Consider the following 56,922-nt stretch of genomic DNA (forward strand, 5'->3'; position numbering starts at 1 on the left):
CACAACTCGTCGGTCGACATCACGCTCGACGGCCAGGGCGGCCGCATGCTGCGCGATGTCTCGCGCGACAACATCGGCAAGCGCATGGGCATCGTGCTCTTTGAAAAGGGCAAGGGCGAAGTGCTGACGGTGGCGACTATCCAGTCCGAACTGGGCTCGCGCTTCCAGATCACCGGCATGGGCTCGACCGAAGCAGCGTCCGACCTGGCGCTGCTGCTGCGTGCCGGCTCGCTGGCTGCACCGATGGAGATCATCGAAGAGCGCACCATCGGCCCGTCGCTGGGTGCCGACAACATCAAGAAGGGCTTCGATTCGGCGCTGTACGGCTTCCTCGCCATCTCGGTGTTCATGGTGCTGTACTACATGCTGTTCGGTGCGTTCTCGGTGGCGGCGCTGGGCGTCAACGTGTTCCTGCTGATCGCCCTGCTGTCCATGCTGCAGGCCACGCTCACGCTGCCGGGTATCGCGGCAATTGCGCTTGCACTCGGTATGGCCATTGACGCCAACGTGCTGATCAACGAGCGCGTGCGTGAAGAACTGCGCAATGGCGCGTCGCCGCAGATGGCCATCGCCGCCGGTTTCGACCGTGCGTGGGCCACTATCCTGGACTCGAACGTAACGACCCTGATCGCCGGCTTGGCGCTGATCGCCTTCGGTTCTGGCCCGGTGCGCGGCTTTGCGATCGTGCACTGCCTGGGGATCGGCACGTCGATGTTCTCGGCCGTGTTCTTCAACCGTGGCCTCGTGAACCTCTGGTACGGCCGCAAGAAGAAGCTGCAGAGCGTGGCCATCGGGCAGGTGTGGAAGCCGGGCAATACCGGCACGACGCAGACGCCGGCCAAGTAAGCACGGCTCACCCAACACTGAATCTCGCATAACCGGCACCCGCCCCCGACACGATGGGGCGGTCGCCACAAAGGGCAGACCATGGAGTTTTTCCGCATCCGCCGCGACATTCCGTTCATGAAGCACGCGTTGGTCCTCAACGCGCTGTCGTTCCTGACGTTTATCGCCGCTGTCTTCTTCCTGTTCCACAAGGGGCTGCACCTGTCGGTGGAGTTCACCGGCGGTACGGTGATGGAAGTCGCGTACACCCAGGCCGCCGATCTGCCGAAGATCCGCGGCGACGTTGAAAAGCTCGGCTATGCCGACGCCCAGGTGCAGAACTTCGGCACCTCGCGCGACGTGATGATCCGCCTGCCGCTCAAGAACGGTCCGGACGGCAAGCCCATCGCCTCTGCCGTGCAGAGCCAGCAGGTGATGACAGCCCTGAACGCCGCCAACCCCGACGCCAAGCTGCAACGGGTGGAGTTTGTCGGCCCGCAGGTCGGCAAGGAACTCGCCACCGACGGCCTGCTCGCGCTGCTGTTCGTGGTGATCGGCATCGTGATCTATCTGTCGATCCGCTTCGAGTGGAAGTTTGCAGTGGCGGGCGTGATCGCCAACCTGCACGACGTGGTCATCATCCTGGGCTTCTTCGCCTTCTTCCAGTGGGAGTTCTCGCTGTCGGTGCTGGCGGGGGTGCTGGCGGTGCTCGGCTACTCGGTGAACGAATCGGTGGTGATTTTCGACCGGATCCGCGAAGCGTTCCGCAAGTACCGCAAGATGAACACGCACGAAGTGATCGACCACGCGATCACCAGCACCATCTCGCGCACGATCATCACCCACGGCTCGACCGAAATGATGGTGCTGTCGATGCTGGTGTTCGGCGGCCCGACGCTGCACTACTTCGCCCTGGCGCTGACGATCGGTATCCTGTTTGGTATCTACTCGTCGGTGTTCGTGGCGGCTGCGCTGTGCATGTGGCTGGGCGTCAAGCGCGAAGACCTGGTCAAGTCCGATAAGAAGGCCGGCGGCCCGAAGGAAGACGATCCGAACTTCGGCGCGCAGGTCTGAGCACCCTGCGGCTCACCCCTCTCGGCACAAGGAAGCCCCGCAATCGCGGGGCTTTTTCTTTGGCAGTGCGCCGAAACCGCGGCGACGCCGTCGTGGAAATGCATTGCCAAATGGTGCCTGCGGATAAGACTTTTCCGATGTCGGAAAGCGAGATGATCCCGCACAGTGTCGGCTAGACGCGCCACATCGTTGCACCGGCCGATTCGCTCGGCCGTTCCGTACGACAGCGACAGATCGTGACCTCAGAGAGCGCAACGCTCGCCTGGTCCGGCCGCCTATCGGCCCTCTCCTGTCCATGCTCCCGGCTTTCACTGCACACCAATGCGGCACGTCATGTTCGGCAGTGGTTTTCCTCACCGTTGGAAAAGCCGTTGCAGATTTCGAAAGGACAGGCCGTTGAGAACCCTACTCCCCGCAATACTCGCGCTGTTGAGCACCATCGGCATCGCCAGAGCCGCCCCGCCAGCACCAGATCAAACGCTGGTTGAGCGCGGGCGCTACCTCGCGCAGGCCGCCGACTGCGCCGCGTGCCACTCCGCCAAAGGCAAGGCGCCCTTCGCGGGCGGGCTGAAGATGAACGCGCCGGTGATCGGTGCGATTTACACGACCAACATCACCCCCGACCCCGAGACCGGCATCGGGCGCTACACCGAACAGGAGTTCGCGCGCGCATTGCGCGAAGGCGTGGCAAAGGATGGGCACAACCTCTATCCGGCCATGCCGTACCCGTCTTACGCCAAGGTCTCGAATGACGATGTCTCCGCCTTGTATGCGTATTTCATGCTGGGCGTGAAGCCCGTGCACCAGGCCAACCGCGCGCCGGATGCCCCCTGGCCGCTGACAATGCGCTGGCCGCTGAAGCTATGGAACATGCTGTTCCTCGAAGACAGGCGTTTCGCGCCAAGTCCTGACAAGAGCCTCGAATGGAATCGCGGCGCCTATCTGGTGCAGGGCCTCGGCCACTGCGGAGCGTGCCATACGCCGCGCGGCATTGCGTTCCAGGAACTCGCCCTGGATGACCGCGGCAGCCAGTTTCTGTCTGGGGCCGCGCTGGACGGCTGGTTCGCATCCAACCTGACCGGCAATGCGACGACGGGCCTCGGCAAATGGAGCGGCGAAGACATCGCTCGCTTCCTCAAGACCGGCGCCAACACGCACGCTACCGCCTTCGGACCGATGACGGACGTGATCAACAACAGCACGCAGTGGATGTCCGACAAGGACCTCGCCGCGATTGCCGTGTATCTGAAATCGTTGCCGGCCTCGGGCGCACCGACCGCGCCCGCAGGCACTGTCGACCCGGCCACGATGGCACATGGCGCGCAGGTCTACCAAAACTTCTGCGTGGCCTGCCACCTGCCGAACGGCAAGGGCACAGCCCCGTGGCTGGCGCCGCTCGCAGGCAACCCCAACGTGCTGGAGCCCAATCCGCTCTCGCTCATCAACGTGACTCTTAACGGCACGCCAGCGCTCGTCATCGACGGCATTCCGGCGCCCTACCCGATGCCCGCGCATCGCCATGCGCTCAGTGATGCGGATATCGCGGCCGCGCTGACATTCACGCGCAACAGCTGGGGTAACCACGCACCGGCAATTACGGCAAACGACGTCACCAAGCTGCGCCAGCAAACCGGAAACGACCAATGACGGCTACGACCCTCTCCCCCATCACCTTGCACGTCAACGGCAAGGCAGTTGACATCAAGGCAGCGCCGGAAACCCCGCTGCTGTACGTACTGCGCGACCAGTTGCACCTGAAAGGCCCGCGTTTTGGCTGCGGGCTCGGACAGTGCGGCGCCTGCTCCGTGCTCATCGATGGCGCGGTACAGCGCTCGTGTGTGCTGCCGGCTGCTGCAGTGGGCGGCCGTGCCGTCACGACGCTGGAAGGCATGGGCACGCCCGCCAAGCCGGACCCGCTGCAACAGGCCTTCGTCGATGAGCAGGCGGTGCAATGCGGCTACTGCATCAACGGCATGCTGATCGCCGCACGCTCGCTGCTGAACAGCAACCCGAAGCCGACCGAAGCACAGGTCAAGGAAGCCCTCGCCTCCAACCTGTGCCGATGCGGCACGCACATGCGGATCGTCCGCGCCATCCTCAAAGCCAGCGAGGCCTGAATGCGCGTCAATGATTCCACCTCATTCTCCCGTCGGCACTTTCTCAAGCAAGGCGCCGCGCTTGCCATCGGGTTCTCCTTCTCGGGGCTGGCCGTCGCCCGCGTCCTGGGCGAGATCACGGAAGCCGATGCCACGCCGGTCGCCAAGGCCAAATCCGTTGACGGCACGCGGGTCGATGCCTTCCTTGTGCTGGAAGGCGACGGCACGCTCACGCTGTATACGGGCAAGGTCAACCTGGGTACAGGTAACACCACCGCGCTCGCGCAGATGGCTGCTGAGGAACTGGAATTTCCGATCGGCCGCGTTCGCGTCGTGCAGGGCGACACGGCCATGACGGTTGACCAGGGCGCCACCATCGGTTCGCTGTCCATTTCGAACGCGGGTATCCAGTTGCGCCAGGCAGCCGCCACCGCCGCCGCTGCCATCCGCGAGGTGGCCGCGCGCGCCTATCGCATCGCGCCGACGGAGGTTCGCCTTGAAAACGGTGCCGCCTTCCGGGGCGCGGCGGACAAGCAAGGCACGCCTTATCACCGGCTGCTTGGCGCGCACCCGCTGGCGCTCAATCTCGATCCCAAGGCGCCGCTCAAGTCGACCGGCAATTACAAGCTCGTGGGCAAGCCGGTCAAGCGCGACGACGTGCGCGCGAAAGTCTTTGCCGACTTCACCTTCATGCATGACGTGAAGGTCGACGGCATGGTGCATGCGCGTGTCGTTCATCCCAATGCGTATGGAGCGCAGCTGGTGAGCGTCGACGACACGCACGCGAAGAAGGTGCCGGGCTTCCTGCGCACGGTGCGCGTCGGCAATCTGCTGGCGGCCATCGCCTCCGATGAATGGGCCGCGATCCAGAGCGCCCGCGCGCTCGAGGTGACGTGGTCTTCGTGGTCGGGCCTGCCCGAGCAATCGAAGCTCTACGATGCCGTGCGCGTGCTGCCGCTACACGATCAAGGCAAGGTCCTGGAGCGCGGTCATGCGAGCGACACGATCAGCAAGGCCAGTCAAGGCAAGACGGTACGCGCAACCTACGCCTGGCCGTTCCAGACCCATGGCTCCATCGGACCGTCCTGCGCGATCGGCGACTACCGCGACGGCAAGCTGACGGTCTGGTCGGCCACGCAATCGCCGCACCTGACGCGCGACCAGATCGCCAGGATGCTGAAGATGGACAAGGGCGATGTACGGCTGATCTACGTGGAAGGTGCCGGCTGCTATGGCCGCAACGGCCACGAAGATGCCGCGGCCGAAGCCGCGCTGCTGTCGAAAGCCATCGGGCGCCCCGTGCGCGTGCAGTGGATGCGCGAAGACGAACACGGCTGGGACCCGAAAGGCCCGCCTGTCATCTCGGACATGGTGGGAGCTGTGGACGATGAGGGCCGCATCCAGGCGTGGCAGTACACCTCATGGGTGCCGTACCGCGCCTCGGGCAGCGTGGACGTGCCGCTGCTGGCGGGCGAACTTGTCCGCGCGTCGACGCTAGCCGACGTGCCGGATAACCCCGGTGGCATGGAATTCAACATGGTCTCGCCCTACGCCATCCCGAACGTGAACGTGGTGGTCAACCGCTACGCGCGCTCGCCGCTGCGGCCAGCGTGGCTGCGCGGCCCGGGGCGCCTTCAGCACACGTATGCCAATGAGTCCTTCATGGACGAACTGGCGGCTGCAGCCCACGCAGACCCGATCGCGTTCCGGCTACGCCATCTGAGCGAACCGCGCCTCAAGGCGGTGGTCGAGGCACTGGAAAAGCGCTCGGGCTGGGTGCGCCGGCCCTCGTTCTCCACGCGGCCCGGCGGCAACATTGCGCGCGGGCGCGGCATGGCCTGCGTGCGCTACGAGCCGAACAACGCCTACGTGGCAGCAGTCATCGAAATCGAATTGGACCGCACCACCGGCGTCATCCAGGTCGGCAAGGTGACCGTGGTGCACGACTGCGGCCTGGTGGTGAACCCGGATGGCGTGCGCAACCAGGTGGAAGGCGAAGTCGTCCAGACGATCAGCCGGACGCTGTTCGAGGAAGTCAACTTCTCGGCATCGGCCGTCACGAGCGTCGATTGGCTCACGTACCGGTTGCTGAAGTTCCCGGAACTGCCTTCGCAGGTGGATGTGGTGCTGCTCGATCGGCCGGATGAACCTCCCGTGGGAGCAGGCGAACCGGCATGCGCGGTCATTCCATCGGCCATTGCGAGTGCCGTGTACGACGCTGTGGGCATCCGGCCGCGCACGCTTCCATTCAGCCCTGCGTCGATTCGCGAACTGCTGAAGTCGTAAAACGGCCCGATAACAAAAAACCCCGCAAATTGCGGGGCTTTTTGTTTGCCGTGTCGCTTATTGCATCGCGACGCTGGCGTCCTGCTTCAGGCCTTCGACCTGGATCCGCAGCTTGGTTTCCATGTTGAAACCGTAAGCCTTGCCGTAGTCGAGGCCGAACTCGTCGCGCTTGAACTTCATTTCTGCGTCGGCACCGCACACTTCACGCTTGAGCATCGGGTGCGGCATGCACTTGAACGCGTCGATTTCCATCTTGACCGGCTTGGTCACGCCGCGCAGCGTGAGCTGGCCTTCGGCTTCGGTCGGCACGTCGCCCTTGAACTTGGTGAAGTTGCCCTTGAACGTGGCGGTCGGGTACTTGGCGACGTCGAACAGATCGGCGCTCTTGGCGTGCTCGTTCATCTTGGTCAGGCCGAAGTCGATGCTGTCGGTCTGCACGGTCACGTCGATGGTGCCCTTCTTGGCTTCGCGATCCAGCGTCACGGTGCCGCTGGACTTCTCGAACTTGCCGCGCCACTTCGACAGACCCCCCATGTGGTCGGCTTCGAAGCTCGGATAGGTGTGGCTCGGGTCGAGCTGATACGTGGCCGGCGCGGCAAACGCGGCGGTGGCGGCAACAGCCGACAGTGCGGCAACGAGGGTACGCAATTTCATGAGAGCTCCTGCGGATAAAAGCGGCACACGAGGGCCGAAAAAAACGTTGGGGTTGAGACTGACGCTCACTTCTTGGCGATGACGACGCGGAACTTGATCGTCACGTCGTCCGAGACGACCGACGTATCCTTCCATTCGCCGTCACCGACCTTGAACGCATTGCGCTTGACGGGCAATGCGCCTTCGAAGACCTGGTTGGCGCCTTCCTGCTTGAAGGTGAAGGGTGCCGTCACATCTTGCGTGATGCCCTTGATGGTCAGCTTGCCGACCACGTCCACCTTGCCGCCCGCGCCCGGCTTGAATGCCGACGATACGAACGTTGCCTTCGGATACTTGGCGGTGTCGAACCAGTCCTTCTTCTTCAGTTCGTCGTTGTATTCCTTGCTGCCCACGTCGACGCTGGTCACATCAATGTCGACCTTGGCCGTGGACGCGGCTACGTTGGCCGGGTTGTAGTTCACGACGGCGTCGAACTTGCCGAACTTGATGTCCATCGGCACGCCGAGCTGCTTGCCGGTGGCGCTGACGCTGCTCTTGCCGGCATCCACCTGGGTGGTGGCCGACACCGACACGGCAGCGATCGACAGCGCGGCGGCAGCAACCAGAGCGACAGCGCGGGGGCGCACAAAACGTTTCATCTTCAGACTCCTTCGGTCAGGCCGGGCCTCGCCGGCAATCTTGGTCAGGATGGGACAGCGCAGAATCAGCGCACGAATTCAGCGCAAGAAAGGCAGCATGCGGCGCAACGTGCCGTCGCGATCGACGACGTGATGCTTGAGCGCCGCCAGGATATGCAGCACAACGATGGTCGCCATGGTCCAGTTCAACCACTCGTGCGCGGCTTCAAAGACTTCCTTGAGCGCATCGCTCTTGTCGAACGGCATGGGCATTTCCCACACGCCAAGGTAGACGACCTTGATACCGGCTGCCACGCTGAGCAGGTAGCCGGTGACCGGCACGGCCAGGATCAGCAGATACAGGACGAAATGCGCGCCCTCGGCGGCCTTGTGCTGCCACTTGGGCATGCCTGCCACGGGTGCCGGGGCCGGATGCGTCAGGCGCCACAGCACGCGCAGCGCCGCAAAGATCAGCACCGTGATGCCGATCCACTTGTGATACGAGTACAGCTTGAGCTTGGTCGGCGTAAAGCCGGGGATGTCGGTCATGTACAGACCGAGCCCGAACGCCGCGAAGATCAGCAGCGCAATGATCCAGTGCAACGCGATCGCGGGCGCGCCGTAAGCGCCATCATCTGCGGCGCTGCGCACGGCTAGGTTCGGTTGGGCAGCTTGTGACATCGGGTTCCCTCGGTTTGGAGACGCTCTCGGTAAGTGGGCGGCACCTGTCAGTCAGACCGCGGCGCCATCGATTTGTGCATTATTGGTGCGATCCGCCCAGGCAGGACGGCGCCAAGTTCACCAAGAAATTCAAATTTTTTGATGAATCGGCAGAATGGGGGCGACGCGGCAGAATGACTATTCTACCGAGCCCAGATAGTAAAACAGCCTCCTCCGTAACCGTACGGAGGAGGCTGTAATTGGGACAGCCACCAAATTTTCGAAACAATTATTGGGCGCTGATCCGGCGGGCCAGTTCTGCGGCCTTGCCCGTGTAGCTGCCGGGCGTCATGTCCAACAGCAGCTTGCGAGCCTCTTCTGGAATGGCCAGCGTGCCGATGAATTCACGCAGCGCCTCGCGCGAGATGCCCTTGCCGCGCGTCAGCTCCTTCAACTGCTCGTACGGGTTGGCGATGCCGTAGCGGCGCATCACGGTCTGCACCGGCTCGGCCAGCACTTCCCAGCAGTTGTCGAGGTCTTCGGCCAGGCGCGACGGGTTGGTTTCCAGCTTGCCCAGGCCGCGCAGGCACGCGTCGTAGGCCAGCAGGCTGTAGCCGAAAGCCACGCCGATGTTGCGCAGCACGGTCGAGTCCGTCAGGTCACGCTGCCAACGCGACACCGGCAGTTTTTCCGAGAGGTGACGCAGCACCGCGTTAGCCAGGCCGACGTTGCCTTCGGAGTTTTCGAAGTCGATCGGGTTGACCTTGTGCGGCATGGTCGACGAGCCGATCTCGCCGGCCTTGGTCTTCTGCTTGAAGTAGCCCTGCGAGATGTAGCCCCAGACGTCGCGGTCCAGGTCCAGGATGATGGTGTTGGCGCGCGCCACGGCGTCGAACAGCTCGGCCATGTAGTCGTGCGGCTCGATCTGGATGGTGTACGGGTTGAACGTCAGGCCCAGTCGGGTCTCGATCACGTTCTTCGAGAAGGCTTCCCAATCCAGCGTGGGATACGCCGACAGGTGCGCGTTGTAGTTGCCCACCGCGCCGTTCATCTTGCCCAGCAGTTCCACGGCTTCGATGCGGCGGATGGCGCGGTCCAGGCGCGCGGCAACGTTGGCCATTTCCTTACCCAGCGTGGTGGGCGAAGCCGGCTGGCCGTGCGTGCGCGAGAGCATCGGCACGTCGGCGTTCGCGTGAGACAGTTCCACCAGGCGGGCCTGCACGCGGCGCAGCGACGGCACGATTACCGTATCGCGCGCACCCTTGAGCATCATGCCGTGCGAGGTGTTGTTGATGTCTTCCGAGGTGCAGGCGAAGTGGATGAACTCGCTGGCGGCTTCCAGCTCGGCGTTACCCTTCACGCGCTCCTTCATCCAGTACTCGACGGCCTTCACGTCGTGGTTGGTGACGGCTTCAATCTCTTTGATGCGGGCGGCATCGGCCTCGGAGAAGTTCTCGACCAGGGCCAGCAGCGCTTGTTCGGCGGCCGCCGAGAAACGCGGGATTTCGGCCAGGCCGGCCTGCGACAGGGCGATCAGCCAGTGCACTTCCACCTTCACGCGGTTGCGCATGAAAGCGGCTTCCGACAGCCACTCGCGCAGCGGATCGGCCTTGGCAGCGTAGCGGCCATCGATGGGAGACAGGGCGGTCAGGGCAGAAAGCGACGACATGGCAGGCGGGGAAAAATGTGAAGGAAAGCTCAATCCGGACAACCCGGACGCTGCATCGAGCGTTGAACCCAGGTGCATACGCGCACCCCGGCAAGCCTGCAATTTTACCACCCGGCACCCGCTTTCCATGGCCAAATGCGGCTGGATTGACCATGGAAGGCAAGTCTCCGTTTGGTAGAAGCGCCGCGCAGAGCACCCGGGGAAGTGCGCAGCTATACTTCCGCCTCCAACATGACATGCCTATGAAACTGATCGGATCGCACGCCAGCCCGTACACCCGCAAGGTGCGCGTGGTCCTGGCCGAAAAGAAAATCGACTACCAGTTCGTGCTGGAAGACGTGTGGAGCGCCGGCACGCAGATCCACCAGTTCAATCCGCTCGGCAAAGTCCCGTGCCTCGTGATGGACGACGGTGGCGCGCTGTTCGATTCGCGCGTGATTGCCGAATACGCCGACACGCTGTCACCCGTGGCGCGGCTGATCCCGCCGTCGGGCCGCGAGCGCGTGGAAGTGCGCTGCTGGGAAGCCCTGGCCGATGGCCTGCTCGACGCCGCGCTCATGCTGCGCATCGAACACACCCAGCGCACGCCCGAGCAGCGCAGTGAAACCTGGCTTGCGCGCCAGAACCACAAGATCGACGAGGCGCTCAAGGCCATGTCGCAAGGCCTGGCCGACAAGACGTGGTGCAACGGCAACCACCTGACGCTGGCCGACATCGCCGTCGGCTGCGCCCTCGCCTACCTGGATTTCCGCCAGCCGCAGATCGACTGGCGCGAACGGCACGCCAACCTGACCACGTTCTACGCGCGCATGGAAAAGCGGCCGAGCTTCATCGAAACCCAGCCGCAATAAAGCGCCGTCGCTATGCCGCCACCGGGTCGAACCGGTCGGCCTGGGCCATCGGCCAATAACGCTCGTACAGCTGATACCGATACCGCCCGGCGAGCAGGTCGCCGGGTTCGAGGTATTTGAGCAGCGCAGACAGCAACTGCACCTCGTTGCCCGACACACGCCGCACGATGTGATGCGCTCGGAAATCGGCCGGATGCTGCAGGCCGGCCGCCTGCGTCAGCTCCAGCAGAGCATGCAGCGTGTGCGCGTGGTACTGATGCACGCGCTCGGCCTTGTCGGGTACCACCAGCGCCTTCTGACGGGACGGGTCCTGCGTGGCCACGCCGGTCGGGCAGCGGTCGGTGTGGCACTTCTGGGCCTGGATGCAGCCGAGCGCAAACATGAAGCCGCGCGCCGCGTTGCACCAGTCGGCACCCATCGCCAGCGTGCGGGCCACGTCGAAGGCGGTGACGATCTTGCCCGAGGCGCCGATCTTGATCTTGTCCCGCAGCTTGGTGCCCACCAGCGTGTTGTGCACCAGCAGCAGCCCTTCCTGCAGCGGCGTACCCACATGGTCGGTAAATTCCAGTGGCGCGGCGCCCGTACCACCTTCCGCACCATCCACGACGATAAAGTCCGGCAGGATGCCCGACTCCAGCATCGCCTTGACGATGCCGAAGAACTCCCACGGATGCCCGATGCACAGCTTGAAGCCCGTGGGCTTGCCGCCCGACAGCGTGCGCAGACGGTCTACAAACTGCAGCAGCCCCAGCGGCGTGGAGAACTCCGAGTGCGAAGCCGGCGAGATGCAATCCTGCCCAATCGGAATACCGCGCGTGGCAGCAATCTCCGGCGTGACCTTGGCGGCGGGCAGCACGCCGCCATGGCCCGGCTTGGCGCCTTGCGAGAGCTTCACCTCGATCATCTTCACCTGCGGGTTGCGCGCCTGCTCGGCAAAGCGGTCGGGGTCGAAGCGGCCGTTGGCATCGCGGCAGCCGAAGTAGCCCGAGGCGACTTCCCAGATCAGGTCGCCGCCCTCTTCGCGGTGGTACGGCGAGATCGAGCCCTCGCCCGTGTCATGGATGAAGTTGCCGAGCTTCGCGCCCCGGTTGAGCGCGCGGATGGCGTTGCCCGACAGCGCGCCAAAGCTCATCGCCGAGATGTTGAACACCGACATCGAATACGGCTGCGCACGCCCCTCGCCCACCATCACGCGGAAGTCCGACGAAGGGATGCGCGTGGGCGCCAGTGAATGGCCAATCCACTCATGCCCCGCCACCTTCACGTCGACTTCGGTGCCGAACGGGCGGCTATCGACTTCACCCTTGGCGCGCTGGTAGACGATGCTGCGCTGAGCGCGCGAGAACGGGCGCTCGTCGGTGTCGTCTTCAACGAAGTACTGGCGGATTTCCGGGCGGATGAACTCGAACAGGAAGCGGAAATGGCCCCACAGCGGGTAGTTGCGCAGCACCGAATGGCGCGTCTGCGTGAGGTCGTGCACGCCGAGGATCACGAAGATGCCCGGAATAGCCGCGCATACCCAGTGCAGACGCCCCGCCACGGCAAACCCCGCGGTGGCGATGAACAACAGCACAACGCCCGCAAAAGCCCAGTAGCGACGTGGCAGCATGACAAACCCTGTGTGGAGACAAAACAGGGCGCCAGCATAACTGAGACATGCGCGAGTGCCGCAACCGCCGCAGCCGTCGCAACGCAGTGTTGCGAAAAACCGCTCAGGCGACCGCTTTCTCGGCAACAGCCGGCTCAGCCGCGGAAATAATCCCGCCGCCCAGGCAGATCTCACCGTCATACAGCACGGCCGATTGGCCCGGCGTGACGGCCCACTGCGCATCCGGGAATGTCAGCGTGAGCGCGCCATCGGCCGCGCGTGCGACCGAGCATGGCGCATCGGCTTGGCGATAGCGCGTCTTGGCCGCCAGCTGCGTGCCTTCGGCGGGCGCATGGCCCGACACCCAGCTCAGGTCATCGGCGTGCACCGTATGCGCGAGCAGCCATGGGTGGTCGTGCCCCTGCACCACGTACAACGTGTTGGCGGCCATGTCCTTGCGTGCGACGTACCACGCATCGCCGTTGCCATCGCGGCTGCCGCCGATGCCGATGCCCTTGCGCTGCCCCAGCGTGTAGAACGCCAGGCCGATGTGTTCGCCGATGGTCTTGCCATCAGGCGTCTTGATCGGGCCGGGCTTGGTCGGCAGGTAGCGGTTGAGAAAATCGCGGAACGGCCGCTCGCCGATAAAGCAGATGCCGGTGGAATCCTTCTTCTTGGCGTTGGGCAAGCCAATTTCGGCGGCGATCTCGCGCACTTTCGTCTTCGGGATCTCGCCCAGCGGGAACAGCGTGCGCGAGAGCTGCGCCTGGCTCAGCCGGTGCAGGAAGTAGCTCTGGTCCTTGGTGTGATCGAACGCCTTGAGCAGTTGGAAGCTGCCATCGACCTCACGCACGCGGGCGTAATGGCCGGTGGCGATGGTGTCTGCGCCCAGCGCCATCGCATGGTCGAGGAAGGCCTTGAACTTGATCTCGGCGTTGCAGAGCACATCGGGGTTGGGCGTGCGGCCGGCCGAGTATTCGCGCAAAAAGTCCGCAAACACGCGGTCCTTGTACTCGGCGGCAAAGTTGACCGCCTCCACGTCCACGCCGATCAGGTCGGCCACGGAGACGACGTCGATCCAGTCCTGCCGGGTCGAGCAGTATTCGCTGTCGTCATCGTCTTCCCAGTTCTTCATGAACAGGCCGACGACGTCGTAGCCCTGCTGCTTGAGCATCCATGCCGTGACGGACGAATCCACGCCGCCGGACATGCCGACGACAACGCGCTTCTTGCTCATTGCTCCACCCCCAGCCCGTACACGCTGGCGTGCGTGTGGATCACTTCGAGCGGATAGCGCTTGCCGGCCAGGTAATCCTCCACGCAGGCGAGCAACAGCGGGCTGCGGTGGCGATCGCGGCTGGCGCGGATCTCATCCGGCGTCATCCAAACCGTGCGGACGATGCCATCGTCGAGCGTGCGGCGCGGGTCCTGCGGCCCGAGTTCGCCGGTGAAGGCCATCCGCACATAGGTGACCGGATCCCCCTGCGGCGGCTGGAATTGCGCCATGTAGCAGCCCAGGAATGCGGTGGGCACGAAGCTGTACGCGGTTTCCTCCAGCGCCTCGCGCGCGACGGCGTCGACCAGGCTTTCGTCCGGGTCGAGATGGCCGGCAGGCTGGTTCAGACGCAGGCCGGTATCGGTGTGCTCCTCGACCAGCAGAAAGCGCCCGTCCTGTTCAATGACGGCGGCAACGGTGACACTGGGTTTCCAGCGAACAGCTTGGTTCATGGCAAAAAGGCAACAAAAACAAGGCGTTATTGTAGCTGGCGGCCGCACTTCCCGCTGATTCGGGCGCCGGCGCGGCAGTTTGCGCGACTTGTGCTCGGTTCGGCACACGTTTGCGGAGGATCGACGCGCGATCTACGGCAAATCCGGATGTTCGGCAACGGCATTCTGTGGGAGCGCGCGCAGCAAAAGTTCGGGTAAGCTCCACATCGTTCAACAAAACCGACCCGCGCGCAGCCTCACCCGCGCGCACCATGAACGAGGAGAACACGATGCACATCGGCATCCCGCAGGAGACGCGGGCGGACGAGACGCGCGTTGCCGCGACCCCGGAAACGGTGAAGAAATATGTCGCGCAAGGCCACCAGGTCACGGTGCAATCGGGCGCCGGCGTGGCTGCCGCCCAGCCTGACGAAGCCTACGTGGCTGCGGGCGCCAAGATCGGCACCGCCGCCGAAGCACTTGGCGCGCAGATCGTGCTGAAAGTGCGGTCGCCGGAAGCGGCCGAACTGGCGCAAATACAGTCGGGTGCCGTGTTGGTCGGCATGCTTAACCCGTTCGACGACGAGAACACCGCGCGGCTGGCTGCCGCCAACGTCACCGCCTTCGCGCTGGAAGCCGCGCCGCGCACCACGCGCGCGCAGAGCATGGATGTGCTCTCCTCCCAGGCCAACATCGCCGGCTACAAGGCCGTGATGGTCGCCGCCAACGAGTACCAGCGCTTCATGCCGATGCTGATGACGGCCGCCGGCACGGTGAAGGCCGCGCGCGTGCTGATCCTCGGCGCCGGCGTGGCGGGCCTGCAGGCGATCGCCACGGCCAAGCGCCTGGGCGCCGTGATCGAGGCGTCCGACGTGCGCCCCGCCGTGAAGGAGCAGATCGAATCGCTGGGCGCCAAGTTCCTCGACGTGCCGTTCCTGACCGACGAAGAGCGCGAGATCGCGCAGGGTGTGGGCGGCTATGCCCGCCCGATGCCGCCGGACTGGATGCGCCGACAGGCCGAACTCGTGCACGCACGCGCGACCCAGGCCGACATCGTCATCACCACCGCGCTGATCCCGGGGCGCCGTGCGCCGACGCTGCTCTCGGAAGAGACCGTGCGCGCCATGAAACCGGGCTCGGTGGTGGTCGACCTGGCCGCCGCGCAGGGCGGCAACTGCCCGCTGACCGAGGCCGACCGCGTAGTCGTCAAGCACGGCGTCAAGCTGGTCGGCTACACCAACCTCGCGTCGATGGTGGCGGCCGATGCCTCCGCCCTTTACGCCCGCAACGTGCTCGATTTCCTCAAGCTGATCGTCGACAAGGACGGCGGCCTGGTCATCAACCGCGAAGACGACATCGTGGCCGCCTGCCTCTTGAGTCAGGCCGGCCAGGTGGTGCGCGCTCCCGCTGCCACGAGCGCCGCCAAATAACAACGGAGATAGCGGCCCTGCAGGTCGACGCAACATCACGCCAGGGCCGGTTGTGGCGATTTCATTTTTTGTTTCAAGGAAGGCTTCATGCAACGCAACATGCTTCGCGCCAAGCTGCACCGCGCGACGGTCACCCAGGCCGATCTGGACTACGAAGGCTCGTGCGGCATCGACGAGGACCTGCTCGATGCGGCCGACATGCGCGAGTACGAAAAGATCGAGCTGTACAACGTCAACAACGGCGAACGCTTCTCGACGTACATCATCAAGGGCAAGCGCGGCTCGGGCGAAATCTCGCTCAACGGTGCCGCTGCACGCCGTGCCCACGTGGGCGACTTGCTCATCATCTGCACCTACGCGCCGATGAACGAGGAAGAAGTCGCCAGCTACAAGCCCAAGGTCGTGCTGCTGGGCGAGGGCAACAAGATCAAGGCCATCAAGGAAACCTGACGCGCCAGAGCGGCCCCGCAAGAAAAAAGCAACGCGCGGGGCTGCACTGCACATCGACCAAGAAGCGAGGAGGAGCATTCATGGAGCTGGTCAATCACACGGTGATCAACCTGATCATCTTCGTGCTGGCGATCTACGTCGGCTACCACGTGGTCTGGACGGTCACCCCGGCGCTGCACACGCCGCTGATGGCCGTGACGAACGCCATCTCGGCCATCATCATCGTCGGCGCCATGCTGGCGGCAGGTCTGACGCAAACGGGCCTGGGCCGCACGATGGGCGTGGTGGCGGTGGCACTGGCGGCAGTCAATGTGTTTGGCGGCTTCCTGGTCACCCAGCGCATGCTTGAGATGTTCAAGAAGAAAGAGCCCAAGGCCAAGGCAGGGGAGAACAAGCAATGAGCATGAACCTCGTCACCCTGCTGTATCTGCTGGCGTCGGTCTGCTTCATCCAGGCGCTCAAGGGGCTCTCGCACCCGACCACGGCCCGGCGCGGCAACGCGTTCGGCATGACGGGCATGGCCATCGCCGCCGTCACGACCCTCGCGCTCATCGTCAAGCTCAAGGCCGAAATGTTTGCCGGTACCGAGAGCGGCACCTCCACGGGCTTCATCCTCATCTTCGCGGGCCTGGTGGTCGGCGGCGGCATCGGCGCCTACGTGGCGCGCACCGTCGAGATGACCAAGATGCCCGAGCTGGTGGCGGCCATGCACTCGCTGATCGGTCTGGCCGCAGTGTGCATTGCCGTGGCCGCAGTGGCTGAGCCGTCCGCCTTCGGCATCACCATGGCCGGTGACAACGTGCTGCCGCTGGGCAACCGCGTGGAGCTGTTCATCGGCACATTCGTCGGCGCCATCACGTTCTCGGGTTCGGTGATCGCCTTTGGCAAGCTGTCGGGCAAGTACAAGTTCCGCCTGTTCCAGGGTGCACCGGTGCAGTTTGCCGGCCAGCACATGCTGAACCTGCTGCTGGCGGTGGCCATGCTGGGCTTCGGCATCCTGTTCTTCCTGACGCAGAGCTGGCTGCCGTTCGTCATCATGACGGCCATCGCATTCGTGCTCGGCGTGCTGATCATCATCCCGATCGGCGGCGCAGACATGCCGGTGGTCGTGTCGATGCTGAACTCGTATTCGGGTTGGGCGGCGGCGGGCATCGGCTTCTCGTTGAACAACCCGATGCTGATCATCGCGGGCTCGCTGGTGGGTTCGTCCGGTGCCATCCTCTCGTACATCATGTGCCGCGCGATGAACCGCTCGTTCTTCAACGTGATCCTGGGCGGCTTCGGCTCGGAGGCTTCCGCGGGCGCAGCCGCCGGCGGTGGCGGGCAGCAACGCCCGGTCAAATCGGGCTCGCCGGATGACGCCGCGTTCCTCATGGGCAACGCCGAGACGGTCATCATCGTCCCCGGATACGGCCTGGCCGTTGCGCGCGCGCAGCACGCCCTGAAGGAACTGACCGAGAAGCTCTCGGAAAAAGGCGTGACCGTCAAATACGCCATCCACCCCGTTGCGGGGCGCATGCCGGGCCACATGAACGTGCTGCTGGCCGAAGCCGAGGTGCCGTACGACCAGGTCTTCGAGATGGAAGACGTCAACGGTGAATTCGGCCAGGCCGACGTGGTGCTCGTGCTGGGCGCCAACGACGTGGTCAACCCGGCGGCCAAGAACGATCCGAAGTCGCCCATTGCCGGCATGCCGATCCTGGAGGCCTACAAGGCCAAGACCATCATCGTGAACAAGCGCTCGATGAACGCTGGCTACGCAGGGCTGGACAACGAGCTCTTCTACATGGACAAGACGATGATGGTGTTCGGCGACGCCAAAAAGGTCGTCGAAGACATGGTGAAGGCGGTCGAGTAAGGGTGCGCGCAGGCGTGGCCGTCAGTGCGGCGTCACATCGCGCCTCTTGCGCTTGCTCCTGGCTGCGGCAGGCAGTAACGTAGTGCAAACGGGCAGCGCAGGCCACACCGGCCGTGCGCTGCTCCCTGCCCTTTCCCGACTCTTCCCCGACGTATGCAACAGGACAGCGCCCTGCCGGTCTATTTCCACCCCACCCTGACGGTGGTGGTCGACGACAGCCAATCGTTTGTGGAAAGCCTCGGGTTCCAGATGGACCCGTCGCGGGCGCTGCTGGCCTTCAACGATCCGGAAGCCGCACTGGCGTGGCTGCGGCAGTGGCATTCGCTGCGCATGCCGGGCTTCCTGCCCGTGCGTGTCACGCACGATGACCTGACCTTCTCGACCGAGCGTCGCACCATTCAACTCGACGTCGACCGCGTCTACCGACAGACCCACGAGGTCAACCGCTTCCTGCAGCCGTCCGTGATCGTGGTGGACTATTCCATGCCGCGCATGAACGGGCTGGAGTTCTGCGCCAAGCTCAAAGACCTGCCGTGCATGACGATCCTGCTGACCGGCATGGCCGACGAGAACATCGCCGTGCAGGGCTTCAACGACGGCCTGATCGATCGCTACATCAAGAAAGACAACCCCGCGATGGCCGAGCGCCTGAATGCGGAGATCGAAGCGCTGCAGATGCGCTACTTCAGCAACCTGTCGAGCACGCTGCGCGATCTGCTGTCGCGCCACTCGTTCAGCTTCCTGTCGGACCCGGCCATCACGCGGCTCGTGCGCGAGCTTTCCGCGCGCTACCGCTTCATCGAGTACTACCTCTATCCGCACCCGGCGGGTGTACTGCTGCTCACCGCGGATGGCCGCGCCACGCTCATGGTCATCGAGACCAATGCAAGCATGCTCACGCACCTGGAGAACGCCGAGGCGTACAACGCGCCCGATGCGCTGCTCAAGGGCCTGCACGACAAGCAGATCGTGCCGTTCTTCTGGCCCGGCGACGGCATGTACACCCCGGCCTGTGTCGAATGGGAACAGTATTGCCTGCCCGCAGAGGTCTGCCAGGGGCGCGAGCCGTACTACTACGCATTGTTCGACATGCCCAGCCACCTGCTGCCGGCACAGGTCTACAGCTACACCCAATTCCTCGCCAACTACAAGCAGGATCCGGACACGCTCACCGGCCGCAAATCGCGCTGACATACGCCTGCGGGCTGTGATGCGATGCGGGTTTTCACATTGTGTGGGCCACATTGGACAAGTACAATCGATCGCGTCATCCGGCAGCCATGACGTCAGAACGTGGCCCGGCTGAAACGCCCTGATGCATGCGTGGCATTGCTGCGGCATCATGGCGATCGAGGGCGCCGGCAGGCAACACACGAACGGCGTCCCGGATGGTTACTGTGCGGGATTCTCTTGAGAGACGATTTGGGATGCAGCAGCAGGCCGCGCGCAGACTCAGCGCGCGTTGCGGATGTCAGAGGGGTGCATCGTTCCAGTCTGTTCGCGGGTGCACGACTCCCATTGCCACGCTGTTGATCTGCGGGTTGCTCGCGCGCGAAAACGGCTTCGCCGTTGCGCAACGGCAGTCTCGATTCCTCAATCTTCTCAAAGCGGGTTTGGGCGAGAGACGCCCGGGTCGAAGCGCGTTGCGCTCGATCATCGGACGGCTTCAAGCACGCTTTCACGACTGATGCGACGGCATGCCCCCCAGCCTCGGCGGGCGGTGCTTTGTCCGGGACGACGGCGTCGTTTCGGATGCGCGTTTGTTGGAGTGAGCGTCCCGCTTGGCAGACGTTTTCCCTGAAGTCACCGGCAAATTCGCACCGTGTACTCACCCAACCAAATCGATCCGGCGGTCAGCTTCCGCAACTCCCAGGGTCAGCAGGTCCGCGGCACCATCATCACACTGCAGCGGCGTGCACTGGTGATGGAGATCTACAACCCCTATTCGATCGTGCAGGTGAGCGAGGTGTTGTCCGAGCTCGCCATCAAGATCGGCACGCGCCAGGTCTATCTCGGCAAGGCCGTGGTGATCAGTCTGGTCAACACCGGCCTGACCGCCGTCGTATCGCTCACCCTGATCGACGAATGGCGCGAGCTGTCGGAGGTGGCCGACACGCCGGCCTCGGTGGGCGAGGAAGCGCGAACGTTCGTGCGGGAATGGCAGGAGCGCTTCCGCATCCGGCGCGAATACCAGCTCGTCATCAACGAGATGCGTGCCTTCCTCGCGGAAGTGGCGCGTTGGGTCGAGCAGGTCGACTTGTCGAAGTCCTTGCCGCGCGAAGACAGCAAGCTGCGCCCCGATGTCTTCATGGAGCTGGCCGAGCCGGTGATGCTGCGGGTCAAGCACTACCTGGACATCCTGGAAGCCGAGGCCGTCGAGGTCGATGCCAGCCTGGCACCATCGCACCGGGCCTTCGCGCAAACTGCGCTGCATCCACTGCTGCTGCGCTCGCCGTTCGTGCACCGCACCTTCACCAAGCCGCTGGGCTACGCCGGCGACTATGAAATGGTCAACCAGATCCTGGGCGACCCGCAGGATGGCCCGAGCACGTACTTCCAGATCATCAACGTCACGTTCCTGAAGGCGCAGGTTGCACAGGCACACCGGAACCGCATCGACATCCTGGTCGATTTTCTCAAGCAGCTTGCGATTCAGGCCAAGGCCGAGGGGCGCCCGTACCGCGTCATGAACCTGGGCTGCGGGCCTGCGGTGGAGATCCAGCGCTTCCTGCGTGAATTCGAAGAGCCTCACCTGCTCGAGTTCGAGCTGATCGACTTCAGCCAGGAGACGCTGGACTACGCAAAGGCACGGCTGACCGAAGCAGCCCGACAGGGAGGCACCACGCTGCAGGCTGAGTTCGTCCACCAATCGGTGCACGAACTCATCAAGCGCCCCGCACGTCGAGCCGAAGAAGTACGCGACTGCGACGCCGTCTACTGCGCGGGCCTGTTTGACTATATTTCGGACAAGGTCTGCAACCGGCTGCTGACCTACTTCACCACACGCACCCGCCCAGGCGGGCGCATGCTTGCCACGAATGTGCATTCGAGCAACCCGGAGCGACTGTTCACGATGGAGCACCTGCTCGAGTGGTACCTGATCTACCGCAACGAAGAGCAGCTGTCGGCCACGTTCCCGGAGGAAGCCTGCCGCGATATCAAGACCTATGTTGACGCAACAGGCGTCAATGTCTTCAGCGAGGCAACGGTAATCTAGATGGCCGACACCGTAAGAGACCCTCTGAAACGCGCATTCAACCGCACGGAGCGGGAAGGCTTCCGGCTGTCCTTCAGCCGGACCACCGCGCTGGTCGGTATCGTTCTGGTGCTGATGGGCTGCGGCTTGGACTACAACACCTATCCGGGTGAGCTCCAGCCATTCTTCTTTGCCCGCGTCTTCGCGTCGGTGCTGATCTTTGTCGTCTATCTGATCCTGCCAACCCCGTGGGGGCGGCAACGGCTGTCGTACCTGACACTGCTTTGGCTGTGTTTCCCGCAAGTCATGATCGCGTGGATGATCTCGGTCACGCAGGGCGCGGAATCGATCTATGCGACGGGCTTGCATCTGGCCGTCTTTGCAGCAGGCAGTGTGTTGCCATTCAACACCAGGCAGACCATCGGGTTCGGGGTGATCACCTACGCGCTGTATTTTCTGGCGTGCCTCGCGCACGACCCGGGCAGCATCACCGGGAGCACGTTCTTCGTGAACTCCCAGTTCCTCATCTTCACCTCGACGCTGGGCGTCTTTTGCACCTACTTCAATGAGAACAGCCGCTTTGAGCTCTTCAAGCTGAAGGAGGAAGTGGCCGACAAGAACATCCAGCTCGAGACGATCAACGCCAACCTCGTCGACATCAAGGGCCAGCTCCTGCAGCAGGAAAAAATGGCCGCCATCGGCACGCTGTCAGCGGGTCTGCTCCATGAGATCAACAACCCGGTCAACTTCTGCCTCATGGCGATAGCCGTGGCGCAGGAAGACCCGGTCGCCAAGGACAGCCCGATGCTGCTCGAATGCCTGGTCGACGCCAAGGAAGGCATGCAGCGCGTGCAGCACATCGTGTCGGACCTGAAGACCTTCGCCTACCGCAGCCCCGAGAAGGGTGAAGCCGACGCGCCGTTCCTGGCGGAAAAGGCCATCGACTCGGCCATCCGCCTGACCAGCCACGAGCTGCGCGGCGTAAGCGTCGAGCGCAAGCTACCGCCCGATACGCTGGTGCGCGGCGACGAGGCCGCCATCATCGGGGTGCTGATCAACCTGCTGTCGAACGCGGCGCTGGCCATGCAGAAGGTGCAGCGCGAAAACCCGCGTATCGAAATCGCCGCGGAGTGGATCGATAACCGCCTGCATGTGGTCGTGACCGACAACGGCCCGGGCATTTCCGAAAAGAACCTCACGCGCGTGTTCGAACCGTTCTTCACCACGCGCGATGTCGGCAAGGGCCTGGGGCTTGGCCTGTCGATCAGCTACAGCGTGATCCAGCGCCACGGCGGCACGCTCGCCGTGACGAGCCAGGAAGGCGAATGGGCACGCTTCACGTTTGACCTGCCGCGCGCAGAGTAAGCCGCAACATGGACACCACGCCGGACACCGTCACCATCCTCTACGTCGACGACGAGACGCAGGCCTGCAAATGGTTTGCGCGCACGATCGGCGCGGGCTACGAGGTGCTGACGGCCAACAGCGTCGACGAAGCCAAGGCCGTCCTGCAGGCCGACGCGCAGGCGCACAACCGCATCAGCGTGGTGCTGACCGACTTCCGCATGCCGGGCGGCGACGGCACGGAGCTGCTGCGCTTCATCGATACCGAGTACGGCGATATCGCCACCATCCTCGTCACCGCCTATGCCGACAAGGATCTGCTGATCCAGGCCGTCAATACGGGGCGCGTGTTCAAGATCCTGGAGAAGCCCTACCAGCCCGAAGACGTGCGGCGCTCACTGCAGGAAGCGCTGTCGCTGCGCCAGGACCGGCTCCTGCGCACACAGCGCCTGATGGCCATCGACGAAACGCTGGCGTTTCTTGCGCACGAACTGAACACGCCGCTGGCGGCCATCTCCAACTTCGCGCGGGGCATCCGCATGCGCGTGGATCAAACCGAACTGGCGCCCGACGCGCTGCCCGAGGTTGGCCGCGCTGCCGACCGCGTGCAGGACAACGCACGGTACTGCCTGTCGGTGATCGCCACGTTCCTGAACTCGGTGCGCAACACCTATGGCAAGCCGGGTACGGCGGCCACGCCCAACAGCGCGGGCGGCCTGATCCGTTCACTGTTTGACACGTATCCGTTCACGAACGCACAGCGCGAATGGGTGTCGTATCGGGTGGAAGAGGATTTCCCGATCCGCACGCTGCCCAACTGCGTGATGCTGGTGCTCTCGTCGCTCACGAGCAACGCGTTGCACGCGTTGCGGCACACCCGCACCCCGCGGCTCGAGATCGTCGCCGGCCAAGCGCCGGCAACTCGTGATGCCCGGCACATGATCCGCATCCAAGACAACGGCCCGGGCATCGAGCCCGACGTTCTCGCGCGGCTGACCATCGACCCCGTGACGACGCGCGCCGAAGACGGCGGCAACGGCATGGGCATGATTTTTTGTACGCGGATCATGCAATCGTTCGGGGGAGCGATTGCCATTGAATCCGCCCCCAGCGCAGGCACGCGCGTGACTCTGACGTTCCCATGACACCATCAACAATACGCACACGAACCACGCCGAACATGATCCGCGCATTGACCGTATTTGCTATGAGGAGTGATGGATGACCAATCCCGGGGGCCACACGCCCACTAACCCGCCCAAGATTCTGTACGTGGACGACGAGACATTGGCGCTGACGTACTTCGGCCGTGCCATCGGTTCACTGGCGCCGGTCGTCACCGCCACCTCGGTCGACGAAGGCAAGCGCATGCTCGACCAGCACGCCGACACGCTGGGCGTGCTCGTATCTGACCAGCGCATGCCCGGCGAGCTCGGCAACGAGTTGCTGCGCTACGCGCGCGAGCGCTATCCGCACCTGGTCCGCATCCTGACCACCGCGTACTCGGAAATCGAAGACACGGTGGAGGCCGTCAACCAGGGCCAGATCCACCGCTACATCAAGAAGCCGTGGGACATCACGGCGCTGCGCGTGGAGCTCAAGCAGGCACTGGAGTTTTCCGACCTGCGCCGCGAGCGCGACGCCCTGCTGCGCGAGAAGATGACGGTGCGCCAGAGCCAGACGCTCACGCACCGCATCGGCGCGCTGCAGACGTTGTACCTGGCGGTGTCGGGGTTGTCGTCATTCAGCGCGGTCAACGATTATCTGCGCGCGGCAGCAGCCGTGGGTCTGCAACCGCTGGCACAGCCCGACTGGGCGATGAAGGACTACACCGAGCTCGTCGGCGAAGAAAGCGTGCGCGCCGGTGAATTCAGTCATGCGGTCCACCAGGCGTATCAGGACCTGTCTGCGCGCTTTGGCAGCAAGCCCGCCGGGCAAGCCCTCGAAGTCCTGGCCGAGGTGCTGCACGGCAAGGTCTCGCCGGCAGGCGGCGACGCAGCGGCGGTGGTGGATCTCACCACGCTGACGGAATTCCTGGAAGCCGCGTCAACCCACAAGGTGTCGGAAGCGCATGCCAAGTGGTTGGCGTTCCTGCTGTGGCTCGATGGCAAGGGCTGGTCGATCACGGCCGAGCGCGATGGTGCCACCGTCAAGCTGCGGCTGGTCGACAACCAGACACAGCTCACGCCCGATCAGCTCGCCGCGTGGATGGAGCACTTCCAGGATCACCAGCAGGCGGCTTGAGCCATCCCTCCTGCTGGTTTTGCACGCAACGCCGGAGCTTTACGCTTCGGCGTTGTCGCTTGAGGCGTCGCCCTTGGCGGCGCGTTCGGGGCGGTCCCGCATGCCGCCCTTCACCATGTCGAAACGGAACAGGCGACACTCGATGTTGCCGTTGTAGAGCGGCGTGCGCTGCGACTCCTTCAGCCGCATGCGGCGCGGCATCGAGAGATCGCCCGTGAAGACGAACGCCTTCCACCCCGCGAACTCGCGCTTGAGCGTACCGGCAAACGCCTGGGCGAACTCGTTGGCAGCGGCCTCTTCCTGTGGATCGACGGGCGGCGGCGGCTCGGGCTGGCGTTGCTCGCGCACGGAGTGGCGACCATCATCGCGCGGGGCACCCATCGCGCGGCTGGCGCGCTCGAACACGGTGCCGTCCTCCTCGCCTTCCGGCCGACGACGGCGTGAGCCCTGCGCACCCCGCACGGCGATGCGCTCGCCGTACGGCGGGTTCATCAGCAGCACACCGGCAGCTTCGAACGGCGGCTTGCCGAAACGCGCATCGACCTGCTTGAGCATCGGCTCGCCGGGCAGGCCAGCGCGCTGCCAGTTGGCGGTGGCATAGGCGAGCATGTCGGTGGAGATGTCGGCCCCGGCTACCAGTGGCGGCGATCGGCGCATGGCTGCGGCGGCGGCATCGGCGGCGGCTTGGCGCAGGCGCTTGAAGCACTTGGCATCGTGGCCCTGCAGCCACTCGCACGCGAAGGCGCGCTGGCCGCCCGGCGCAATGCCCAGGGCGCGTTGCGCAGCTTCGATGAGGAACGTGCCACTACCGCACATCGGGTCGTAGAACGGCACGCCTTGCGCGCCCGTCCAGCCGGTCAGGCGCAGGATGCCCGCCGCCAGGTTTTCCTTCAGCGGCGCTTCGCCCTTTTCCTGGCGCCAGCCGCGCTTGAAGAGCGGCTCGCCGGTGGTGTCGAGGTAGATCGTGCAGTCGGTCTCGGTCAGATACGCGTAGATGCGCACGTCGGGCGAGACGGTATCGACGCTGGGGCGCGCGCCGGTGCGCTGGCGGAAGCGGTCGCAGACGCCGTCCTTCACGCGCAGGCCGACAAACTTCAGGCTCTGCAGTGGCGATTTGTGCGCGGTCACGTCCACGCGGATCATTTCGTCGGGCGTGAAGTAGTCTTCCCAGCGCTGTGCGGCGGCCAGCGCGTAGATATCGTCTTCCGACCGATACCCGCGCGAGGCCAGTCGCATCAGCACCCGACTGGCGATGCGGCTATGCAGGTTGACGGCATACGCCGCGCCCTGCGTGCCGAAGAAGTGCACGCCGCCCGGCACGGTGCGGCCCACCTCGAACGCGGCCAGCTCATCCACCTCGGGGCGGATCGAGATTTCGGCCAGTTCGTCGGCCAGCGCCTGTTCCAGCCCACGGGGGCACGGCGCGAAGTAAGCAGTTGCCATTGGAAAACCAGAAAATCAGAACGGCTTGACCACGACAAGAATCGTGATCGCCAGCAGCAGCAGCACCGGCAGTTCATTGAACCAGCGGTAGAAAGTGTGCGAGCGCTTGTTGGCACCCGCCTCGAATTTGCGCAGCAGCACGCCGCAGCCGTGGTGGTAGCCGATCGTCACCAGCACCAGCGCCAGCTTGGCGTGCATCCAGCCATTGGGCGGCGTCAGGCCAATGCGATAGCCGAAGAGCAGCCACAAGCCCAGCAGAATGGCGACGATCGCCAGCATGGTCGTGAAGCGGAACAGCTTGCGCGCCATGATCAGCAGGCGCGTAATGGCCGCGCGCTCGGTTTCCATCGCGAGGTTGACGAAGATGCGCGGCAGGTAGAACAAGCCGGCAAACCACGATGCGACGAAGACGATATGAAAGGCTTTGACCCAGAGCATGTGTTGTTCTCGTTAGAAGCAATGCGCGCCGCTCGTGGCGGCGCGCATGTGGCGTCAGATCAGGTACGAATCTCGCCGTGTCCGAACACGACGTACTTGAGCGAGGTCAGCCCCTCCAATCCCACCGGCCCGCGCGCGTGCAGCTTGTCATTGGAGATACCGATCTCCGCGCCCAGGCCGTATTCGAAACCATCGGCAAAGCGCGTGGACGCATTGATCATCACGCTGGCCGAATCGACCTCGCGCAGGAAGCGCATACCGGTCGAATAGTTCTCGGTGATGATCGAATCGGTGTGCGCCGAGCCGTAGATGTTGATGTGCTCGATGGCGGCGTCCAGGCCGTCCACCGTACGAATCGCCAGGATCGGCGCAAGGTATTCGGTATGCCAGTCGGCTTCGACGGCGTCTTTCAGATTGCCGAAGCCGGCGGCTTCCAGCGTGGCGCGCGTGGCCGGGCAGACGCGCAGTTCGACGCCCTTGTCTTGATAGATCTTCACCAGCGGCGGCAGCGCGCGTGCTGCGATGTCGCGTTGCACGAGCAGCGTTTCCATCGTGTTGCATGGCGCGTAGCGCTGCGTCTTGGCGTTGTCGCATACGCGCACGGCCTTCTCGATGTCGGCATCAACGTCGATGTAAACGTGGCAGATACCGTCCAGGTGCTTGATCATCGGCACGCGCGCCTCTTCCATCAGGCGCGCGATCAGGCTCTTGCCGCCGCGCGGCACGATCACGTCGACGTACTCCGTCATGGTGATCAGCTTGCCGACGGCGGCGCGGTCCGTGGTGGCCACCACCTGCACCGCGTTGGCGGGCAAGCCGGCATCGGCCAACCCTTCTTCGATGAGCGCCGCCAGTGCGCCATTCGATTCGATCGCTTCAGAGCCACCGCGCAGGATGGTCGCGTTGCCCGACTTGATGCACAGCGCCGCAGCGTCGACCGTCACGTTCGGACGCGACTCGTAGATGATGCCGATCACGCCCAGCGGCACACGCATCTGGCCGACCTGGATGCCGGTCGGGCGGAACTTCATGTTGCTGATCTCGCCAATCAAATCCGGCAGCGCGGCGATCTGCTCCAATCCGGCGGCCATGGTGTCGATGGCGCGGTCGGTGAGCGTGAGGCGGTCGATGAAGGCAGCGTCCTGGCCGTTGGCGCGGGCGCGCTCGACGTCGCGGGCGTTGATCTCTTTCAACCTGGCGGCGTCACGGCGGACTGCGGCGGCGATATGCAAGAGCGCGCGGTTCTTCTGCGCGGCGCCGGCGCGCGCCATGCCGCGCGAGGCGACACGCGCCTGACGGCCAACCAGGGCCATGTATTCGTTCACGTCGAGCTGCTTCATGATGATCGCGGCCGGCGATGTGCCGGCGAATTCAGTGTGAGGACAATGGGAGCCTTGCGGCCGTTCGCGCCGACTACGCCGGAATCGGAAGGCTGCCCGGCCGCGCGATGCGCATTGCCAGTTGCAGCAAGCCATCCCACGGCTCGGCCGGCAGCGATGGTTCGCGCAAGCCCTTGACTTGCCGATCCAGCTTGGCAGCCATGGCAAGCGCGCCTTCGAGCTCGCGCTGGGACAGCCGTTGCGCCGCCTGCGGCACCAACCGTTCGCGCGGGCCCCAGACCCGCAACTCACGGAGCATCGAGGCCACCGGCTTGCCTTGAGCCGCGCTCGAGGCGATTTTTGATAATACGCGAATTTCTTCGGTCAACGTCCAGAGTACCAGCACCGTGGCCTCTCCCTCGCCACGCAGCCCTTCGAGCATGCGCACCAGGCGCGGCACATCGCCGGCCAGCATGGCTTCGGACAGCTTGAACACGTCGTAGCGCGCCACGTTGAGCACCGCATCGTGCACATCGTCGAACGTCAGCACGCCCGGCGGGTGCAGCAGGCCGAGCTTCTGAATCTCTTGATGTGCCGCCAGCAAGTTGCCTTCCACACGGTCGGCGATGAACTGCAGGGCACGTCGGCCAGGCTCACCGGGTTCCACGCGCTGCTGCTGACGGGCGAGACGCTCGCCAATCCAACCGGGCAGTTTGGTGCGGTCGACCGAATCGACCTTGATCGAGACACCCGCGCCTTCCAGCGCCGCAAACCATGCCGACTTGGCGGTCGCAAAATCCAGGCGCGGCAGCGTGATCAGCGTGATGGTGTCGGTCGCAGGGCCCGAGGACGTGCCCGAGGCCAGCGCACGCAGGGCCTCGCCGCCGTCCTTGCCGGGCTTGCCGGAGGGAATACGCAGTTCGACGATCTTGCGATCCCCGAACAGCGACATCGATTGCTGGGCCTCCGTCACCTTCGACCACGAAAAGCCGCGCTCAACGCTCATCACCTCGCGTTCGGAGAAACCCTGCGCACGCGCGGCCTGGCGCAGCGCATCGACGGCTTCGAGCACGAGCAGGTGTTCGTCGCCGTGTACCACGTACAGCGGCGCCAGGCCCTTGGCAGCGGCCTGCTTGAGATGCCCTTCGAGCGCGTCGAGCCGCAGTTGCATGGCGTGCTTGCCGCTTACGACGGCAGCTTCACGGCAGCAAGGCGCCGCACGAGCTGGTTGATCGTGTCGCCCTGCATGTCGCGGTAGAGTGCCGCTTCTTCGTAATCCTTGGCGAGCACCTGCGTTTCGTTGTACGAGAGATCACGGAACTGCGTGATCTCCGACGGCGGGATCAGCAGGTTGTCGTGCGCATCGCGCAACTGGAAGCGGAAGCGATACGTGATGCGGTACTCGCGCACCACGCCCTGCGGCGTGAGCGACGAGATGGTCTTCACGCGGTCTTCGGCCAGCACATCGAGCAGCGCATCGGCGTCTTTCTTGTCCGACACGATGACGGTGTCGGAGCCATTGTCGATCAGCCGGCGCAACTGCGCGCGCATCTGCGAATTCTGCGGCAGGTTGATGTACAGTTTCTTGAAGGCGAAGTCGGTATTCCCGCGCATATGGAAGCCGCAGGCGGACAGCGCCGGCAGCGCAACCACCAGGGCAAAGACAGCGCGGCCGAAAGTGCGGCGGGACGAGCGACGACGGGACAACGACATAACCATGCGTTCCTTGAGTGGGATGGCGAGCAACGCTCAGGCCACCACGTTCACCAGACGGCCCGGCACCACGATGATCTTCTTGGGCGGTTTGCCTTCAGCAAATTTCTGGACCGCTTCGTCCTTGGCGGCGATGGCCTCGATGGCGGCGCGGTCGGCATCGGCCGGCACGACGATGCTGCCGCGCACCTTGCCGTTGACCTGCAGCACGAGTTCGATCTCGCTCTGCACCAGCGCGCCTTCGTCGACCTGCGGCCACGGGGCGTCGAGCAGATCGCCAAACGCACCGGCGTAGCCCAGTTCCGCCCACAGCACGTGGGTGATGTGCGGCACCACCGGGTACAGCACGCGCAGCAGGATGCCGAGGCCTTCACGGCGCGCATCGGCGCCGGCGTCCTTGGCGCCTTCCAGCGCGTTGAGCATCTTCATCGTCGCAGAGACGACGGTGTTGTACTGCAGGCGCTCGTAGTCGTAGTTGGCTTGCTTGAGCACCGTGTACAGCTCGCGGCGCAGTGCGCGGTCCGCATCCGTTGCGCCAGCGACGACGCCGTTGCCGTGGCCGGCACGAATCGCATTGCCATGCGCCACGCCAAAGTTCCACAGGCGGCGCAGGAAACGCGACGCGCCTTCCACACCGGCGTCGTTCCACTCGAGCTGCTGCTCGGGTGGTGCGGCGAACATGGTGAACAGGCGCGCGGTGTCGGCACCGTACTGGTCGATCAGCGCTTGCGGGTCGATGCCGTTGTTCTTCGACTTCGACATCTTCTCCACACCGCCGATCACCACCGGCTGGCCGTCGGCCTTGAGCGTGGCACCGACCGGACGGCCGCGTTCGTCGGTCTGCACATCCACGTCGGCCGGGTTGATCCACTGCTTCTTGCCCGAGGCGTCTTCGCGGTAGTACGTCTCGTTGAGCACCATGCCCTGCGTGAGCAGGTTGGTGAACGGCTCGTCGAACTTGACCAGGCCCAGGTCACGCATGACCTTGGTCCAGAAGCGCGCGTACAGCAGGTGCAGGATCGCGTGCTCGATGCCACCGATGTACTGGTCCATCGGCATCCAGTAATCGTTGCGGGCGTCGACCATGGTGGCGCCGTCCGGGCACGTGTAGCGCATGTAGTACCAGCACGAATCGATGAAGGTATCCATCGTGTCCGTCTCGCGGCGCGCGGGCTTGCCGCACGACGGGCACGTGCATTCCAGGAAGCGCGGGTCCTTGGCGAGCGGGTTGCCCGTGCCGTCCGGCACGAGGTCTTCGGGCAGGCGCACCGGCAGGTCCTGCTCGGGCACCGGCACGACGCCGCAGCTTTCGCAATGGATCAGCGGGATCGGCGTGCCCCAGTAGCGCTGGCGGCTGATACCCCAGTCGCGCAGGCGCCAGGTGGTCTTCTTTTCGCCGAGGCCCTTGGCGGCCAGGTCAGCGGCCACGGCATCGACGGCTTGTTGATAGTTCAGGCCGTCGTACTTGCCGCTGTGGAACAGCACGCCGTGTTCCTTGTCACCGTACCACTCGGCCCAGGTGGTCGTGTCGTACGGCTGGCCCTTCACGTCGATCACTTGCTTGATCGGCAAGCCGTACTTGTTGGCGAAGGCGAAGTCGCGTTCATCGTGCGCGGGCACGCCCATCACGGCGCCGTCGCCGTAGGTCATCAGCACGTAGTTGCCCACCCACACCGGCACGGATTCGCCCGTGAGCGGGTGCGTGACCGTCAGGCCCGTCGGCATGCCCTTCTTTTCCATGGTCGCCATGTCGGCTTCCATGACGCTGCCGTGCTTGCATTCGTCGATGAACGCGGCGAGCGCGGGGTTAGTCTGCGCAGCGTGCGTAGCGATCGGGTGCTCGGCGGCCACGGCGCAGAAGGTGACGCCCATGATGGTGTCGGCGCGCGTGGTGAAGACGTACAGCTTGCCGTCGTTGATCAGCTTGCCGCCATCGCCAAGGATGCTGTGCGGGAAGGCGAAGCGCACACCTTCGCTCTTGCCGATCCAGTTCTGCTGCATCAGCTTGACGCGCTCGGGCCAGCCCAGCGGGTCGAGGTCGGAGAGCAGCTCCTGCGCATATTTGGTGATGCCCAGGTAGTACATCGGGATCTCGCGCTTTTCCACCACCGCGCCCGAGCGCCAGCCGCGCCCGTCGATCACCTGCTCGTTGGCGAGCACGGTCTGGTCCACCGGGTCCCAGTTGACGGTGCCGGTCTTGCGGTAGGCGATGCCCTTCTCGAGCATCTTCAGGAACAGCCACTGGTTCCAGCGGTAGTAGTCCGGGTCGCAGGTGGCAACCTCGCGCGACCAGTCGATCGCCAAGCCCATCGACTGCATCTGCTTCTTCATGTAAGCGATGTTGTCGTAGGTCCAGGCGGCCGGTGCCACGCCGTTGTTGAGCGCCGCGTTTTCCGCCGGCATGCCGAAGGCGTCCCAGCCCATCGGCATCAGCACGTTGTACCCCTTCATGCGCAACTGACGCGTCATCACGTCATTGATCGTGTAGTTGCGCACGTGGCCCATGTGCAGCTTGCCCGACGGATACGGCAGCATCGAGCAGGCGTAGAACTTGGGCTTGTCCGAGCCGTCAGCAGCGCGCGCGTGTTCGGTCACACGATAGGCATCCAGGGCCTGCCAGTGTTGCTGGGCCTGCTGTTCGACGTCGGACGGGGAGTATTTGTCTTGCATGGTGACGGTACGCCAGGATGCCCCCGGCGATTGCAGTTGCGGCACAGTGCGCGCGCAACCGGAGTGAATAACGGAAAAGGCCCGATTATACCGTCGCCACCCACCCCATCCGGGCGATGGCGACGCTGCAAAAAGACGCCGGACAGGCCTGCCGGCGCCCGCTTTGTTGACTGACCTCTGCCCGCCTGACTTACAGGCCGAGCACGTCGTTCATGTCGTACAAACCCTTCTTGCCGGCCACGAACACCGCGGCGCGTACGGCACCTTCGGCGTACGACTGGCGCGTATTGGAGCGATGCGTGATTTCGATGCGCTCCCCCTCGCCGGCAAATAGCACCGTGTGATCGCCCACGATATCGCCGCCGCGCACGGTGGCAAAGCCGATGGTGCCGAGCTCGCGCGGGCCGGTTTCACCCTCACGGGCATAGACGGCGCGGTCCGCCAGCTTGGTGCCCTGCGCCTCGGCCACGACCTCGCCCAGCTTGAGTGCGGTGCCCGACGGCGCATCGACCTTGTGCTTGTGGTGCGCCTCGATGATCTCGACGTCGTAGCCCTGTGCCAGGATTTTCGCGGCCAGCTCGATCAGCTTGAAGGTGGCGTTCACGCCCACGCTCATGTTCGGCGCCCAGACCACGCCGATCGATTCGCCGTAGGTCTTGAAGCTGGCCTTCTGCTCGGCGGTGAAGCCGGTCGTGCCGATCACCACGCCAGTGCCCACCTCACGCGCAATGTTCAGGTGATTGATCGTCGCATCCGGGCGGGTGAAGTCGATTAGCACATCCGCCTGGGAGAGCCCCGCGCGCACGTCGTCGGTAACAATCACACCGGTGGCCTTGCCCAGCTTGACGCCAGCATCCTGGCCTACGGCATCGCTGCCCGGGCGGTCCAGCGCAGCGCCCAGCGTGACGCCCGGCGTGCGCAGTACAGTGTCGATCAGCATCTGGCCCATGCGGCCCGAAGCGCCTGCAATCGCGATTTTCATGTCGGTGGAAGCGAAAAAGCTGCAAAAAGAGAAATCAGTCTGTAGAACGCACAAGCGGCGGAACCCGTCCGCCGCTCGCTCGAAGATGGTATGCCGGTGCGCTGGCTACGCGCGCTGCAGGGCCTTCACTGCGATTGGGTGGCCGGCGGCGGAACGCTGGTATCGGTACTGCCACCGCCGGTGCGGCGTTCGGGCAAGGTCAGGTCCACGTTGTTCTTGGAACCGGTGGTCGACTGCACACGGTCACTCACTTCGGCCGACGGAATCGACGGTGCGCGCGCCGCGGGGGCTGCACCGGCCGCGGCGGCGGCCTCGGCGGCATCCTTCTTCGGGCGTTTGATGCCGTCGATTTCGGCAATCAACTCCTGCTCGGACGGCAGCTCTTCTGCACCGGCCCATTTGGCCAGGCGATCGCCGTCAAACCAGACCGTCAGCTTGCGCTCCTGCACCACGTTCGTATTGCCGCGCTTGAACGAGAAGATGTAGTCCCAGCGGTTGGCGTGGAACATGTCGGTCAGCAGCGGCGTGCCGAGCACGAAGCGCACCTGATCGCGCGTCATGCCCTCTTTGAGCTGCGCAGCCTGTTCGCGCGACACGAAGTTGCCCTGCACGATATCGATGCGATACGGCGTGATGGCATTGGCGATCTTGCGCGTGGTGCTGTCATATGTGCCGCATCCGGCCAGCAACGCCGACGCAGCGAGCACGGCACCCACCAACAGGCCGCCACGACGGGCGACATGGGCAAAACGGACAGGACTGCGCGCAAAAGAAAAGGTCATGAGCGATCGGCCTTCAAACGGTTCCGGGTAGGCCCGGTACGGGAGGATTTGGCGACGGCCCAGGCACATCGGGCAAGCCCGTCGATAGGACTTTTGCCGCCAAAACCCTTATGATTGGAATATCCGAACATTGTACTCTAGGGAGCCTGGCGCATGCCGAGTCCTGCAGACCTCAAGAACATCGGTCTGAAAGCCACGGTGCCGCGGTTGAAGATCCTCGAGATCTTTCAGACCAGCGATGAGCGCCACATGAGCGCTGAAGACGTGTACCGCATCCTGCTCGCCGAACACATGGACATTGGCCTGGCCACGGTCTACCGCGTGTTGACGCAATTCGAGCAAGCGGGCCTGCTGTCGCGCAACAACTTTGAATCCGGCAAGGCGATCTACGAACTGAACGAAGGCAAGCACCACGATCACCTGGTGTGCCTCGATTGCGGTCGCGTGGAAGAATTTTTTGACGCCGAGATCGAGCAACGTCAGCAAAGCATCGCCCGCGCGCGCGGCTTTGCGCTGCAGGAGCACGCGTTGTCACTCTACGGTAACTGCACGAAGGAAGCCTGCCCGCATCGCCCGAAACGCTGAAGCACCAACGCAAAAGCAAACGGCCGCATCGTCTGCGGCCGTTTTTCATTGCGCTGGGAACGGGTGGCAGGCATTACGCGGACAGCCGCGCCTCACCCTCCTTTTCTGCGTCACCCTTGTCGGGCTTGCCCGACTCATTGGCATGCAGCGACGGATGCGCCGGTGCGCCCGACGCCTGACCCGTGTATTCCGCCACGACCTGCTTGAAGAGTTGTCGCGCCCACACCAGCATGGGGTGCGTGTTACGGCTGCGATGCCACAGCATGTTCAAGCCCAGCACGGTCTCAAGCTCCGCCGGCAGCGGGAACGCGTTGAGGTCGTACATCTTGCACACCAGATCCTTCATCAGCGAGTTGACCGTGAAGATCATGTCGGTCTGCGCGGCAACCTCGCCCTGTGTGCGCCAGCTGTGCACGGTCATGGTCGAGTTGCGTTTGAGGCCGCGCTGCTGCAGGGCGTAGTCCAGCGGAATGAGCGATGGCGCCACACGGCTGCCGGGGCTGCCCTGCGCGATGAAGATGTGCTCGCAATCGAGGTACTGCTCGAGCGTGCAGCGATCGGCGAGAATCGGATGCCCCTTGCGCGCGCAGACCCACATGTTGAAGGAGGTCACGACCTCTTCCATGATTTCGGAGTGGCGGGTGGGGAACGGTGAGAACGCCAGATCCAGCTCGTTGGCCCGCATGGCAGCCACATCGGCTTCCCACGACGAGGATTCAGTCAAGCGCACCTGCAGCGCCGGCGCCAGCCGCTTGATGCGCAACAGGAAGCGATCGAACAGCGCGTCGCCCAGCGTACCTGCAAAGCTGATGTTGAACGTGCCCGTGGCTTCGGCCGGCTCGAACGTGGCGATGTCGCCTTCGTTGATGGCGGCCCAGAGGTCAAGCATCTCACGCACCTTGGGGCCCAGTTCGAGCGCCTTGGGTGTGGGCGTCAGGCCGTGCGGCACGCGGATGAAGAGAGGGTCATCGAAGATCTCGCGCAAGCGGCCCAGCGAGTGAGACACGGCCGGCGCAGTCATGTGCATCTTTTCAGCCACGTAGGTGGCGTTGCGCTTACTGAGGAGCTCAACAAATATCACCAGCAGCTTGGTGTCGACGTTGACCATGGGACGCCTTGGCTCAAACACGTTGGGAGACTGGAAGATTACCATTGCCGAGGCAATGGATCGGATACGACCGAAACACGCGTCACATCACAATGTAGTAATTGTTCAGTGTACGGACTGGAACCCGTTTTTCAAAGGAAATTCCTGGGGCCCAAACGCAAATTTTAGCCATAAGCAAACGTTTTCTTCACGGCGTATAACAATCGCCGTTTGCCGGCTCCAAAGCCCGGCCCTGCTCCTACAGGGGCGCGTGCGCCTTGCACGCAACTCGGCCCCATGAAAAAACGCGCCCGTAGGCGCGTTCTTCCGACTGCAACAGCGAGGGCTTACTTGGCCACCACGCGAGCCATTTCCAGGCACTTGTTCGAGTAGCCCCACTCGTTGTCGTACCAGCTCACGACCTTGATAAACGTGCCGTCCAGCGCGATGCCGGCTTCAGCGTCGAAGATCGAGGTGCGTGCATCGCCGCGGAAGTCCGTGGCCACGACCTTGTCTTCGGTGTAGCCCAGCACGCCCTTCAGTGCGCCCTGGCTCTGTGCCTTCATTTCGGCGCAGATTTCTTCGTACGAGGCCGACTTTTCCAACTCAACAGTCAGGTCGACCACCGACACGTCGGAGGTCGGCACACGGAACGACATACCCGTCAGCTTCTTGTTGAGCTGCGGGATCACCACGCCCACGGCCTTGGCAGCGCCCGTGGAGGACGGGATGATGTTTTCCAGGATGCCGCGGCCGCCGCGCCAGTCCTTGTTCGACGGGCCGTCCACGGTCTTCTGCGTGGCGGTGGCAGCGTGCACGGTGGTCATCAGGCCGCGCTTGATGCCCCACTTGTCGTTCAGCACCTTGGCAACCGGTGCCAGGCAGTTGGTCGTGCAAGAGGCGTTCGAGATGATCGCTTCGCCCTTGTACGACTCGTGGTTCACGCCGAACACGAACATCGGGGTGTCGTCCTTCGACGGCGCCGACATGATCACCTTCTTGGCGCCCGCGTCGATGTGCTTCTGTGCGCCTTCCTTGGTCAGGAAGATGCCGGTCGATTCGATCACCACGTCAGCGCCGACTTCGCCCCACTTCAGCTCGGCCGGGTCCTTCACGGCAGTCAGGCGGATCTTCTTGCCGTTGACGACGAGCGTGTTGCCGTCGACCGCCACTTCACCGTCGAAGCGGCCATGCACCGAGTCGTACTTGAGCATGTACGCCAGGTAGTCGGGCTCGAGCAGGTCGTTGATGGCAACGACTTCGACGTCCTTGAAGTTGGCGATGGCGGCGCGGAACACCATGCGTCCGATGCGGCCGAAGCCGTTGATGCCGATCTTGATGGTCATGGTCAGTCTCCTGATAGCAGAAAAGAAATCGACGATGCGATACAAACCAACGCGGCACCTCGTGGGTGCCGCGTACGCAAATTCAGTTAGGCAATGACGCTCTTGGCGGTGTTCACCACGTTCTCGACGGTGAAGCCGAAGTGCTTGAACAGCACGCCCGCCGGGGCCGACTCACCGAACGTGTCGATGCCGACCACGGCCTGCACCTGGTACTTCCACCAGAAGTCCGTCACGCCGGCTTCCACGGCAATGCGCGGCACGCCGTGCGGCAGCACGCTGGCCTTGTAGGCCGAGTCCTGCTTGTCGAATACGGTGGTCGCCGGTACCGACACCACGCGGGCGTGGATGCCCTCGGCGGCGAGTTGATCTGCCGCGCCGACTGCCAGGCCGACTTCCGAACCGGTGGCGATGATGACCACGTCCGGCTTGCCGTTGGCCGCATCACGCAGCACGTAGCCGCCGCGTGCGATGGCTTCGCGCGTGGCCGGGTTGCGCGCCTGGAACGGCAGGTTCTGGCGGCTGAAGATCAGGCTGCTCGGACCGTGCTGACGCTCGATGGCGGCGGCCCAGGCGACGGCGGTTTCGGTGGTATCGGCCGGGCGCCAGACATCCATGTTCGGGATCAGGCGCAGGCTGGCAACGTGCTCGATCGACTGGTGCGTCGGGCCGTCTTCGCCCAGGCCGATGGAGTCATGCGTGAAGACGAAGATCGAGCGGATCTTCATCAGCGCGGCCATGCGCAGGGCGTTGCGGCTGTAGTCGGAGAACGTCAGGAACGTGCCGCCGTACGGAATGTAGCCACCGTGCAGCGCGATGCCGTTCATGATGGCGCTCATGCCGAACTCGCGCACACCATAGTTGATGTGGTTGCCCCAGGCATCCACGCGCACGGCCTTGCTGCCGCTCCAGTTCGTCAGGTTCGAGCCGGTCAGGTCGGCCGAGCCGCCAAGCAACTCGGGCAGCACCGGGCCGTAAGCTTCCAGCGTATTCTGGCTGGCCTTGCGGGTGGCGATGGTCTCGGCCTTGAGTTCGCACTTCTCGATGAACTCGTCGACAGCTTTTTCGAAGCTCGCCGGCAGTTCGCCACGCATGCGGCGCTCGAATTGTTCGGCTTCGGCCGGGTGGCGCTCGGAGTACGCATCGAACAGTGCGTTCCAGGCCTTTTCCACTGCCTGGCCCTGGCCCTTGGCATCCCACGCGTCGTACACGGCTTGCGGCACTTCGAACGGAGCGTGCGGCCAAGCCAGCGCTTCGCGCGCGGCAGCGATTTCCACGCCGCCCAGCGGTGCGCCGTGCACGTCGTGACCGCCTTCCTTGTTGGGCGCGCCCTTGCCGATCACGGTGCGGCAGCAGATCAGCGTCGGCTTGTTCGACTTCTTGGCTTCGGCAATGGCAGCGTCAACAGCGTCAACATTGTGGCCGTCCACGGCGCGGATCACGTTCCAACCGTAGGCTTCGAAACGCTTCGGGGTGTCGTCGTTGAACCAGTGGACAACCTCGCCGTCGATCGAGATGCCGTTGTCATCCCACAGCGCGATCAGCTTGTTCAGGCCCAGTGTGCCGGCCAGCGAGCAGGCTTCGTGGCTGATGCCTTCCATCAGGCAGCCGTCGCCCAGGAAGACGTAGGTGTGGTGGTTGACGATGTCGAAGCCCGGGCGGTTGAACTCCTGACCCAGCAGGCGTTCGGCCAGCGCCATGCCGACGGCGTTGGTGATGCCCTGGCCCAGCGGGCCGGTCGTCGTCTCAACGCCAGGGGTAATGCCGTATTCCGGGTGGCCGGCGGTCTTGCTGTGCAGCTGGCGGAAGTTCTTCAGCTCCGACATCGGCAGGTCGTAGCCGGTCAGGTGCAGCAGCGCGTAAATCAGCATCGAACCGTGGCCGTTGGACAGCACGAAGCGGTCACGGTCGGGCCAGCGCGGGTTCAGCGGGTTGTGCCGCAGATGGCGGCTCCACAGTGCCACGGCGATGTCTGCCATGCCCATCGGCGCGCCGGGGTGACCGGAGTTGGCCTGCTGGACGGCGTCCATGGCAAGCACGCGGATGGCGTTGGCCATCAGCTGGGTAGGCTGGGTGGTATTCGAGTGGAGTGCGGGGGCGGTCATGCGAACCTGCGGCAGGAAAATGGCGGAAGGCGGGAAAACCGCGATTTTACCAGACGGGGATGACTTGGCTGGCCGCTTTCTGCGAGCGCCGCAGCGCAGTGTGTATGCTCTGTTTTGATTTCTTTTTGATTGTGGCGTAGTCGGCGCTCTACACTAGGTGTCCGGCGTTTTCCGATTGAAAAGAGCCCGCCATGAGCTTCCCCCGCCCCGCCAACACCCCGTGGCTCGTCCCGTACCTGACCGTGCGCGACGCATCCGCCGCCATCGCCTTCTATCGCAACGCCTTTGGCTTCAGCGTGCAGGACGAAGTGCAGGACCATGGCCGCCCCATCCATGTCGAGATGGCCTACCAAAATGAGTTGATGCTGATGTTCGCACCCGAGGGCGTCTTCGGCTCCACGGCCAAGGCCCCGGCCAGCGCGGGCTTCGAATGCCCGCAGAGCTTTCACCTGTACTGCGACGATGTCGACGCCATCTACCAGCAGGCGCTGGACCAGGGGGCTGCGTCCATCATGGCGCCGCACGACGCCTTCTGGGGCGAGCGCTACGCTGCCGTGCGCGACCCCGACGGCTATCGCTGGGGCCTCGCCCACCGTCCCGCCGCCGCTTGATCGGTTGATCGGTTGATCGTAAGACAGGCTTCACCATAAGGACCGCTTCACATGGGGCTTCCCCGCTTTTTCGTCGACACGCCGCTCGCGCCCCACACCACCGTCACGCTGCCCGAGGCCGTCACGCGCCACATCCATGTGCTGCGCCTGGCCGTCGGCGATGACATCTGCCTGTTCGACGGCTCCGGCGACGAATTCCACGCGCGGCTGGACGCCATCAACAAGCGCGACGCCACCGCCAACCTCGCCGATGCCACGCAGCCCAACACCGAAGCGCGCTACGCCATCACGCTCGCGCAAGGCATTGCCGGCGGCGACAAGATGGACTGGCTGATCGAGAAGGCCGTCGAACTGGGCGTGCACGCCGTCGCCCCGCTGCAGACCGAGCGCGGCGTGGTGCGCCTCTCGGGCGAGCGCGCCGTCAAGCGCGTGCAGCACTGGCAAGCGCTGGTGCAGGCGGCCTGCGAGCAATGCGGCCGTGCGCGCGTGCCGAACGTCGCACCCGTCTCCACGTTGCGCGAATGGCTGGCCGCCGCCAAGGCGACCGCCGCGCCGCGCGTATTGCTGTCGCCGCGCGGCGCCCAGTCGCTCACGCAATGGGCAGCACAATCGCGTGCGCGCATCGAGGGCGCCGGCATCGTTCTACTGATCGGCCCCGAGGGCGGTCTGTCGCCCGACGAAGAGGCGCTTGCCGAGGCCGCCGGTTTCTTACCGCTGACACTCGGGCGACGTATTCTGAGAACGGAATCGGCAGCGCTGGTTGCCGTCTCCGCGCTGCACGCCGTGCTTGGCGAGTTCTGATTTCCAATGCCGAAACACTGACTGTTTGATCCCAACGGCGGACCCCTTCCCCCTCCCGCCACCGACCAAAGGAGCTTCACCATGGGTCTACTCGATTCGATTCTCGGCGGCAATGACGCCAGCGGCGCGCAATCGTCCTTGCTGGGCAACAAGAAGGTGCTGCTGGCCGTGGGCGTGCTGGCCTACCTGGCGATGAAGCACGGCAAGACGCCAGACGCCGGCGACGCCGCGCAACAGCAGGATCAGGGCGGCGGCCTGTTCGGCTCCTTGGGTGGCTTGCTGGGCGCGGCAGGTGGCGCCGGTGCGCTGGGTAGCCTGCTCGGCGGCGCAGGCGGAGCCGGAGGCCTTGGTGGCCTGCTCGGCGGCCTGCTCGGCGGCGGTAACGGGAATGCGGATCAAGCTGCCGCAGGTGGCCTCGGCCCGCTGCAGCAGATCCTGGAGCAAGCCGGCCTAGGCGAGCAGGTCAAATCCTGGATCGGCAACGGCCAGAACCTGCCGGTGTCGGGCGAGCAGATCACCCAGGCGTTGAGCAGCACGGGCGCGCTGGAGGAAGTATCAAAATTGGCCGCCCACTTCGGCATCAACGAAGGGGACCTCGCCAACCAGCTTGCCGAAGGCCTGCCTGAAGCGGTGAACCACCTCACGCCGCAAGGCACGCTACCGGCAGCCTGAACGGCCCCACCCACAAGCAAAAAGCCCGCAATTGCGGGCTTTTTTACGCTTACGCCGACCAATCCGCCAACAACGTCACGCGAACGAGTAGAACACGCGGAACTGCACCTTGCGCTCGGCCCAGAACTCGGCTGCATCGCGGAACACGTCCAGCAGCACCTCGCGCGCTTCCTTGTCGAACTTCGGCTGGCACGGCAAGCCCTCAAGCACGATCACGAAGCCTGGCTGCGGACCGGCCTTGTAGATCATGTCGGTCAGGCAATCGGCCAGCGCGTCGAAGTTCTTGCCGAAGTGCTTCGGGAACAGGAACTCGCGTGCGATCACGTCGAGCACTTCGCTCTTGGTTGTCGCGGCAGCGCAGTTGGCATACAGGAAATGCTGCCCAAGGCTGGCCGCCGATTCGGCCAAGTCCGCCACGCGGAACGCGCGGATCGATTGCACGATATTCGGACGCACCGTCTTGAACAGGTTCATGGCGTCTTCGCGACCTCCGTCGTCGTCCGTCTTGGTAGTGTCCTGCGTCATGATGTTCTGCTGCGGTTTAGCCGCCGCGCCCCCAACGCGTGCGCTCAGGGCTTGCATCCCCACCACGCCGTCATACAGATTCTGCGCTTTGTGCCACGTCTCGCGTGCCACGCGTTCATCGCGTGCGGTGAGCGAGTCGTCCAGCCCAAACATGTTGGTCGTCATCGCTGTATCCGTTGAAAACTGTTGTAGTGATCTTCCGTGTAATAGCAGTCGTTGGCCGCCTGCTGATCGCCGCCGCAGATAATGCGCCTGGCGCCCCGGTTGCGCGCGCCCCGCGTCTTGACGGTGTATTCGTGGTAGTAACCACGCCGCTGCGCAGGCAAACGTCGCTCATAGTTGCCGAACGTGGTGCCATCTTTTGCATACGGGAACGGGCCGCCCTGCTCGATCAGTGCCAGCGTGCGCTGCGCCTCATTGGGCAGCTCCGCCGCGCGAATGGTTCCCGCGGCGACGGCCATGCCGGTGGTGTCCCGGGCAACCGCATGCGCGGACAAGCCAGCCATCGACAACGCAAGCGTTGTCGCCAGCGCACCACGCGCCATCGCCCGAGATACGGAGCGGCCGATCCACGCCCCAAGTCGCTTTGTCATCAGCAGGCCCTAACGGGAGAATCGCGCCGAACGGAGCCCGGCGCAGGTCACAAGCGCAGGTGGCTGTCCAATGGAAACCGGACAGCCGGTTTGCAGCTGAAAGCGAAGCGGCTCAATGCGTGAGAGGCTTGGCAGGGAATGACAAGTCGGGCGACTGCCGAAGACTTGGGGAATCCTTCTGCCTGCAAACCAACCTATTGCGCGCACCGAATAAGGTGAACCTGGTCAGACGTGTGTACGGAAAAACCGCATTTTTGAACCCGTCCGGCCCCGTTCAGACCTCATGTGCTGAGAAGCACCCCTTCAGTCCGTAAGGGTACGCTCATCGATGATAACAATCAACCGGCGGTGAAAGTCTGAAGGGTTTTTCCACACACTGACTAAGTTTGCATGAATGTGAGCGCACGCAAACTTATCAGGCAAAAAAAGGGAGCGCAGCATCGTGCGCTCCCTTTTTTCTCATGCAATGGCGATCAGCGTTGTGCTTGTGCAGCCGCATCCACAACGGTCAAGGCCGTCATGTTGAGGATGCGTCGCACGGTGGCCGACGGCGTCAGGATATGCACCGGCTTCTTGGCGCCCAGCAGGATCGGGCCGATGGCGATGTTGTTGCCGGCGGCCGTCTTCAGCAGGTTGTAGGCGATGTTGGCGGCGTCAATGTTGGGCATGACCAACAGGTTGGCCTCGCCCTCCAGCGCGGAGTCCGGCACCAACGCATTGCGCAGCTTCGGATCGAGCGCGGCATCACCGTGCATCTCGCCATCGACTTCGAGTTGCGGAGCACGTTCGCGCAGGATGGCAAGCGTTTCGCGCATCTTGGCGGCAGAAGGCGCCTCCGACGAACCGAAGTTCGAATGCGACACCAGCGCCACCTTCGGCTTGATACCGAAGCGGCACAGTTCTTCGGCCGCCATGATGGTGATCTCGGCCAGTTGCTCGGCGCTCGGATCGGCATTGACGTGAGTATCCGCCAAGAAAATCTGACGGCCCGGCAGCACCAGGCCGTTCATCGCGGCATACACGCAGTTGGTGCCGCCGATGACTTGGTCGATGTAACGCAGGTGCGCGGCGGTGTTGCTGACGGTGCCGCAGATCATGCCGTCGGCCTCGCCGTTGTGGATCATCATCGCGCCGATCAGCGTGGAGCGGCGGCGCATTTCCAGCTTGGCGTATTGCGGGGTGACGCCCTTGCGCGCCATCAGTTGGTAATACGCTTCCCAGTATTGGCGGAAGCGCTCGTCGTGTTCCGGATTGATGATGGTGAAATCGGCACCTTCACGCAGGCGCAGGCCGAAGCGCTCGATGCGGTGCGCGATCACGCCCGGGCGGCCGATCAGGATCGGGTTGGCGAGCCTTTCGTCCACCACGAGCTGCACCGCGCGCAGCACGCGTTCTTCTTCACCCTCGGCGAAGACGATGCGCTTGTGCTCCATCGGCACCTTCTTGGCGGCCGAGAAGATCGGCTTCATCAGCGTGCCCGAGTGGTAGACGAACTGCTGCAGGTGCTGGCGGTAGGCGTCCATGTCTTCGATCGGACGCTGCGCCACACCCGAGAGCATGGCCGCCTGTGCCACGGCCGGCGCGATCTTGACGATCAGGCGCGGGTCGAAGGGCTTCGGAATCAGGTATTCGGGGCCGAACGAGAGGTCCTGGATGCCGTAGGCCGAGGCGACGATGTCGCTCTGCTCCTGGCGGGCCAGCTCGGCCACGGCGTGCACGGCGGCGACTTCCATCTCACGCGTGATGGTGGTCGCGCCCACATCCAGCGCGCCGCGGAAGATGAACGGGAAGCACAGAACGTTGTTGACCTGGTTCGGATAATCCGTGCGGCCGGTGCCCATGATGACGTCCGGGCGCACTTCCTTGGCCAGCTCCGGCAGGATTTCCGGGTTCGGGTTGGCCAGCGCGAAGATGATCGGCTTGTCGGCCATGCGCTTGACCATGTCTTGCTTGAGCACGCCGGCGGCGGACAGGCCCAGGAAGATGTCAGCGCCGTCGATCACCTCAGCCAGCGTGCGCAGGTCAGTCTTCTGCGCGAAGACGGCCTTGTCCGGGTCCATCAGTTCGGTACGGCCTTCGTAGACGACGCCGGCCAGGTCCGTCACCCAAATGTTTTCGCGCGGCAGGCCCAGATCAACCAGCAGGTCCAGGCAGGCCAGCGCTGCAGCGCCCGCGCCCGAGGCCACCAGCTTGACCTTCTTGATATCCTTGCCGACCACCTTGAGCGCGTTGGTGATGCCCGCGCCCACGACGATGGCAGTGCCGTGCTGGTCATCGTGGAAGACGGGGATCTTCATGCGCTTACGCAACTCGCGCTCGACAAAAAAGCACTCCGGTGCCTTGATGTCTTCCAGGTTGATGCCGCCGAAGGTCGGCTCCAGCGAGGCGATGATATCGACCAGCTTCTGCGGGTCTTTTTCGTTGATCTCAATGTCAAACACATCGATACCGGCGAACTTCTTGAACAGGCCCGCCTTGCCTTCCATCACCGGCTTCGAGGCTTCCGGGCCGATGTCGCCCAGGCCGAGCACGGCCGTGCCGTTGGTCACCACGCCGACGAGGTTGCCGCGGGCGGTGTAACGGAAGGAATTGGCAACGTCTTCAACGATCTCTTCGCACGCTGCGGCGACGCCGGGGGAGTACGCCAGGGCCAGGTCGCGCTGGTTCGACAGCGGTTTGGTCGGCGTAACGGAAATCTTGCCCGGGGTCGGAAACTCGTGGTACTCCAGCGCGGCTTTACGCAGGGCGGCGCGTTGCTGCGCCTTGAGTTCTTCATCCGTGCGGGCGGGCTGTTGAGGCTGGGTATCCACCGTGGTCATGGGGTGTCTCTCGTATCGGGTGGCCAGCGCGCGCGCCGGCCGTCGCATCTAGCGGGCCGCCGCGAAACCCTTACGAGCGTCTCGGGACTACGGTCCGCCTCCTTGGGCCCGTCATTTTATATAGTGAAAACCGATCTCACAACGGGAATTTGGGTGGGACTGCTGTGCGCATTCGCTACAATATTCCACCGTCCTGTCACGGCACCATCGGGCTTGCCCCACCTTATCCATCGCCGCTGCCGTGTCCAAGCCCGCCGATTCCACGAACGCCTCCGATCGCGCTGCCGAATTATCCGAATTCGGGCTGATCCGCCGCTATTTCACGCGCCCCACGCGAAAAGCGATCCTGGGCGTGGGCGATGACTGCGCGCTCCTCGGCGCCCGTCCCGGGCACGAACTGGCGATTTCCACCGACATGCTGGTCGCGGGCCGCCATTTCTTTGCGGATGCGGAGCCACGCGCACTTGGCCATAAAGCGCTGGCCGTCAACCTGTCGGATCTGGCCGCCATGGGCGCCGAGCCCCGCGCCTTTACGCTGGCCTTGGCGTTGCCGGAGGCCAATCCCGCTTGGCTCAAGCCGTTTTCTGAAGGCCTGCTCGCGCTGGCGGATGCTTTCCACTGCGAACTCATCGGCGGGGATACCACGCGCGGGCCGCTGACGCTCAGCCTGACCGTGTTTGGGGATGTCCCTGCCGCAGTGGCACTCCGCCGCGACGCCGCCCGCCCGGGCGATGATCTGTGGGTTTCCGGGACCGTTGGGGACGCACGACTCGCGCTGGGTGCCCTGCGCAACGAGTGGTCGCTCGCGCCCGAAGCGCTCGCCCAGGTGCAGCCCCGCATGGACATGCCGACCCCACGCGTGGCCCTCGGCTTGGCGCTGCGCGGCATCGCCCGGGCGGCGCTCGATGTATCGGACGGCATGTTGGGCGATCTGGGCCACATCCTCGCGCAATCGCGTGTCGGAGCGACGATCGTTGTGGATCACGTACCACGTTCCGCCACGCTGGCCGCGCAATCTCCAGCGCTCCAGCTGCAGTGCACGCTGGCCGGCGGCGACGACTACGAACTCTGCTTCACTGCCCCCGCCGACGCACGGCATGCCGTGCTCGAAGCGGGCCAGCGCGCCGGGGTGGCCGTCACACGCGTCGGCCGCATCGATGCCGAAGCCGGCCTGCGCCTGGTTGACGCCCAAGGCGCGCCGGTCACCTTCACGCACGGCAGCTTCGATCATTTCTCTTCCGCCTCATGATGTCTTCCACCCCGTTTCCGCCCCCCTCCTCTTCCGGTGCGCCGGGCCAGCCTGAAACCGTGATCCTCGAAGCCGGGCAGACCGCACAGGTCCGCCGCCCGACGGCGCGCTTCATGTTCGGCCATCCCGCTCGCATCCTGGCGCTAGGGTTCGGCTCTGGCCTGTCGCCCATCATGCCGGGCACGGCGGGGACGCTGTATGCGTGGCTGATCTACGTTGTGTTCGCGCGCTGGATTCCGGGGCCGGCTTGGCTGCTGATCGCCGCCATTGGCTTCGTGATCGGCATCTGGGCGTGCGCCCGTACCGCGCGCGACCTGGGCGTGGCCGATCACGGCGCCATGGTGTGGGACGAGATGGTGGCGTTCTGGCTGGTGCTGGCCTTCGTCACGCCGACCACGCTGGGGGGCCAGTTCGCGGCGTTCCTCTGGTTCCGCTTCTTTGACATGGTCAAACCCGCGCCCATCCGCTACTACGATCGCTCGCTCAAGGGTTTTGGCGTGCGCGGCGGCTACGGCGTGATGGTCGACGATATTCTCGCGGCGTTCTACACACTGCTCGTGTTTGCGCTGTGGCGCTCATTCTGAAGTCAGACATTCTGAAGGTGTAGCAATGGCTGAATCCCGCGCCCTGGCCCAATTGGCCGAACTGGTGGCCGACACGCTGCGCAAGCGCAGCCTGATGGTGGCGTCCGCCGAATCGTGCACCGGCGGGCTGGTATCGGCCGCCATCACCGATGTCTCGGGCTCGTCTGCGTGGTTCGAGCGCGGCTTCGTGGTGTATTCGAACGAGGCCAAATCGCAGATGCTGGGCGTGCCGGCGGCGCTGATCCGAGAACATGGCGCCGTGAGCGAGCCGGTGGCACATGCGATGGCGGAAGGCGCTGTGCTCAACAGCCGCGCCCAGGTGGCCGTGTCGATTACCGGCGTGGCAGGTCCCACCGGCGGCACGCCCGACAAGCCCGTCGGCATGGTGTGCTTCGGCTGGAGCAACCGCCTGCAGACGCGCGTGGAAACACGTCACTTCAGAGGCGATCGCAAGCAGGTCCGCCTGCAGGCTGCCGAGCACGCACTGCGCGGCCTGCTCGATTTCCTCGACTCGGCGGAGTCCTGATCTAGATCTCGCTGGGATGATCCGGCCGGCGGCGATCTTCGTGATCGTGTTCCGGCTGGTGCTCGTGATCGTGCTCGTGACGGCGGTCGCGATCATGATCGCGCCGCGTCGTCTCGTGCTGGTGAGTGTCGTCGCGCTCTTTCTCGAGCTTGCGGTCCGGATCCCGGCCGGTCTCTTCCCGATGCGCACCGGCGACGGCGCGATGTGGATGCGTGGTCATGGCGTCCTCGCTCTCACGGCAACCGGACCGGCAGCGCCAGGTCAGTTGCGGAACTGGTTGATCTGGTCGCGGGTGGCAAGCGCCACGCGACGCGCCGCATCGGCAAAATCGCTGTCGGTGCTGGCGTACAGGATGGCGCGCGACGAGTTGATCATCATGCCGGTGCCATTGGCGGTGCGGCCGGCGCGTACCGTCGCCTCGATGTCGCCGCCCTGGGCGCCCACGCCCGGAATCAGCAGCGGCATATCGCCGACAATCTCGCGCACCTTGGCGATCTCTTCCGGGAAGGTCGCGCCCACTACCAGGCCCATCTGGCCACTGGTATTCCACACGTCGCGCGCGCGCTCGGCCACGACCTGGTAAACCGGGCGGCCCCCCGTTTCCAGGAATTGCACGTCGCTGCCGCCGGCGTTGGACGTACGGCACAGCACAATCACGCCCTTGTCGGCATGCGCGAGGTACGGCTGCATCGAGTCGAAACCCATGTACGGGCTGACGGTGATGGCATCGGCCTGGTAGCGCTCAAAGGCCTCCTTGGCGTAGTGCTCGGCGGTGGAGCCGATATCCCCGCGCTTGGCATCGAGGATGACCGGAATGCCCGGATACGCCTCGTGGATGTAGTTGATCAGCTGCTCGAGCTGGTCTTCGGCGCGCTGCGAGGCAAAGTAGGCGATCTGCGGCTTGAACGCGCAGACCAGGTCGGCCGTGGCGTCGACGATGGCGCGACAGAACGAGAAGATCGCCCCGCCCGTGCCGGTCAACGACGCCGGCAGGCGCGCCGGATCGGGATCGAGCCCGACGCACAGCAGGGAATTGTTGCGCTGCCAGGCGGCAGCCAGTTGTTCGGTAAATCGCATGATGTCGGCAATATGAGAGCGCGGCCGGGCTGCCGCGTGACTTGTCTGCATTTTACCCGCCGGGGGCTCCGCTGACCGCATCTTCCCGGCGTGGCGCCGGCCCCACGCGTGCGCGGCAAGTCACGGTTTCTGGCTGAATCCACCACGCCTTTAGGCTACACTCGGCGCGATTTTTCGCCGCGCCTGTCCACCGTCTCGCCTCAAGGAACACCCATGATCAACCTGTTTGTTGTGCAAAAAGGCCGTCTCGCGCAAGAACAGGTCGAAGAACGCAGCGAGTTGTTGCAGCACAAGCCGATCTGGATCGACGTGATCGATCCCGACGACGAAGAGCTCGCGTGGATCAAGGAAGCCTACGGCGTGGTCCTGCCTGAACTGGAGCAATTAGGGGACCTGGAAGCCTCCGCCCGCTACTTTGAAGGCGAAGACGGCCACATCCACATCCGCACCGACTTCCTGCTTGACGAAGAAACCACCTCGCGCAACGTGCGCGTGGCCTTCGTGCTGACCAAGGATGTGCTGTTCTCAATCCACGACGAAGACCTCCCGGCTTTCCGGCTGGTGCGCATGCGCGCACGACTGCGCCCGGGCTCGGTGCGCAATGCGAAGGACGTGCTGATGGACCTGTACGCCACCGACGCGGAATACTCGGCGGACTCCATCGAGGAAGTCTACGAGCGCCTGGAAGACGCCAGCAAACGTGTGCTGGCCGATGAAGTGACCGATGCGGCCGCGGCCGATGTGCTGGAGATCATCGCGCGCGTGGAAGACCTGAACGGCCGCATCCGCCGCAACGTGATGGATACGCGCCGCGCGGTGTCCTTCCTGCTGCGCAGTCAACTGCTCTCAACCGATCAGCAGGACGAAGCGCGCCAGGTGCTGCGCGACATCGATTCCATCGAAAACCACACGGCCTTTCTGTCGGACAAGGTCAACTTCCTGATGGACGCCACGGTCGGCTTCATCAACATCAACCAGAACAAGATCATCAAATTGTTCTCGGTGGTGTCGGTGGCGCTGATGCCGCCCACGCTGATCGCCTCGATCTACGGCATGAACTTCAAGGTGATGCCGGAGTTGGATTGGGCAGCGGGCTACCCGTATGCGATTGGCCTGATGATCGTGTCGGCGGCGATTCCGCTGGTGTATTTCCGGCGCAAGGGCTGGCTCAAGTAGGAGCCCCTGGCCACTGCAACCGGATCAATCCGGCAGCGTGGCCGACCCCATGCGATTGGCGATGATGGTGGCCTTGCGCGTGAAGTTCACGTGCACGTTGGCGCAGTAGCTCTTCTTGTCGAAGCACTTGGGCGCGGGCAATGCCGCAGCCAGTCGCGCCGCCTGCCCCACCGTGAGTTGCGATGCCGGGCGCTTGAAGTAATGCTGCGCAGCGGCTTCCGCGCCGAACACGCCCTCGCCCCACTCCACCGAATTCAGGTAGATCTCGAGGATGCGCTCCTTGTCGAGCCAGAACTCGAGCATCCACGTGATGACGAGCTCCTCGCCCTTGCGCAGGTAGTGGCGCTCGCCCGAGAGGAACAGGTTCTTGGCCAGCTGCTGCGTGATGGTCGAACCGCCCGCGACCACGTGGCCGCGCCGCTTGTTCTTCTCCCATGCATCGAGCATGGCGTCGACTTCCCAGCCGCTGTGCGAGACGAAATCGGCGTCTTCGCTGGCGATAACGGCGCGCTTGAGGTTGCGCGAGATCTGGTCGTAGTTGACCCAGCGATGGTCGATCTTGCACGTGAAGACGTTGGCGCCGCACAAGCGCATGCGCTCCGCACGCATGAACGCGGTGGACGATGGATTGAACACCTGCCAGCTCGCGATGGCCGCGAAGAAGTACAGATTGAGCGCGACGACACCTGCCAGGAAGCAGCCGATCACGTAGCCGAACCAACGCATCATCGCGGGGCTTCGCTCCGGTTCAGCGTTGGGTGCGCGCAGCGACTGCCGCCTCGCCCTGCAGCCCTTCGCGCATGCCGAGCAGCACCGGCGCGGTATCGGGGCGCACGCCGCGCCAGACGAAGAACGATTCCGCCGCCTGCTCCACCAGCATGCCCAGGCCGTCCCACGCGCGGGCGCCATTGCGCTTGGCGAACTCCATGAACACCGTTGGCCGCGGCCCGTACATCATGTCGTAGGCCAGCGCATTGGGGCCGAACACAGTGGTCGGGATCGGCGGCACCTCGGCCTGCAGGCTGCTGGCCGTGGCGTTGATGATGACGTCGAAGACATCGTCAGCGGCGAGCTCATCGTAGCCGCCGCCCACCAGCTCCGCATCGTGCAGCTTGGCCGACACCTCGAAGCGGTCGACCAGCTTGTTGGCGCGATCGGCGGTGCGGTTGGCGATGAACACGCGCGCGGGCTTATGCTCCAGCAGCGGCAGCAGCACGCCGCGCGCCGCACCGCCCGCGCCCAGCAGCAGCACCCGCTCGCCTGCGAGCGAATTGCCGATGTTGTGCGTGATGTCGCGCATCAGGCCCACGCCGTCGGTGTTGTCGCCAAAGATCTCGTCGCCATCGAACTTGAGCGTGTTGACGGCGCCCGCCGACTCGGCCCGCAGCGACAGCGACGTCGACATCGCATACGCGTCGAGCTTGAACGGCACCGTCACGTTGAGCCCGCGCCCGCCTTCGCGCACGAAGGTCATCACGGTTTCGTCAAACGCGATCAGCTCGGCGTAGATGCGGTCGTAGCGGATGAGCTGACCGGTCTGCTGTGCAAACGCGGCATGAATGGTGGGCGACTTGCTGTGCGCGATCGGGTTGCCGATCACGCCGTAGCGATCGGTGGGCGGCGCGCTCACCGCAGCGAGGATGGCCTCTTGAAAGGACGACTTGGGCGTTTGGGGCGACGACATCAGCGGGTCTGCAGGTGCGTTTCCAGCCCTGCGCGTGTGAATTTGAATGTGGCAACCACGTCCTGGATATCAACGCGCTTGCGCATCTCGGCCGGGAAGGCGCCGAATGGTGCGGACGAACGTGCGATGGCCACGGCCTGGCGATCCAGCGCCGGATTGCCCGAGCTCTTGGCAATCTCGATGCCTTCGATCTTGTAGCCGTCCTGGTTGTAGCCGAGATGGCCGTCGCGGTTGATGCTGATCACGACGATCAGCTCACCGTACAGCGGGCGGCCGTTCTGGCTTGGGAAGTTGGCCGTACCACGCGCCTCGATCTTGCGGCGGACAGCATCGTAGTAACGGGCGTAATCGACCTGGCGCGCGCTGGCAGCGGTCAGCACGTTGCGGCGTGGGCGCTTGGCGTAGTGCTCGAGGTTGCGGGCGATCTCGGCCTGCAGGCGGGCGATCTCGTCTTGCGTGGTGCGGTCGTCGGTGCCGTTGGTGGGCGACGGCTGCGGGCGCTCGCCGGGCTTGACCTGGCGATCGTTGACCAGCGGCGCGCGGTCGGTCGATTGCGTGAGCAGGCGGCGCTGCTCCTGCTCCAGATATTCGAGCCGGCGCTGCGTGAGCTTGACGGCATCGCCAGTCTGTTCACTGGTGTCGGCGGGCAGCGGCGTGGTGGCGCGCTGCTGGTCGTATTCACCGCCGCCGTTCAGGTTGACCTGCGCCACGGCCGTCGCCTTGGACGGCGCCGTGGACGACTTGGCGTTGACCAGCACCACATCCAGCCCCGGATCGTCGCGCTTGATGTCAAACGCCTCGGGCGCCACCACGCGCACGAACAGCAGCAGCACGTGCACGGCCAGCGACACCACCAAAGCCTTGGTGAGCGTGCTGCTGCCGGACCAGTCCGGACGGTTTGCGAGGGCGGCCATGAGGCGGTTCCAGGGCGATGCGGGAAGGGTAGACGTCAGACTGCGATTGTAGTTAGGCGGCGGCGGGCGTTCCACCGGTCTCGCCGTCCTGCGGCGGCGGCGCCACAGAGGCGTCAACCGTGTCCGTTTCGGCGCGAGTCTCTTCCTCGTCGGCTGCTGGTTGTGGTTCGGCCGGCGCATCCGTCTCGGCTTCGGCCAGTTCTTCCTCAATGGCCTCGGCTTCGGCTTGCGCATCCGCGGCGGGCGCGAGGATTTCAACCACGCGGCACGACACTTCCAGGCTGATCTCGTCGGTGTCCAGGATGTCGAGCACCACATGCGTGCCACGCGCGGTCTGCGCCAGCTCGGGCACCTTGGTCACCAGCGGAATCTCGGCGAAGCGCACGGCGCCTTCCTTGAGCACCACGGCCTGCATGCGCGTGCGCTGCTCTTGCTTGAGCCAGCGCAGGCACCAGTAGCGCTCCATGGTCGACTGGTGGTCGGCATAGGCCGCGTAGGTGGCCTCAAAGTCGGCCACGGCGGCCAGCAGGTCGGCGTCTTTCGGCTTGAACGGCGCGATCAGCTTGGCCGTCACGCCGTGCTGCGCCACCGCCGCAATCTGCCACTGGTTGACCAGGTCGACATAGCGGCGCAGCGGCGAGGTGCTCCACGCGTATTGCGCCACGCCCAGGCCTTCGTGCGGCGCCGGATACGTCTGCATGCGCGTGCGATGCATGCCCCACGCCTTCTGCGTGCGGTAGATGCCGGGCACGCCGGCGTCGGCCAGCATGCGGCCCCAGGTGCTGTTGGCCAGGATCATCATCTCGGCGACGATCTTGTCCAGCGGCGAGCCGCGCTTGCGCTGTTCGATGCGCACGCGCTCGGTGGCATCACCCTCGCCGCGTTCGGCCTCGGGGATCGGGTCGATATAGAACGAGTAGTCGCCCTTCTGCGCGCCCTCGGGCTTGAGGCCGCTGGCGATGCGCGCCTGCTGGCGGCCGTCGTACAGCGCGCATGCGAACGGCCACAGCACGGCCAGCTCGGCCTTGAACGGGTAGTCGCCCGAACCCTCAGCCAGCGCTTCGGCGGTGATCACGTCGTCGAGCAGGTTGTGGCGCAGGTTGGCCGCCACCGTCACGGATTCGCAGCGCGTCTCGCTGGCGGTGACCGTCCACGTCGCGCGATCAACCGTCGCGTACAGCGACAGCGCCGGGCAGGCGCGCCCTTCCTGCAGCGTGTAGCGATCGACCACCGACTCCGGCAGCATCGTGATCTTGTCGCCGGGGAAGTACACGGTCGACAAACGCTGGCGCGCAATCGCGTCCAGCGCATCGCCTCGCTGGATGCCGAAGCCCGGCGCCGCAATATGGATACCGATGCGCACGGTCGCGTCATCGATGGGCGTGACAGAGATGGCGTCGTCGATTTCCGTGGTGGTCACGTCGTCGATCGAGAACGCGCGCACATCGGCGGCCGGCAAGTCGAGCGCCGGTTCCGGCACGGTCACATCCGGGAAGCCAGTGCCCTTCGGGAAGCACTCCGACAGGAAACGTGCCTCGTGCAGCGCGCGCGCATTGGCGATGCCGCCCACCGCTACCATCAGCCGCATCGGCGACAGGCCCAGCGCCGTGCACGCGGCGTCGAGCGCCTTGTATTCCAGGCTGTTCTTGTCGGGCTTGAAGAGCAATTGCAGCGTCTTGCCGCGGAAGGCGTCGGGCAGGCGCATCGCCTTCAACTCGGCCTCGTAGTCGGCCTGCAGGGCGGCCTGCTGCTTCTTGCGCTCCAGGCCGGCGAGTGCCGCCTTCAATTGATCTTCGGGCGCGCGCTGATAGCGGCCGCGGCCCTTGCGGCGGAAGTAGATCGGCGAGCCATGCAGCGCGATGGCCAGCGCGGCCTGCTGCGTGGCGGTGGCGCCGGCGCCAAAGTATTCGCCGGCTAGATCGGTAAAGCCGAACTCCTCGGCCGAGGCGCATTCCCAGAGGAAATCCAGATCGATCTCCGCCGACAGCGCCTGGGCGGCCTGCGACAGCTCGCTGGCCGACGGCTGGGCAAACTGGAGCAACACATCGCGCGACTTGACCTTGGTGCGCTTGGCGCTCGGCAATTCGACCTGATACGCCTCGCCCTGTTGGGACAAGACGGTGCCCGCGCGGATCTCGCCGCCTTCTTCAAACAGCAACTGCATGGATTTGTCTGGATTGCGGCACCCGCACAGGCGAGCGCCACTTTGAATGAGGTGGAATGACCACGCATCCGGATGTCACAACTTGATGCGCGGCGATCAAAAAGTTGGGGGCGATGATACCGCACTGGCCGGTCGCCCGGCCCCGGAAATACGCTTAGCGGGGCGGGTGGAAACCGGCCAGCGCCGGCAGGAAAACCTCCGTCACCAGCATCGCGCTCGCCCCACGCCGGAACACCGACCGGCGCGCCGGCAATCGCTGCGTGCCAGTGATGGGCGCGTCACCCAGCGCTTCGTGTCCGCGGCGGACCAGCGGGTGGCGTGCGTCGAGCAGCGCAAACTCGAAATCGCCCCGCTCGACACGCGGATCGGCAAACAAGGAATGCCCCAGCGGCTGGGTCCCCAGCGCCTTCAGAAACGGCCAGTCGAGCGCCACACTGCGCGGATGCACGATGGTGTGCGCATAAACGACCGGAATGTCGTCACAGATCAGCAGAACTTCGCGGACCAGCGTTTCGGCCGGCCCTGCCATGCCAAGGCAACGCCACTCATCGCGCAGTGGCATTGCGCGGTGCTGGCCAAGCAGTCGCACCCGAAAGCTGGACGATGCGGCACGCAACCGCGCGGTGAGCGAATCGGCGCCCACGGCCCAGCCCGCCCAATGCCGGTCATAGACCACCGCCGGCGGCAACGCGCTACGCCAAAGGCTGCGCGGATACGACGGCGATTCGGTCATGCGGCGCCGTCGAACGGATGCGCGGCCAGCAAATCGGCAGGAACGCCGCAGAAGACGAGCACTTCGTCCACGTACTGGGCGAAATCGCTGATGCCGTGGTCGCTGCCGTCGATCACGCGGGTCGTGGCGCCCGGGAAATGGCCGAGCATTTCTCGATAGTCGAGCACCTCATCGCCGGTGGCGGCGAGCAGGTAGTAGCGCTCCGGGTGCGTGATGGCGGGCACGGCCAGCGCGCGCAACTCGTCCAGATGGTGCGGCTCGACGCGGATCGTGCCACCGCCGTGCCAGAGCGGTTGTTCGCCGACGTATTTGGCGAGATCCCGCTCCGGACGCGTGGCGGGATTCAGCATCGCGGCACGCAAGCCATGGCGCTCGGCCAACCAAGTGGCGTAATAGCCGCCCAGCGACGACCCAATCAGCGCCGGCTTGACGCCGTCGCGCGTACCCAGGTCAGCGATCACCGCGTCAATTTCCGCCATCGCCTCGCGGGGGGAGACCGGCAGCATTGGACAAACGTAATGGTCGGACAGCCCGAGCGAAGCCATCCGCCTGCCGAGCAATTGCGCCTTGAACGAGCGCGGCGACGAGCGAAATCCGTGCAGATAAAGGATGGAAGCCGGCATATGTCGCTTAATTGGCGGCCAGGGCGTCAAGCAGCTTCTGGTGGACGCCGCCGAAGCCACCGTTGCTCATCACGAGCACATGGTCGCCCGGGCGAGCGACAGCGGTCACAGCCTCAACGAGGGTCGTCAGATCGGAAAACGCCTTGGCACGACCGCCCAGCGGCGCCAGTGCACCGGCCAGATCCCAGCCGAGGGCGTCACGGCCGTTGGCGGCACCATAAGCGAAGATTTGATCCGCGCCGGCCAAGCTATCCGGGAGCGCCTGTTTCATCACGCCGAGCTTCATGGTGTTTGAGCGCGGCTCCAGCACCGCCAGGATGCGTGCGTCGCCGATGCGGCGGCGCAGCCCTTCGATCGTGGTACGGATAGCGGTCGGGTGGTGGGCAAAGTCGTCGTAGACGATGACGCCATTCACGGTGCCGCGGACTTCCATGCGGCGCTTCACATTTTCGAAACGGGCCAGGCTTTCAATGGCTTGAGCCGGCGGCACGCCCACATGGCGCGCGGCAGCAATGGCGGCCAGGGCGTTCATGCGGTTGTGGTCGCCCTGCAGCGACCAACGTACTCGGCCCTGCGTCCGACCATTGAAGAGCACGTCAAAGCTGTCGTCCGCATTTGCGCCATCCCCCAAGTTGGCGATCTTCCAGCCATCACCCTGTTCTGCGCCGAAGTGCTCGACTTCAGACCAACATCCGCGCTCAAGTACGCGCTTCAGGCTGTCTTCACGGCCATTGACGACCAACCGGCCCTGACCGGGCACCGTCCGTACGAGATGATGGAATTGGGTTTCGATCGCAGCAAGATCCGGGAAGATGTCGGCGTGATCGAACTCCAGGTTATTCAGGATGGCCGTGCGGGGGCGATAGTGGACAAACTTGCTGCGCTTGTCGAAAAACGCCGTATCGTATTCGTCGGCCTCGATCACGAAGAAGTCGGATTCGGTCAGGCGCGCCGACAGCCCGAAGTTGCGTGGCACGCCGCCCACCAGGAAGCCCGGGTTGTAGCCGGCATCTTGCAGCACCCAGGCAAGCATCGACGTGGTCGTCGTCTTGCCATGCGTACCGGCCACGGCCAGCACCCACTTCTGCCGCAGCACGTTGTCCCCCAGCCATTGCGGGCCGGAAACGTAGGGCAGATTGCGGTCCAGGATGGCTT

Annotated in this window: 53 protein-coding genes (2 of these 53 running past the window's edge); 23 read left to right on the forward strand and 30 right to left on the reverse strand. The window is 64.5% G+C overall.

The features are described 5' to 3' along the window. From secD to NG900_RS17845, 5 genes are all read left to right on the forward strand, one after another. A protein-coding gene (gene secD / locus NG900_RS17825) for a protein translocase subunit SecD (protein ID WP_252682692.1) crosses the window boundary here: on the forward strand, positions 1-846 show its end. It extends 1,047 nt beyond the left edge of the window; 846 of the gene's 1,893 nt are visible here — the last part of the coding sequence; its start codon lies beyond the left edge, outside the window; its stop codon occupies positions 844-846. An 81-nt stretch (positions 847-927) separates the two neighbouring features. After that, entirely contained in the window at positions 928-1,899 is a 972-nt protein-coding gene (secF, locus tag NG900_RS17830) for a protein translocase subunit SecF (RefSeq protein ID WP_252682693.1), read from the forward strand. A 396-nt stretch (positions 1,900-2,295) separates the two neighbouring features. Next, the gene (locus NG900_RS17835) at positions 2,296-3,546 is read left to right on the forward strand and encodes a c-type cytochrome (protein WP_252682694.1); all 1,251 of its coding nucleotides are present in this window, start codon (positions 2,296-2,298) and stop codon (positions 3,544-3,546) included. Continuing rightward, positions 3,543-4,016 (forward strand): (2Fe-2S)-binding protein, encoded by a 474-nt coding sequence (locus NG900_RS17840; RefSeq protein WP_252682695.1) that lies wholly within the window; start codon positions 3,543-3,545, stop codon positions 4,014-4,016. Before NG900_RS17835 ends, NG900_RS17840 begins: the two co-directional genes overlap by 4 nt. Continuing rightward, positions 4,017-6,281, forward strand: a complete 2,265-nt coding sequence (locus NG900_RS17845; protein WP_252682696.1) for a xanthine dehydrogenase family protein molybdopterin-binding subunit — start codon at positions 4,017-4,019, stop codon at positions 6,279-6,281. A gap of 57 nt (positions 6,282-6,338) precedes the next feature. On the opposite strand, the gene NG900_RS17850 is transcribed toward NG900_RS17845, so the two are convergent. The 4 genes from NG900_RS17850 to purB form a co-directional block, all read right to left on the reverse strand. After that, positions 6,339-6,935: a YceI family protein gene (locus NG900_RS17850; RefSeq protein WP_252682697.1), complete on the reverse strand. Its 597-nt coding sequence runs from the start codon at positions 6,933-6,935 to the stop codon at positions 6,339-6,341. Positions 6,936-7,000: 65 nt separating this feature from the next. After that, complete coding sequence (locus NG900_RS17855) at positions 7,001-7,573, reverse strand: YceI family protein (RefSeq protein ID WP_252682698.1); 573 nt, start codon at positions 7,571-7,573, stop codon at positions 7,001-7,003. 78 nt (positions 7,574-7,651) lie between these two features. After that, complete coding sequence (locus NG900_RS17860) at positions 7,652-8,233, reverse strand: cytochrome b (RefSeq protein WP_252682699.1); 582 nt, start codon at positions 8,231-8,233, stop codon at positions 7,652-7,654. Positions 8,234-8,501: 268 nt separating this feature from the next. Continuing rightward, positions 8,502-9,881 (reverse strand): adenylosuccinate lyase, encoded by a 1,380-nt coding sequence (gene purB, locus NG900_RS17865; RefSeq protein WP_252682700.1) that lies wholly within the window; start codon positions 9,879-9,881, stop codon positions 8,502-8,504. A gap of 242 nt (positions 9,882-10,123) precedes the next feature. Here purB and NG900_RS17870 point away from each other — a divergent pair, with 242 nt between their 5' ends. Continuing rightward, positions 10,124-10,732, forward strand: a complete 609-nt coding sequence (locus NG900_RS17870) for a glutathione S-transferase (RefSeq protein WP_252682701.1) — start codon at positions 10,124-10,126, stop codon at positions 10,730-10,732. 10 nt (positions 10,733-10,742) lie between these two features. Here NG900_RS17870 and NG900_RS17875 read toward each other — a convergent pair whose 3' ends face one another. The 3 genes from NG900_RS17875 to NG900_RS17885 all read right to left on the reverse strand — a co-directional run bounded on the left by NG900_RS17875 (position 10,743) and on the right by NG900_RS17885 (position 14,048). After that, positions 10,743-12,341 (reverse strand): FMN-binding glutamate synthase family protein, encoded by a 1,599-nt coding sequence (locus NG900_RS17875; RefSeq protein WP_252682702.1) that lies wholly within the window; start codon positions 12,339-12,341, stop codon positions 10,743-10,745. A gap of 103 nt (positions 12,342-12,444) precedes the next feature. Beyond that, positions 12,445-13,557 carry a tRNA 2-thiouridine(34) synthase MnmA gene (gene mnmA / locus NG900_RS17880; RefSeq protein WP_252682703.1) on the reverse strand — a complete coding sequence of 371 codons (1,113 nt, stop codon included), beginning with the start codon at positions 13,555-13,557 and terminating at the stop codon, positions 12,445-12,447. Then, positions 13,554-14,048 carry an NUDIX hydrolase gene (locus tag NG900_RS17885; protein WP_252682704.1) on the reverse strand — a complete coding sequence of 165 codons (495 nt, stop codon included), beginning with the start codon at positions 14,046-14,048 and terminating at the stop codon, positions 13,554-13,556. The genes mnmA and NG900_RS17885 overlap by 4 nt, the downstream gene beginning before the upstream one ends. Positions 14,049-14,317: 269 nt before the next feature. Between NG900_RS17885 and NG900_RS17890 the strand changes: the two genes are divergently transcribed. From NG900_RS17890 to NG900_RS17930, 9 genes are all read left to right on the forward strand, one after another. Beyond that, complete coding sequence (locus tag NG900_RS17890; RefSeq protein ID WP_252682840.1) at positions 14,318-15,457, forward strand: Re/Si-specific NAD(P)(+) transhydrogenase subunit alpha; 1,140 nt, start codon at positions 14,318-14,320, stop codon at positions 15,455-15,457. Between the two features lie 87 nt (positions 15,458-15,544). Further along, entirely contained in the window at positions 15,545-15,907 is a 363-nt protein-coding gene (panD, locus tag NG900_RS17895) for an aspartate 1-decarboxylase (RefSeq protein ID WP_009241493.1), read from the forward strand. Positions 15,908-15,987: 80 nt separating this feature from the next. Continuing rightward, complete coding sequence (locus NG900_RS17900; RefSeq protein WP_124383927.1) at positions 15,988-16,308, forward strand: NAD(P) transhydrogenase subunit alpha part 2; 321 nt, start codon at positions 15,988-15,990, stop codon at positions 16,306-16,308. Next, entirely contained in the window at positions 16,305-17,765 is a 1,461-nt protein-coding gene (locus NG900_RS17905; protein ID WP_252682705.1) for an NAD(P)(+) transhydrogenase (Re/Si-specific) subunit beta, read from the forward strand. The genes NG900_RS17900 and NG900_RS17905 overlap by 4 nt, the downstream gene beginning before the upstream one ends. A gap of 153 nt (positions 17,766-17,918) precedes the next feature. Then, the gene (locus NG900_RS17910) at positions 17,919-18,956 is read left to right on the forward strand and encodes a response regulator (RefSeq protein ID WP_252682706.1); all 1,038 of its coding nucleotides are present in this window, start codon (positions 17,919-17,921) and stop codon (positions 18,954-18,956) included. Positions 18,957-19,587: 631 nt separating this feature from the next. After that, a complete protein-coding gene (locus NG900_RS17915) occupies positions 19,588-20,982 on the forward strand; it encodes a class I SAM-dependent methyltransferase (RefSeq protein WP_252682707.1) in 1,395 nt (464 codons plus the stop codon). After that, on the forward strand, positions 20,983-22,326 hold the full coding sequence (locus NG900_RS17920; RefSeq protein WP_252682708.1) for a sensor histidine kinase: 1,344 nt from the start codon (positions 20,983-20,985) through the stop codon (positions 22,324-22,326). 8 nt (positions 22,327-22,334) lie between these two features. Beyond that, positions 22,335-23,450 (forward strand): two-component system hybrid sensor histidine kinase/response regulator PhcR, encoded by a 1,116-nt coding sequence (gene phcR / locus NG900_RS17925; RefSeq protein WP_252682709.1) that lies wholly within the window; start codon positions 22,335-22,337, stop codon positions 23,448-23,450. Between the two features lie 76 nt (positions 23,451-23,526). After that, the gene (locus NG900_RS17930) at positions 23,527-24,549 is read left to right on the forward strand and encodes a response regulator (RefSeq protein ID WP_252682710.1); all 1,023 of its coding nucleotides are present in this window, start codon (positions 23,527-23,529) and stop codon (positions 24,547-24,549) included. Positions 24,550-24,588: 39 nt separating this feature from the next. On the opposite strand, the gene NG900_RS17935 is transcribed toward NG900_RS17930, so the two are convergent. From NG900_RS17935 to NG900_RS17970, 8 genes are all read right to left on the reverse strand, one after another. Beyond that, entirely contained in the window at positions 24,589-25,992 is a 1,404-nt protein-coding gene (locus tag NG900_RS17935; RefSeq protein ID WP_252682711.1) for a THUMP domain-containing class I SAM-dependent RNA methyltransferase, read from the reverse strand. 15 nt (positions 25,993-26,007) lie between these two features. Continuing rightward, the gene (locus NG900_RS17940) at positions 26,008-26,430 is read right to left on the reverse strand and encodes a CopD family protein (RefSeq protein WP_104657273.1); all 423 of its coding nucleotides are present in this window, start codon (positions 26,428-26,430) and stop codon (positions 26,008-26,010) included. A 59-nt stretch (positions 26,431-26,489) separates the two neighbouring features. Next, complete coding sequence (locus NG900_RS17945) at positions 26,490-27,770, reverse strand: glutamate-5-semialdehyde dehydrogenase (RefSeq protein WP_252682712.1); 1,281 nt, start codon at positions 27,768-27,770, stop codon at positions 26,490-26,492. Between the two features lie 73 nt (positions 27,771-27,843). Further along, positions 27,844-28,920 (reverse strand): DNA polymerase III subunit delta, encoded by a 1,077-nt coding sequence (gene holA / locus NG900_RS17950; RefSeq protein ID WP_252682713.1) that lies wholly within the window; start codon positions 28,918-28,920, stop codon positions 27,844-27,846. A 14-nt stretch (positions 28,921-28,934) separates the two neighbouring features. Then, on the reverse strand, positions 28,935-29,462 hold the full coding sequence (locus tag NG900_RS17955; protein WP_252682714.1) for an LPS-assembly lipoprotein LptE: 528 nt from the start codon (positions 29,460-29,462) through the stop codon (positions 28,935-28,937). A gap of 36 nt (positions 29,463-29,498) precedes the next feature. Then, entirely contained in the window at positions 29,499-32,132 is a 2,634-nt protein-coding gene (leuS, locus tag NG900_RS17960; RefSeq protein WP_252682715.1) for a leucine--tRNA ligase, read from the reverse strand. A gap of 190 nt (positions 32,133-32,322) precedes the next feature. Continuing rightward, complete coding sequence (gene dapB / locus NG900_RS17965) at positions 32,323-33,114, reverse strand: 4-hydroxy-tetrahydrodipicolinate reductase (RefSeq protein ID WP_252682716.1); 792 nt, start codon at positions 33,112-33,114, stop codon at positions 32,323-32,325. 125 nt (positions 33,115-33,239) lie between these two features. After that, the gene (locus NG900_RS17970; RefSeq protein ID WP_252682717.1) at positions 33,240-33,896 is read right to left on the reverse strand and encodes an outer membrane protein assembly factor BamE; all 657 of its coding nucleotides are present in this window, start codon (positions 33,894-33,896) and stop codon (positions 33,240-33,242) included. A 153-nt stretch (positions 33,897-34,049) separates the two neighbouring features. On the opposite strand from NG900_RS17970, the gene fur reads away from it, so the two are divergent. Continuing rightward, on the forward strand, positions 34,050-34,481 hold the full coding sequence (gene fur / locus NG900_RS17975; protein WP_252682718.1) for a ferric iron uptake transcriptional regulator: 432 nt from the start codon (positions 34,050-34,052) through the stop codon (positions 34,479-34,481). Between the two features lie 73 nt (positions 34,482-34,554). Here the strand turns inward: fur and NG900_RS17980 are convergent, their stop codons facing one another. The 3 genes from NG900_RS17980 to tkt form a co-directional block, all read right to left on the reverse strand. After that, positions 34,555-35,589, reverse strand: a complete 1,035-nt coding sequence (locus NG900_RS17980) for a LysR family transcriptional regulator (RefSeq protein ID WP_252682719.1) — start codon at positions 35,587-35,589, stop codon at positions 34,555-34,557. Between the two features lie 326 nt (positions 35,590-35,915). Further along, the gene (gene gap / locus NG900_RS17985; RefSeq protein WP_252682720.1) at positions 35,916-36,914 is read right to left on the reverse strand and encodes a type I glyceraldehyde-3-phosphate dehydrogenase; all 999 of its coding nucleotides are present in this window, start codon (positions 36,912-36,914) and stop codon (positions 35,916-35,918) included. Positions 36,915-37,000: 86 nt separating this feature from the next. Then, the gene (gene tkt, locus NG900_RS17990) at positions 37,001-39,016 is read right to left on the reverse strand and encodes a transketolase (protein ID WP_252682721.1); all 2,016 of its coding nucleotides are present in this window, start codon (positions 39,014-39,016) and stop codon (positions 37,001-37,003) included. 191 nt (positions 39,017-39,207) lie between these two features. Between tkt and NG900_RS17995 the strand changes: the two genes are divergently transcribed. The 3 genes from NG900_RS17995 to NG900_RS18005 all read left to right on the forward strand — a co-directional run bounded on the left by NG900_RS17995 (position 39,208) and on the right by NG900_RS18005 (position 41,100). Next, the gene (locus NG900_RS17995) at positions 39,208-39,627 is read left to right on the forward strand and encodes a VOC family protein (RefSeq protein WP_252682722.1); all 420 of its coding nucleotides are present in this window, start codon (positions 39,208-39,210) and stop codon (positions 39,625-39,627) included. A gap of 51 nt (positions 39,628-39,678) precedes the next feature. Then, a complete protein-coding gene (locus NG900_RS18000) occupies positions 39,679-40,428 on the forward strand; it encodes a 16S rRNA (uracil(1498)-N(3))-methyltransferase (RefSeq protein WP_252682723.1) in 750 nt (249 codons plus the stop codon). A gap of 81 nt (positions 40,429-40,509) precedes the next feature. Further along, positions 40,510-41,100 carry a YidB family protein gene (locus NG900_RS18005; RefSeq protein WP_252682724.1) on the forward strand — a complete coding sequence of 197 codons (591 nt, stop codon included), beginning with the start codon at positions 40,510-40,512 and terminating at the stop codon, positions 41,098-41,100. 75 nt (positions 41,101-41,175) lie between these two features. Here NG900_RS18005 and NG900_RS18010 read toward each other — a convergent pair whose 3' ends face one another. The 3 genes from NG900_RS18010 to NG900_RS18020 all read right to left on the reverse strand — a co-directional run bounded on the left by NG900_RS18010 (position 41,176) and on the right by NG900_RS18020 (position 45,037). Continuing rightward, positions 41,176-41,790, reverse strand: coding sequence for a barstar family protein (locus tag NG900_RS18010; protein ID WP_252682725.1), 615 nt, complete (start codon positions 41,788-41,790; stop codon positions 41,176-41,178). Continuing rightward, a complete protein-coding gene (locus NG900_RS18015) occupies positions 41,787-42,218 on the reverse strand; it encodes a ribonuclease (protein WP_252682726.1) in 432 nt (143 codons plus the stop codon). The genes NG900_RS18010 and NG900_RS18015 overlap by 4 nt, the downstream gene beginning before the upstream one ends. Before the next feature lie 473 nt (positions 42,219-42,691). Continuing rightward, positions 42,692-45,037 (reverse strand): NADP-dependent malic enzyme, encoded by a 2,346-nt coding sequence (locus NG900_RS18020; RefSeq protein WP_252682727.1) that lies wholly within the window; start codon positions 45,035-45,037, stop codon positions 42,692-42,694. Positions 45,038-45,278: 241 nt separating this feature from the next. Between NG900_RS18020 and thiL the strand changes: the two genes are divergently transcribed. Genes thiL through NG900_RS18035 form a run of 3 tightly spaced genes read left to right on the forward strand, consistent with a single transcriptional unit; the run spans position 45,279 to position 47,396 of the window. Continuing rightward, positions 45,279-46,286, forward strand: a complete 1,008-nt coding sequence (gene thiL, locus NG900_RS18025) for a thiamine-phosphate kinase (RefSeq protein WP_252682728.1) — start codon at positions 45,279-45,281, stop codon at positions 46,284-46,286. Then, complete coding sequence (locus NG900_RS18030) at positions 46,283-46,870, forward strand: phosphatidylglycerophosphatase A family protein (protein ID WP_252682729.1); 588 nt, start codon at positions 46,283-46,285, stop codon at positions 46,868-46,870. The genes thiL and NG900_RS18030 overlap by 4 nt, the downstream gene beginning before the upstream one ends. 25 nt (positions 46,871-46,895) lie before the next feature. Continuing rightward, a complete protein-coding gene (locus tag NG900_RS18035) occupies positions 46,896-47,396 on the forward strand; it encodes a CinA family protein (protein WP_252682730.1) in 501 nt (166 codons plus the stop codon). Position 47,397: 1 nt separating this feature from the next. Here NG900_RS18035 and NG900_RS18040 read toward each other — a convergent pair whose 3' ends face one another. Continuing rightward, a complete protein-coding gene (locus NG900_RS18040; RefSeq protein ID WP_252682731.1) occupies positions 47,398-47,616 on the reverse strand; it encodes a metal transporter in 219 nt (72 codons plus the stop codon). 41 nt (positions 47,617-47,657) lie between these two features. Continuing rightward, a complete protein-coding gene (pyrF, locus tag NG900_RS18045) occupies positions 47,658-48,473 on the reverse strand; it encodes an orotidine-5'-phosphate decarboxylase (protein WP_252682732.1) in 816 nt (271 codons plus the stop codon). A 213-nt stretch (positions 48,474-48,686) separates the two neighbouring features. Here pyrF and corA point away from each other — a divergent pair, with 213 nt between their 5' ends. Beyond that, complete coding sequence (gene corA, locus NG900_RS18050; RefSeq protein ID WP_252682733.1) at positions 48,687-49,649, forward strand: magnesium/cobalt transporter CorA; 963 nt, start codon at positions 48,687-48,689, stop codon at positions 49,647-49,649. A 24-nt stretch (positions 49,650-49,673) separates the two neighbouring features. Here corA and mtgA read toward each other — a convergent pair whose 3' ends face one another. From mtgA to mpl, 7 genes are all read right to left on the reverse strand, one after another. Next, positions 49,674-50,378 (reverse strand): monofunctional biosynthetic peptidoglycan transglycosylase, encoded by a 705-nt coding sequence (gene mtgA, locus NG900_RS18055; protein WP_252682734.1) that lies wholly within the window; start codon positions 50,376-50,378, stop codon positions 49,674-49,676. A 19-nt stretch (positions 50,379-50,397) separates the two neighbouring features. Beyond that, entirely contained in the window at positions 50,398-51,333 is a 936-nt protein-coding gene (gene aroE / locus NG900_RS18060; protein WP_252682735.1) for a shikimate dehydrogenase, read from the reverse strand. Continuing rightward, positions 51,333-52,247, reverse strand: a complete 915-nt coding sequence (locus NG900_RS18065; RefSeq protein WP_252682736.1) for an energy transducer TonB family protein — start codon at positions 52,245-52,247, stop codon at positions 51,333-51,335. The genes aroE and NG900_RS18065 overlap by 1 nt, the downstream gene beginning before the upstream one ends. A 52-nt stretch (positions 52,248-52,299) precedes the next feature. Next, a complete protein-coding gene (locus NG900_RS18070) occupies positions 52,300-54,411 on the reverse strand; it encodes a ribonuclease catalytic domain-containing protein (protein ID WP_252682737.1) in 2,112 nt (703 codons plus the stop codon). Positions 54,412-54,565: 154 nt separating this feature from the next. Beyond that, on the reverse strand, positions 54,566-55,144 hold the full coding sequence (locus tag NG900_RS18075) for a chorismate--pyruvate lyase family protein (RefSeq protein ID WP_252682738.1): 579 nt from the start codon (positions 55,142-55,144) through the stop codon (positions 54,566-54,568). Beyond that, entirely contained in the window at positions 55,141-55,767 is a 627-nt protein-coding gene (locus NG900_RS18080; protein WP_252682841.1) for a YqiA/YcfP family alpha/beta fold hydrolase, read from the reverse strand. The genes NG900_RS18075 and NG900_RS18080 overlap by 4 nt, the downstream gene beginning before the upstream one ends. A 7-nt stretch (positions 55,768-55,774) precedes the next feature. After that, on the reverse strand, positions 55,775-56,922 hold the 3' portion of the coding sequence (mpl, locus tag NG900_RS18085) for a UDP-N-acetylmuramate:L-alanyl-gamma-D-glutamyl-meso-diaminopimelate ligase (protein WP_252682739.1). Its footprint extends 235 nt past the window's final position; the window shows 1,148 of its 1,383 coding nt (coding positions 236-1,383); its start codon lies off the right edge, out of view — the gene reads right to left on this strand; its stop codon occupies positions 55,775-55,777.

The sequence above is a fragment of the Ralstonia soli genome (assembly GCF_023955655.1).
Lineage (GTDB): Bacteria > Pseudomonadota > Gammaproteobacteria > Burkholderiales > Burkholderiaceae > Ralstonia > Ralstonia soli.

Excerpts from the sequence above, each read along its gene's own strand:
- secF (WP_252682693.1), top strand. The coding sequence starts at position 928 with ATGGAGTTTTTCCGCATCCGCCGCGACATTCCGTTCATGAAGCACGCG.
- NG900_RS17840 (WP_252682695.1), top strand. The coding sequence starts at position 3,543 with ATGACGGCTACGACCCTCTCCCCCATCACCTTGCACGTCAACGGCAAG.
- NG900_RS17845 (WP_252682696.1), top strand. The coding sequence starts at position 4,017 with ATGCGCGTCAATGATTCCACCTCATTCTCCCGTCGGCACTTTCTCAAG.
- NG900_RS17850 (WP_252682697.1), bottom strand. The coding sequence starts at position 6,935 with ATGAAATTGCGTACCCTCGTTGCCGCACTGTCGGCTGTTGCCGCCACC.
- NG900_RS17855 (WP_252682698.1), bottom strand. The coding sequence starts at position 7,573 with ATGAAACGTTTTGTGCGCCCCCGCGCTGTCGCTCTGGTTGCTGCCGCC.
- NG900_RS17860 (WP_252682699.1), bottom strand. The coding sequence starts at position 8,233 with ATGTCACAAGCTGCCCAACCGAACCTAGCCGTGCGCAGCGCCGCAGAT.
- purB (WP_252682700.1), bottom strand. The coding sequence starts at position 9,881 with ATGTCGTCGCTTTCTGCCCTGACCGCCCTGTCTCCCATCGATGGCCGC.
- NG900_RS17870 (WP_252682701.1), top strand. The coding sequence starts at position 10,124 with ATGAAACTGATCGGATCGCACGCCAGCCCGTACACCCGCAAGGTGCGC.
- NG900_RS17875 (WP_252682702.1), bottom strand. The coding sequence starts at position 12,341 with ATGCTGCCACGTCGCTACTGGGCTTTTGCGGGCGTTGTGCTGTTGTTC.
- mnmA (WP_252682703.1), bottom strand. The coding sequence starts at position 13,557 with ATGAGCAAGAAGCGCGTTGTCGTCGGCATGTCCGGCGGCGTGGATTCG.
- NG900_RS17885 (WP_252682704.1), bottom strand. The coding sequence starts at position 14,048 with ATGAACCAAGCTGTTCGCTGGAAACCCAGTGTCACCGTTGCCGCCGTC.
- NG900_RS17890 (WP_252682840.1), top strand. The coding sequence starts at position 14,318 with ATGCACATCGGCATCCCGCAGGAGACGCGGGCGGACGAGACGCGCGTT.
- panD (WP_009241493.1), top strand. The coding sequence starts at position 15,545 with ATGCAACGCAACATGCTTCGCGCCAAGCTGCACCGCGCGACGGTCACC.
- NG900_RS17900 (WP_124383927.1), top strand. The coding sequence starts at position 15,988 with ATGGAGCTGGTCAATCACACGGTGATCAACCTGATCATCTTCGTGCTG.
- NG900_RS17905 (WP_252682705.1), top strand. The coding sequence starts at position 16,305 with ATGAGCATGAACCTCGTCACCCTGCTGTATCTGCTGGCGTCGGTCTGC.
- NG900_RS17910 (WP_252682706.1), top strand. The coding sequence starts at position 17,919 with ATGCAACAGGACAGCGCCCTGCCGGTCTATTTCCACCCCACCCTGACG.
- NG900_RS17920 (WP_252682708.1), top strand. The coding sequence starts at position 20,983 with ATGGCCGACACCGTAAGAGACCCTCTGAAACGCGCATTCAACCGCACG.
- phcR (WP_252682709.1), top strand. The coding sequence starts at position 22,335 with ATGGACACCACGCCGGACACCGTCACCATCCTCTACGTCGACGACGAG.
- NG900_RS17930 (WP_252682710.1), top strand. The coding sequence starts at position 23,527 with ATGACCAATCCCGGGGGCCACACGCCCACTAACCCGCCCAAGATTCTG.
- NG900_RS17935 (WP_252682711.1), bottom strand. The coding sequence starts at position 25,992 with ATGGCAACTGCTTACTTCGCGCCGTGCCCCCGTGGGCTGGAACAGGCG.
- NG900_RS17940 (WP_104657273.1), bottom strand. The coding sequence starts at position 26,430 with ATGCTCTGGGTCAAAGCCTTTCATATCGTCTTCGTCGCATCGTGGTTT.
- NG900_RS17945 (WP_252682712.1), bottom strand. The coding sequence starts at position 27,770 with ATGAAGCAGCTCGACGTGAACGAATACATGGCCCTGGTTGGCCGTCAG.
- holA (WP_252682713.1), bottom strand. The coding sequence starts at position 28,920 with ATGCAACTGCGGCTCGACGCGCTCGAAGGGCATCTCAAGCAGGCCGCT.
- NG900_RS17955 (WP_252682714.1), bottom strand. The coding sequence starts at position 29,462 with ATGTCGTTGTCCCGTCGTCGCTCGTCCCGCCGCACTTTCGGCCGCGCT.
- leuS (WP_252682715.1), bottom strand. The coding sequence starts at position 32,132 with ATGCAAGACAAATACTCCCCGTCCGACGTCGAACAGCAGGCCCAGCAA.
- dapB (WP_252682716.1), bottom strand. The coding sequence starts at position 33,114 with ATGAAAATCGCGATTGCAGGCGCTTCGGGCCGCATGGGCCAGATGCTG.
- NG900_RS17970 (WP_252682717.1), bottom strand. The coding sequence starts at position 33,896 with ATGACCTTTTCTTTTGCGCGCAGTCCTGTCCGTTTTGCCCATGTCGCC.
- fur (WP_252682718.1), top strand. The coding sequence starts at position 34,050 with ATGCCGAGTCCTGCAGACCTCAAGAACATCGGTCTGAAAGCCACGGTG.
- NG900_RS17980 (WP_252682719.1), bottom strand. The coding sequence starts at position 35,589 with ATGGTCAACGTCGACACCAAGCTGCTGGTGATATTTGTTGAGCTCCTC.
- gap (WP_252682720.1), bottom strand. The coding sequence starts at position 36,914 with ATGACCATCAAGATCGGCATCAACGGCTTCGGCCGCATCGGACGCATG.
- tkt (WP_252682721.1), bottom strand. The coding sequence starts at position 39,016 with ATGACCGCCCCCGCACTCCACTCGAATACCACCCAGCCTACCCAGCTG.
- NG900_RS17995 (WP_252682722.1), top strand. The coding sequence starts at position 39,208 with ATGAGCTTCCCCCGCCCCGCCAACACCCCGTGGCTCGTCCCGTACCTG.
- NG900_RS18000 (WP_252682723.1), top strand. The coding sequence starts at position 39,679 with ATGGGGCTTCCCCGCTTTTTCGTCGACACGCCGCTCGCGCCCCACACC.
- NG900_RS18005 (WP_252682724.1), top strand. The coding sequence starts at position 40,510 with ATGGGTCTACTCGATTCGATTCTCGGCGGCAATGACGCCAGCGGCGCG.
- NG900_RS18010 (WP_252682725.1), bottom strand. The coding sequence starts at position 41,790 with ATGACGACCAACATGTTTGGGCTGGACGACTCGCTCACCGCACGCGAT.
- NG900_RS18015 (WP_252682726.1), bottom strand. The coding sequence starts at position 42,218 with ATGACAAAGCGACTTGGGGCGTGGATCGGCCGCTCCGTATCTCGGGCG.
- NG900_RS18020 (WP_252682727.1), bottom strand. The coding sequence starts at position 45,037 with ATGACCACGGTGGATACCCAGCCTCAACAGCCCGCCCGCACGGATGAA.
- NG900_RS18030 (WP_252682729.1), top strand. The coding sequence starts at position 46,283 with ATGATGTCTTCCACCCCGTTTCCGCCCCCCTCCTCTTCCGGTGCGCCG.
- NG900_RS18035 (WP_252682730.1), top strand. The coding sequence starts at position 46,896 with ATGGCTGAATCCCGCGCCCTGGCCCAATTGGCCGAACTGGTGGCCGAC.
- NG900_RS18040 (WP_252682731.1), bottom strand. The coding sequence starts at position 47,616 with ATGACCACGCATCCACATCGCGCCGTCGCCGGTGCGCATCGGGAAGAG.
- pyrF (WP_252682732.1), bottom strand. The coding sequence starts at position 48,473 with ATGCGATTTACCGAACAACTGGCTGCCGCCTGGCAGCGCAACAATTCC.
- corA (WP_252682733.1), top strand. The coding sequence starts at position 48,687 with ATGATCAACCTGTTTGTTGTGCAAAAAGGCCGTCTCGCGCAAGAACAG.
- mtgA (WP_252682734.1), bottom strand. The coding sequence starts at position 50,378 with ATGATGCGTTGGTTCGGCTACGTGATCGGCTGCTTCCTGGCAGGTGTC.
- aroE (WP_252682735.1), bottom strand. The coding sequence starts at position 51,333 with ATGTCGTCGCCCCAAACGCCCAAGTCGTCCTTTCAAGAGGCCATCCTC.
- NG900_RS18065 (WP_252682736.1), bottom strand. The coding sequence starts at position 52,247 with ATGGCCGCCCTCGCAAACCGTCCGGACTGGTCCGGCAGCAGCACGCTC.
- NG900_RS18070 (WP_252682737.1), bottom strand. The coding sequence starts at position 54,411 with ATGCAGTTGCTGTTTGAAGAAGGCGGCGAGATCCGCGCGGGCACCGTC.
- NG900_RS18075 (WP_252682738.1), bottom strand. The coding sequence starts at position 55,144 with ATGACCGAATCGCCGTCGTATCCGCGCAGCCTTTGGCGTAGCGCGTTG.
- NG900_RS18080 (WP_252682841.1), bottom strand. The coding sequence starts at position 55,767 with ATGCCGGCTTCCATCCTTTATCTGCACGGATTTCGCTCGTCGCCGCGC.